We start from the raw sequence: 52,898 nt of genomic DNA, 5'->3' as shown, positions 1-52,898 counted from the left end.
ACGCACAGCCGCCAGCGGCTGGGCCGGGCCGCGGAGCGGGACTTGCAGCGTGTCCCGCACCCCCGCCCGTACCCGCCCTCACACGTAGGGCAACGCGCTCGCCGGCTCGTCGCTCTGTAGCCGTCTTGAACCAATCCCCCATACCCCCATCACAGCGCAACACAGCGTTGCCCAACACAAAAACCAACGCCAGGACGCGCGCAGAACCTGCTGCCACGGCCCTTGGCGGGCCAGCGCCCGCTGCTGGAACGCACAAGGTGGAACACTGCGTGCGACCGCACCCGTCGCTCCCGGCCACGGCCGCCCCTATGGTGGATCCGTCCCCCCAACGCGCGCCGCCATGACCAGCCCTTCCCAGCGTTACCGCATTACCGTCACCCCGATTGAAAAAGACGGCGTGCAGTGCAGTGGCCGCTGCACGATCGAACTGGAACACCGCGCCCAGCAGGACTGGATGCGCCTGCTTGAAGTCGCCCGCCGCCAGACCGGCCTCAGCGGCGACGAACGCGCTGCGGCCATCGTCGCCACCCAGCTCCTGCACGACCTTGCCCAACGCCACGCCCAGGAGCCTGCGCACCCGCTCACCCGCCTGCAACCGCAACTCGGCCAGGTCCTGGACGCCCTGCAGGACATCCAGCACGCCCCCTGAGCCGGTCGCCCCACCGCTACACTCTCCCCTTCCCCGGGGGAGAGACTGCCATGCGCCGTGCCTTGTTCCTGCTGCCGCTCCTGCTCGGCGGCTGTTCCTGCCAACGTGATACCGGCCAGGACCGTCCGCCCGCCCACGCCGCCGCCGATCCCGCGCAGGACCCCGCCAGCGACCCGACGCTCGCCGATATTCCCGTGCCCGTCCTCAGCGCCGTCGCCGCCGGCGCCGACAACGAAGGCAAGGTCGTGCGCCAGTATCTCAACGCCGTCATGCGCGGCGATCGCAGCGCCGCCGACGCGTACTGGAGTGGCAGCCACAGTGCCAGCGGCGCCGATGCCGCCCTGCGCGACCTCCCCGGCCTGCGCACCCTGCGCGTGGACACCGGCCTGCCCATCGCGCGCGACGACGAAACCCCCTCCCGGCTGCGCGAAGTGCCCGTCAACATCCGTGCCGCCACCCACGACGGCGTGCAGCGCTATACCGGCTGGTACCGCCTGCGCCCCAGGCCCGATGGCAGTGGCTGGGAAATCTTTGCCGCCTCCCTGCAACCGGTGCTCGACTGAGCCGCGCCCGGTCAACGCGCGCGGCGTCCAAGCTGGATTCAGCCGAAGGCGCTATCGTTGGCCTCTCACCTTCCCCGGCATGACCCCATGAACGCACGCCCGCTGTTGACCCGCCTCGCCGCCTGCACCGTGCTCATCGCCGCCGCCGTCGGCGCCCAGGCCGCCCCCAGCGTCTCCGGCCGCCAGCTCTCGGTCGGTGCCAGCGACGTCCAGCAGTATCTGGATGGCAGTTTCCCGCGCACCCAGGACGCGCTGGGCGGCCTGATCGCCATGACCATGAGCCATCCCAAGCTCACCCTGCCGCAGGGCAACCGGCTCGATCTCGGCTTCGACGTGGCCATGGCCACCGCCGGCAGTGCGCCGGCCGCGCTGGGCAAGGTCAAGCTGAGCAGCGGTCTGCGCTATGACGCCCAGACCCAAGGCTTCCACCTGGACCAGCCCACGGTGGATGACTTCACCCCGGCCAACAATGGCGGCCGCCTCGATTCGCGCACGCGCGGCCTGCTCAATGCCTGGCTGACCGACTACGCGCGCCGCGAGCCGATCTACAAGATCGACCCCACCGTGGCCAGCGTGCTCGGCGCGCTGCAGGTGCAGTCGGCCCAGGTGCAGAACGGCAAGCTGGTGGTCACCTTCAACCAGGACCTGGGCGCCCTCGTCCCGGCAGGCGTACTCGGCCGGTAATACCGATCGTCACCCGTGGGTGCCGACCGTGGGTCGGCACCCCGCCACTCACCCTACCAACGCCTTCCCCACCGCATCGGCAAAGGCCGGAATATCATCCGGTTTGCGGCTGGTGATCAGGTTGCCGTCCACCACCACCTCGGCATCGCGCCATTGCGCCCCGGCATTGCCCAGGTCGGTCTTCAGCGACGGCCACGAGGTCACCGCACGGCCCTTGGCCAACCCGGATTCCACCAGCAACCACGGCCCGTGGCAGATCGCGGCGACCGGCTTGCCACTGGCGCCAAAGGCCTGGATGAAGGCCACCGCCTGCGCATCGATGCGCAGCGCATCGGGATTGATCACCCCGCCCGGCAGCACCAGGGCGTCGTAGGCATCGGCACGGGCGCTGGCCAGCGGCTGGTCGACCGCCACCTGTTCGCCCCAGTCCTTGTCCTTCCAGCCGCGGATCGTCGCGCTGTCGCCGGGCGCGATCACCGTGGTGGTGGCGCCCCAGGATTCCAGCAGCCGCTTGGGCTCCTGCAGTTCGGACTGTTCAAAACCGTCGGTGGCCAGGATCGCCACGTTCTTTCCGTCGAGTGCGTGTGCCATGGAAGGCTCCAGTGAAAGGAGCCTCCAGTCTGCGCAGGCACGCATTGGGCAGCGGTGACCGGCATGTGCACGGCGCGTCGGCAGTCACACCGCCGCGCTCGTGGCGGGCCGCCCGCCGCGTGCTCAGCGCTTGGGCTGCAGCATCGTCCCGGTGCACTTCTTCGCACCGCAGCGGCATTCCCAGATCTTCTTCAGGCGCGCGGTGTGGCGCTCGGCCAGGGTGATGCCGTAGTTGTAGGTCAGCTCGTCGCCGGGCTGGATGTCCTTGATCGCCTCGATGAACACCTTGTCCTCGCGGCGGTCGTCGCCCTCGGCTTCCTCGATCACCGCCTCGCAGTTGGGCGCGCAGCTGTGGTTCAACCAGCGCGCGTCATTGCCCTTGTAGTTGGCATCGATCACGTAATCATCGTTCAGCGTGAACAGGAAGGTATGACCGCTTTCCACGTCCCCGGTATCATCGGCATCCACGTCGGCGTGGCTGCGCAGCAGCCCCTTGTACTGGATGACCCGCTCGCCCTGCTTGATCGGCGCCAGCGCGAACACGCCGTTGCCGTGGATGGAGGACTTGCGGGCTTGGATCTTCTTGGGCATGTGGCTGGCCGTTGCGGAAGGGGTGGGTTCGATTCTCGCTTAATCTTTGTGATTGCCAAAGCGATGCCCTCCCCCGGCCCTCCGTGGCCGGACCCGGAACGCCCCTGAACGGGGTGGGTTGGATGCCCGGGGATAAAAGCGTACAATTTCAGTCCGCTTTACGGCTCTGCCCTCCCCATGCTCCGCGTTACCAAGCTCACCGATTACGCCACCGTCGTGTTGACCGTGCTCGCCGCCCGTCCGGGCGAGGTGCTCAGTGCGACCGAACTGGCCGAGTTCGCCAGCCTCGAACCGCCCACCGTCAGCAAGCTGCTCAAGCCGCTGGCCCAGGCCGGGCTGGTCGAAGGCCTGCGCGGCGTCCGCGGCGGCTACCGGCTGACCCGCCCGGCCGCCCAGATCACCCTGTTCGAGATCGTGGAAGCCATGGAGGGCCCGCTGGGCCTGACCGAGTGCGCCCACGACCACAGCCAGTGCGGACGCGAGCTGCAGTGCGGCGCGCGCAGCAGCTGGCGGTTGATCAACGACGTGGTGTCCGAAGCACTGCGCGCGGTCAGCCTGGCGCAGATCCTGCCCCCTCTTCCCCTTGTTGACGCCCCCCGCCGCGTGATCGCGGCGGATGTCGTCTCCTGATCCACAGGCAGCCCCCATGGCCACCGATATCCTCGACACCGTCGCCCCCGGCGATACCCCCAACCGCGAGATCCACGAGCAGCTCGGCCGCAAGTATGCGGCGGGCTTCATCACCGAGATCGAATCGGATTCGCTGCCGCCCGGCCTGGACGAGGACACCATCCGTGCCCTGTCGGCCAAGAAGGACGAGCCGGAATGGATGACGCAGTGGCGCCTGGACGCCTACCGTCACTTCCTGACCATGCCGATGCCGGACTGGGCCAAGCTGCAGATCGCCGCGATCGACCTGCAGGCGCTCAGCTACTACTCCGCGCCCAAGGGGCCCAAGTACGCCTCGCTGGACGAGGTGCCCAAGGAGCTGCTGGACACCTACGACAAGCTGGGCGTGCCGCTGCACGAGCGCGCCAAGCTGGCCGGCGTGGCCGTGGATGCGGTGTTCGATTCGGTTTCGGTGGGCACCACCTTCCGCAAGGAACTGGCCGAGAAGGGCGTGATCTTCTGCTCCATGTCCGAAGCCATCAAGGAACACCCGGAGCTGGTCAGGCAGTACCTGGGCACCGTGGTGCCGGTGGGCGACAACTACTTTGCCGCGCTCAACTCGGCGGTGTTCTCCGATGGCAGCTTCGTGTTCATCCCCCGGGGCGTGCGTTGCCCGATGGAACTGAGCACCTACTTCCGCATCAACGCCGGCCACACCGGGCAGTTCGAGCGCACCCTGATCATCTGCGAGGACAAGGCCTACGTGTCCTACCTGGAAGGCTGCACCGCGCCGATGCGCGATGAGAACCAGCTGCACGCCGCGGTGGTCGAGCTGGTCGCGCTGGACGATGCCGAGATCAAGTACTCCACGGTGCAGAACTGGTACCCGGGCGATGAGAACGGCGTGGGCGGCATCTACAACTTCGTCACCAAGCGTGCCGAATGCCGGGGCGCGCGCAGCAAGGTCACCTGGACCCAGGTCGAGACCGGCTCGGCGATCACCTGGAAGTACCCCTCCTGCGTGCTGCTGGGCGACGATTCGGTGGGCGAGTTCCACTCGGTGGCCCTCACCCATCATCGCCAGCAGGCCGACACCGGCACCAAGATGATCCACGTCGGCAAGCGCACCAAGAGCAAGATCGTCAGCAAGGGCATCAGCGCCGGCCGTGGCCAGAACACCTACCGCGGCCTGGTCAAGGTGGACCGCAATGCCGACGGCGCGCGCAACTACACCCAGTGCGATTCGCTGCTGATCGGCAAGACCTCCGGCGCCCACACCTTCCCGTACATCGAGGTCAAGAACCCGAGCGCGACGGTGGAGCACGAGGCCACCACCTCCAAGATCTCCGACGACCAGCTGTTCTATTGCCGCGCCCGCGGCATCGACCAGGAAAACGCGGTCTCGATGATCGTCGACGGCTTCTGCAAGCAGGTCTTCCGCGAGCTGCCGATGGAGTTTGCGGTGGAAGCCAAGAAGCTGCTGGAAGTCTCGCTGGAAGGCTCGGTCGGGTAATCACCCACCCGCCTTCGTTTGACATTACAGCCACGCACGCGTGGCGCTACCCCGGATTCGTATCATGCTGAAGATTGAAAACCTCCACGCCCGCATCGGCGAAAAAGAAATCCTCAAGGGCCTGTCGCTGGACGTGAAGCCCGGCCAGGTGCACGCCATCATGGGCCCCAACGGCGCCGGCAAGTCCACCTTGGGCAACGTGCTGGCCGGCCGTGAAGGCTATGACGTCAGCGAAGGCAGCGTGCAGTTCGAAGGCCGTGACCTGCTTGAGCTGGCGCCGGAAGAACGCGCCGCCGCCGGCCTGTTCCTGGCCTTCCAGTACCCGGTGGAAATCCCCGGCGTGAACAACACCTACTTCCTGCGCGCCGCGCTCAACGCCCAGCGCAAGGCGCGCGGCGAGGAAGAACTGGATTCGATGCAGTTCCTCAAGCTGGTGCGGCAGAAGCTGGCCGTGCTGCACCTCAAGGACGAACTGCTGCATCGCGGCGTCAACGAAGGCTTCTCCGGTGGCGAGAAGAAGCGCAACGAGATCTTCCAGCTGGCGGTGCTCGAGCCGAAGCTGGCCATCCTGGATGAAACCGATTCGGGCCTGGACATCGACGCGCTCAAGAGCGTGGCCGACGGCGTCAACGCGCTGCGCTCGCCGGATCGCTCGTTCCTGGTCATCACCCACTACCAGCGCCTGCTCGACTACATCAAGCCGGACGTGGTGCACGTGCTGGCCGATGGCAGGATCGTGCAGAGCGGCGGCCCGGAACTGGCCCTGGAACTGGAAGCCCACGGCTACCACTTCCTGAAGGACCGCGTGGTGCCGGAGGCAGCGGTCTGATGAGCGTCCTGCTGGATTCCCTCGCCAGCGGCTTCGGCGGCAGCGACGCGCGTCGCGCCGAACTGGACGCCGCCCTGCAGGCCGGCCTGCCCGGCCCGCGCACCGAAGCCTGGAAGTACACCTCGCTGCGCCAGCTGGAGCGGCGCAGTTTCAGCCCCGCGCCGCTGACCGGCGCCGATGTCGATCCCGCGCTGTTGGCCGACATCCCGTCGCCGCGCCTGGTGTTCGTCAACGGCCGCCCCGCCGAGGCACTGAGCGACCTGTCGGCCCTGCCGGCCGGGGTGCAGGTGCAGACCCTGTCCGCGGCGCTGGCCGCCGGCGACGACGCCCTGCGCTTCCTGGGCCGGCGCTTCGAGCGCAGCGAGGAAGTGTTCGCCCGCCTCAATGCCGCCCTCGCCGACGAAGGCGTGGTGGTGCGCGTGGACGAAGACGCACAGGTCGCCCTGCCGCTGCAGCTGGTGTTCGTCAGCGTGGCCGGCAGCGCCGACCTGGCCTGGCACCATCGCCACCTGGTCGAGCTGCGCCGTGGCGCCGCCCTGGGCGTGGTCGAGCACCACCTGCATGTCGGCGACGCCGCGCACCTGGGCAACACCCTGGTGCACGTGCACCTGGCCCAGGATGCGGTGCTCTCGCACGCCCGCGTGCAGGCCGACAGCGCGCGCGGCACCAGCCTGCTGCGCACCGACGCGGTGCTGGCCCGCAACGCGCAGTACCGTCGCATCGACCTGGAACTGGGCGCTGCGCTCAGCCGTCACGAACTCAACGTGCGCCTGGAAGGCGATACCGCCCAGCTGACCGCCAATGGCGTGTTGCTCGGCAATGCCCGCCGCCACGTGGACACGCGCCTGGGCATCGAGCACATCGGCCGCGATACCGCCTCGCAGATGGTCTGGCGCGGCGTGGCCGCCCAGCGCAGCCGCGTGGTGTTCCATGGCGGCATCCACATCCGCGCCGGCGCCGACGGCACCGATGCCAACCTGTCCAACAAGAACCTGCTGCTCTCGGCCGATGCGGAGATCGATACCCAGCCCACGCTGGTGATCGACGCCGACGAAGTGAAGGCCGCCCACGGTGCCACCGTCGGCCAGCTCGATGCCAACGCGCTGTTCTACCTGCGCTCGCGCGGCCTGCCCGCCGACCAGGCCCAGCAGCTGCTCAGCGCCGCGTTCTGCCATGAGCCGCTGAATGCACTGGATGCGCGCCTGACCGGGCAGTTGCGCCACCAGCTCGACCTGGCCCTGGCCCGGGCGGGCGTGGCATGAACCTGTCCACCCCGCGCCCGGCCGCCGACACCACGGTGGCCCCGGACTGGGATCGCGTGCGCCTGGATTTCCCGCTGTTGATGCGCGAAGTGCACGGCAAGCCGCTGGTCTATTTCGACAACGCCAACACCGGCCAGAAGCCGGTGCAGGTGATCGGCGCGGTGGATGAGTTCTACCGCCGCTACAACGCCAACGTCAGCCGCGCCGTGCACGCGTTGGGCACCGAGGCCACCGACGCCTACGAAGGCGCGCGGACCAAGCTGGCACGCTTCCTCAACGTGCGCGCCAACGAGCTGGTGCTGTGCAGTGGCACCACCTTCGCGCTCAACCTGGTGGCCTACTCGTGGGCGTTGCCGCGCCTGAAGGCCGGTGATGTCATCCTGGTCTCGCGCATGGAACACCATGCCAACATCGTGCCGTGGCAGCTGGTGGCCGAGCGCACCGGCGCCACGATCCGCGTGGCCGAGATCACCCCCGACGGCGCGCTGGACCTGGATGCCCTGCGCAAGGCGATGACCGCCGAGGTCAAGCTGCTGGCGGTGGCCCACGTCTCCAATGTGCTGGGCACGGTCAACCCGGTCCGCGAGATCTGCCGGGAAGCGCGCAGGCGCGGCATCGTCACCGTGGTCGACGGCTCCCAGGCCGTACCGCACCGCAAGGTCGACGTGGCCGCGATCGGCTGCGACTTCTATGCCATCACCGGCCACAAGATGTGTGGCCCCACCGGCACCGGCGCACTGTGGGCACGCCGCGAGCACCTCGACGCGATGCCGCCGTTCATCGGCGGCGGCGAGATGATCAAGGAAGTCAGCTTCGAGGGCACCGTGTTCAACGAGGCCCCGCACAAGTTCGAGGCCGGCACGCCCAACATCGCCGGCTTCATCGGGCTGGGCGTGGCCGTGGATTACCTGGACACGCTGGGCCTGGACCACGTGGAAGCCCGCGAGACCGAGCTGCTGGCGCACTTCAACGAAGAGCTGGGCAAGATCGAGGGGCTGCGCATCTTCGGCACCACGCCGGACAAGGCGGCCGTGGTGTCCTTCCTGGTCGAGGGCGCGCATTCGCACGACCTGGCCACCCTGCTGGACCTGGAAGGCGTCGCCGTGCGCTCGGGCCAGCATTGCGCGCACCCGCTGCTGCAGTACTACGGCGTGGCCGCTACGTGCCGTGCTTCGCTGGCGTTCTACAACACGCACGCGGAGATCGAGCGCTTCATCGTGGCCTTGAACAAGGTGCGCAAGCTGCTGGGCTGACCGCCGCCGACGCCTGGCTGCCCCGGAACGCCGCGAGGGATCGCGGCGTTCTGCGTTCCGGTGGGCCGGCCGCTGGCGCATACCCGCCGCGCGCCGGCGCCACCACCTGGCGTCACAGCTCCCCCTCGCCGATATGCGACAATGCGAATACTTCTCATTTGCGCACTTGGCGATGTCGTCCGTTCCCCCCCGCACCGGCCTGCTGCGTGTCGGTTCGCCGTTGCCGCCCCGTCGCCAGCGGTTCGCTGACCGCCATGCGCACGCCCTGGCCGCCGGCATCACACTGCTGGCCCATGTCGGCGCCTTCGCTGCGCTGCTCTGGACGCACGCCACGTGGCCGGTCTCCCTGCCGCCGCCACCGGCCGAACGTACCCAGTTGATCCTGCTGCCCCCGAGCGCGCCGGAAGTGCCGCTGGAAGACATCGTTGCGCCCACCCCCAGCACCGCCGCGGCCGTGCTCAAACAACCGCCCCAACCGCCGCGCCCGCTGCCGCCCACGCCACCGCGTGCCGACGCCAACTGGATCATCCCGCCGCCCACGCCGCCGCAACCGCGCGTGGATGCGCTGGCCCCGCAGCAGCAGGAGGCCTCGGTCGCCGCCGCGCCGCCCAGCCCGCCGCTGCCCACCGGCCCCAGCGTGACCACGCCCGGCCGCGACAGCTGGGAGGGCCGGGTCATGGCGCGCCTGGAGCGCTTCCGCCGCTATCCCAATGCCGCGCGCGCGCGCCGCCAGGAAGGCATCGCTCAGCTCCGGGTCAGCGTCGCCCGCGATGGCAGCCTGCTGCACCTGTCGCTGGAACAGAGCTCCGGTTTCGCCCTGCTCGACCAGGCCGCGCTGGATACCTTCCGCCGCGCTGCGCCGCTCCCCAAGGTGCCCGGCGAGCGGCCGGCACCGGTGGAACTGTCCTTCCCGGTGGAATTCTTCATGCGTTGACGGACGCACCGCCCGCGGCGGCCGGTCTGCAACGGTTACGCGGCCGGCGCCGCCATCGCATCGGCGGCCGACGGGGTGAGCGGGCGATGGCTGCATGAGAAGCCGGCGAAGGTGACCACGTATCCCCCGCCATCCTCGAACAACACCCGGTGTTCGAAGCGCTCCGCCTCCAGCAGCGCGAACTCGTGCACCAGCACGTCCACGCCCGGGCGTTCCAGCGGGAACGACTCCTGCAGGCGATAGCCGGACACCCCGGTGTAGACGATCACGAGCTCGCCCGCGAATGCCTGGTCGAGGAACACCACCTCCAGCCGCACCGTCGCCCCGTCGCTCCCGTCCACGGACGATTTGATCACCGTAAACGACGACATCCGCGCATCGTGCAGCGACCCCGCCCCCTGCAGGTCGTAACGGTCCACGTCCAGCGCGAAGGCGCGCAGGGCCGGCGGCAGCGCGGGGGCTATTTCCCGCAGATAGTCGAAATACGGCCCGAACTGCCAGGCCGATCCATCATTGAAAACCCGCTGCAACTCCATCCGCTGTGCTTCCCTGCCATGCCTGCCTGGCATGATAAGGCGCCTGACGCATGCGCGGCTGGCCGCTCCGCCGCGCGCGGCACGCCGTCAGTAATGGCCACCGCACGCCCACCCATCGGGCTCAGCGAAGGGCGCATACGTGCAGGTGTTCCGGCCTGGACCGCCGTATCCGAAGTCCAGGCTGTAGCTGTGCCCGACCCCCCGCATGAACGACCGCCCCTCCCCTCCGCGTGCGCCCCCGCCTAGAATGCAGGCATGAGCACCCTGACCTACCGCGCGGCCACTGCCGCCGACATTCCCGCCCTGATCACCCTGGTCACCTCGGCCTACCGTGGCGACGCCAGCCGTGCCGGCTGGACCACCGAAGCGGACCTGCTGGACGGCGCCCGCATCGACGCGCAGGGCCTGCAGGCCGACCTGGCCCGGCCGCGTTCGACCATCCTGCTGGCCGAGCGTGACGGCCGGCTGCTGGCCTGTGCCCACGTGGCCGACGACAACGGCAAGGGCTATTTCGGCATGTTCTCGGTCGACCCCGCCCAGCAGGGCGGCGGCATCGGCAAGCAGCTGATGGACGCCGCCGAGGCCCACGCCGCCCGCGAGTGGGGCGTGCCGGTGATGCAGATGACCGTGATCGACGTGCGCGACGAGCTGATCGCCTTCTACGAGCGCCGCGGCTACGCGCGCACCGGCATCAAGAAGCCCTTCCCCTATGGCGATGAACGCTTCGGCATCCCCAAGCGCGACGACCTGCGCTTCGAGATCCTGGAAAAGCCGCTGGCGGCGCAGGCGTGAGCGACACCTGGACCTTCGTCTGCGCCAGCGCCGACCTGCTGCCGGGCGAGATGAAAAGCACGTTCGATGAGGTCACCGGCACCCCGATCGTGGTGTTCAACCTGGACGGCGAGCTGTACGCGCTGGAAGACCAGTGCACCCACGATGAGTTCGAACTGTCCTCGGGCACCTTCGATACCGCCGAAGCCAGCATCGAATGCGTGCTGCACGGGGCCCGCTTCGACATCCGCGACGGCCGTGCCCTGTGCGCCCCGGCCTATTCGCCGGTGGCCCGGTTCCCGGTCAAGCGCGAACACGACGGGGTCTGGACCCGCGACGACCGCGACTGAACAGCGGCGTTTTGAAAATGGGAATTACTAGCATTACCATGTGCGCCGCGGCCGCCCGGCCGCGCCTGCCGGTTCCCTTGTGTCCTCCAGCCGTTCCGCCATCGGTATCGCCGCCCTGTGGGCTACGCTCTGCGTGGTCCTGCTGGCGGCCGGCTGGCTGAAGCCCGGGGCGCTCGCGCCGCACCAGGCCCTGGCAGATGCCACCTTGGCCGCCGAACCGGCCCAGGCCCAAGGTGCCACCAGCGCGCCTACCCTGCCCTCGGCCCCGGCCCCGGAGATCCCGGCCAGCGAGCCGGGCGCGGCTGCCGAAGGCGGTGCCGACCCGCACGCCGACCCCGCCACCGTGACCCTGCGCCTGCGGCGCACCGCTTGGGTGGCGGTAGTGCCGCTGTGGCCGGCCGATGCGCTGGCCTGGCAGCGCATGGAACCGTCGCTGCGGCTCAACCCCGGCCACGCCCCTCCCCACGCCTGATCCGGCCGCCACGCACCGCGTGGTGGTCCCGCCCCGCCTGCGCCCCGCGCAGCCGGCGGCTGCGCCTGTTCCCCTGCGCTGCATGTCGTTCTGGTCGGCCCGCCCGATCGCCGCATGCCCCTGCTGCACTTCCCTCGCCCTTCTGGACCGTTCTCCATGATCAAGAGCCGCAAGCACTCCCCCTCTTCGCGCAGCGCCGCCTGTCTGGCCACCGCCGGGCTGGTCACCGGGCTGAGCCTGGCCGCGTTGCCCGGCAGCGCCCTCGCCCAGTCCGGCAGCGCCTCGCCGCAGACCCTGGACCAGGTGCACGTGCTGGGGGTGCGCGGCTACAAGGCCGACAAGATCGCCTCGCCCAAGTTCACCCAGTCGCTGCAGGACACCCCGCAGACCGTGCAGGTGATCACCGCCGACCTGTTCAACCAGCAGGGTGCCACCACGCTGACCGATGCCCTGCGCAACAGCCCGGGCGTGGGGACGTTCTACGTGGGCGAAAACGGCAACACCAATACCGGCGACAGCATCTTCATGCGCGGCTTCGACACGTCCAGCAGCATCTTCGTCGATGGCGTGCGCGACATCGGCTCGATCTCGCGCGATGTGTTCAACACCGAGCAGGTGGAAGTGGCCAAGGGACCGGCCGGTACCGACAACGGCCGCTCCGCGCCCACGGGCGCGATCAACATGGTGAGCAAGCAGGCCACCCTGCACGACGCGGTGTCCGGCACCGTCTCGGCGGGCACCGACGGCCAGGCACGCACCACCGCCGACTGGAACCAGACCCTGGGGGCGACCAGCGCCCTGCGGCTCAACGCCATGTGGCAGGACAACGACCAGCCCGGCCGCGACCACGTCAACAACAGCCGCTGGGGCATCGCGCCGTCGCTTGCCTTCGGCCTGGGCACCGCCACCCGTTACTACCTGAACCTGCTTTACGTGGAACAGGACAACGTGCCCGACGGCGGCGTCCCCACGCTCGGCCTGCCGGGCTGGACCCCGCAACCCACGCTCGAGCAGCTGGCTGGCCACCCGGTGGATCCGGAGAATTTCTACGGTACCCGTGCCGACCACGACGATGTCACCGCGAAGATGGCCACCTTCCGCATCGAGCACGACATCAACGACAACGTGCGCCTGACCAATACCGCACGCTGGGGACGCACCGACCAGGACTACATGCTGACCGCCTTCATGGGCACCGGCACCCGCGGCGGCAATGGTGCGCCGACCGGCAACATCCGCTACACCACGGCCGCCGACCTGGGCAGCTACACCCTGGCGCGCAGCCTGCCGACCTTCAAGGACCAGCAGAACACCATCCTGACCGACCAGCTCAACCTGCGCGCCGACTTCGCCACCGGTGCGATCGCGCACAACCTGAGCGCCGGCCTGGAGTTCACCCGCGAAGAACTGAAGAGTTTCGGCCAGGCCGCCACCGGCGGCAGCGTGTGGTCGGCGGCCAACCTGTACGCACCGGACTGGAATGCCACCGGCCTGACCTGGGCCCACAATGGCGCCGACAGCCACGGCAAGACCACCACGTCCTCGGCCTACCTGTTCGACACGCTCAACATTGGCGAGAGCTTCCTGCTCACCGCCGGCCTGCGTGCGGACCACTACAAGACCGAGTACCAGAGCGCGGCGGTCTGCGGCGGGCGCGGCCCGGCGTGTGGCAGCAATCCCGTCGGCACGGTGATCGGCAATCCGTCGCTGTCGCAGTCGGACACGCTGCTCAACTGGAAGGTCGGCGCGGTATACAAGGTGGATGACCTGGTCAGCCTGTATGCCAACTACGCCATCTCCCAGCAGCCCCCCGGCGGCAGCAATTTCCAGCTGAGCAGCTCGGCCAGCAGCGCCGACAATCCCCGCCTGGATCCGCAGAAGGCGAAGACGTTCGAGGTGGGCACCAAGTGGAGCTTCCTGGACGACGCACTGGCCTTCAACGTGGCGCTGTTCAAGACCGAGGTCAGCAACGAGATCAACACGCAGGTGCTCGATGACGCCGGCAACCCGACCCAGACCGGCAAGAAGTCGGTGCAGGGCATCGAGGTGTCCACGGTAGGCCGCATCACCGACAACTGGTCGGTGAGCGCCGGCTACAGCCACCTGGATACCGAAGTGGAGGAAGGCGCGAACGTGGCCGCCGACGGTACCCGCAACCTCACCTACACGCCGGGCGATACCTTCACCAGCTGGACCAGCTACACCCTCCCGTTCGGCCTCACCCTGGGGGGCGGCGTCCGCTATGCCGGCCAGATGCACCGCGGGACCGACGGCGCGGTGGGCACCCCGGCCTTCACCAAGTCCTACACGGTCTACGATGCCGTGGCCTCGTACACCATCAACCCGCACCTGGTGCTGCGCTTGAACGCCTACAACCTGTTCGACAAGCAGTACGTGGCCGCGATCAACAAGAGCGGGTACCGTTACACCCCGGGCGCGCCGCGCTCGTTCCTGCTCAGCGCCGACTACCGCTTCTGATGCGTGTACGGCGCGGGGAGGCCCCCCGCGCCGCACAGAGGATCCCACCATGCTGCTGCATGTCCCAGACGTACTTTCCGCCGATGAACTGGCCCATCTGCAGCGCGCGCTTGCGGCGGCGGACTGGGCCGATGGCCGCGAAACGGTGGGAGCGCAGGGCGCGCAGGTCAAGCGCAACCAGCAACTGGCCGATGCCTCACCCCTGAAGGCCGAACTGGGCCGGGTGGTGCTGGCGGCACTGGAGCGGCACCCGCTGTTCTTTGCCGCAGCGCTGCCGCTGCGGATCCTGCCGCCGCGCTTCAACCGCTACCAGGGCGGTGGCGAGTACGGCCTGCATGTCGACGGCGCGGTGATGATCACCGGCCACGGCGAACAGCGTTCCCACCTCCGTTCCGATGTGTCCTGCACCCTGTTCCTGAGCCCACCCGACGCCTATGACGGCGGCGAGCTGGTGGTCAGCGACACCTATGGCGAGCACGAAGTGAAACTGCCTGCCGGCGACCTGGTGGTCTACCCGTCCAGCAGCCTGCACCGGGTCAACGCGGTGACACGGGGCGCCCGGCTTGCCTCGTTCTTCTGGGTACAGAGCATGGTCCGCGACGACAGCGCGCGGCGCATGTTGCTGGAGATGGACAGCGCCATCGAGACGCTGCGCAGCGGTGGTGCGGATGCGGCCGCGGTGCTGCAGCTCACCGGCGTTTATCACAACCTGCTGCGCCGCTGGAGCGAGGTCTGATCGCACCGGCGCCGGTGCCGCGGTCACGCCAGCGCCCTTAATCGCAAATCATTCCCATTTGCACCCGGTAACGCATCTCACTACAATTCGGCGCGTTGCGTTCCGGAGGCCCGGGTCGCCGTCAACCGGACTTGCCCCTTTGCGCCACCCCCACCGCCACCGCAGCTTTGCCCCCGCCATGCGCGGGCAGCGACCGGCGTTGGCGAGCGTGCTGGCGTGGCTGGCCCTGCTGGCGATGCTGTTCACCGGCCTGCCGGTGCTCGAGCGCACCCTGTCCGGCAGCGCCGCGCTGGTGCTGCAGCAACCGGCGGAAGACCGCCCGGCCAGTGGGGGCGAAACCACGCCCCAGGAAGAAACACCCGCCAAGCCACGGCGCACGGCCGCGGCCCGCACCGCCTCGGCGCCGCAGCCGCCGCGCCTGCAACCGCAGGACGCGCTGTACAGCCTGATGGCCAGCCTGGTGGCACGGCCGCCGCAGGCCTCCCCCGCCATCGTGTCGGCGCCGGCCACGCCGTTGCCCGCCGCCCCCGGGCTGCGCGTCCAGCGCGGCCAGGCGCCCCCGCCGGGCTGATCCCGCGCATCGCCTGCGGCGCCATCGCGCCGTCGATGCCAGTCGCCGTCTGCCTGCCCGCCCTGCGGGCCTGTCCCTGATCCCGTTGTGCGTGGCGTGGCCTGCCGGCCGCGCCGGCGCGCGTCCGTCTGCTTTCCTTCGAGGTTACCTGCCATGGCCCAGCGCCAGCGTCGTCGTACGTCCCTGTCCCGTTGCACGCTCACGATCGCCCTGCTCGGTGCGCTCAGCGCGCCCGCCTTCGCCAACGGCGACGCCGCCGCGCCCACCACCCTGGACAAGGTGGTGGTCACCGCCGCCGGCTTCGAGCAGAAGATCACCGATGCCCCGGCCAGCATCAGCGTGGTCAGCCGCGAAGAGCTGAGCAAGCGCCCCTACACCAGTCTGGTGGATGCCCTGCGCGACGTGGAAGGCATCGACGTGGGCATGGAAACCACCGACAAGAACGGCCGCGCCACCATCTCCATGCGCGGCATGCCGTCCGAATACACCCTGGTGCTGATCGACGGCCGCCGGCAGAGCAACGTCGGCCAGCTCTACCCCAACAACTTCGGCGGCGGCCAGTTCGCCTACCTGCCGCCGCTGGATGCCATCGAGCGCATCGAAGTGGTGCGCGGCCCCATGTCCACGCTGTACGGCTCGGACGCCATGGGCGGGGTGATCAACATCATCACCCGGCGCAACCAGGCGGCCTGGCACGGCTCGGTCACCCAGGGCTTCACCGTCCAGCAGGACGACCAGTTCGGCGATGCACGCACCACCGATGTCTACCTGACCGGCCCGCTGCTCAAGGACCGCCTGGGCCTGGCCGTGCGCGGCAGCTACTACGACGCCAAGGCCTCCAACCCCGAGTGGGACGACCTGCCGCTGCCAGACGGCACCCTGTGGTCGCGCAGCATCGGCTTCGGCGGTGGTGGCAAGGCGGTGGCCAACACCAACTGGAACACCGGCCTGCGCCTGAACTGGACGATCAACGACGACCACGACCTCAGCCTGGATTACGACGTCTCGCGCCAGAAGTACGACAACAGCGAGGGCCAGACCGGCACCCTGGACAGCGCCGCCAGCCTGTGGCGCGTGGGCAACGCCACCATTCCCAACCCGAACGGCAGCGGCACCGTCACCCGCCGCGTGGTGCAGCCGCGCGTGGGCTACACCGCCTACCAGCGCTACGAGCGCGACCAGCTCGCGCTGACCCACCAGGGCCGCTACCGCTTCGGCACCTGGCAGACCACGCTGACCCACACCACCAGCAACAACCTCGGCCGCTCGCTGCCGCTCACCCTGGATGAGCGCGCCGACCTGCAGACCCTGTGGAACGATGTCTGCCGCCGCACCGGGGCGGCCGCCAACTGCGCCGCCGGCCGCGGCAACGCGCTGACCGCCCTCAACGCCAGCGAGCAGGCCCGCCTGCAGGCCTTCCTGCCGCGCCCGCTGCGCACCATGGAGCTGGAAGGCTACGTGCTGGACACGATGCTGGACATGACCTTCGGCGCGCACAAGCTGACCGTGGGCGGCCAGTACAACGACACCGACATGGTCGACGGCGTGTTCGGCATGGACGGCGCCGGCTACCGCGACAACGTCAAGCAGCAGCACCGCATGTGGTCGGTGTTCGCCGAGGACAACTGGTCGCTCACAGACACCCTCACCGCCACCGTCGGCGTGCGCTATGACGACCACAACATCTTCGGCAGCCATGTCAGCCCGCGTGGCTACCTGGTGTGGAATGCCAGCGATGCGTGGACGATCAAGGGCGGGGTGAGCACCGGTTACAAGACCCCGCGCCCGGACCAGCTGTTCCCCGGCGTCACCGGCTTCGGCGGCCAGGGCGTGCTGCCGCTGGTGGGCTCGCCCAACCTGCAGCCGGAAACCAGCACCAACTACGAGATCGCCGCGTACTACGAGGGCAGCACCTGGGGCTTCAACATCACCGGCTTCCTCAACAAGTTCGACGACAAGATCGCCAGCGGCGGCACCTTCCCCAACTGCGAAGTGGCCCCCGCCGGCAGCGGCTACTGCGTGGACGTGGGCCCGGGCTGGGCGGCGCTGGGCTACAGCACCTTCAGCCAGAGCGTGAACATCGACAAGGCCGAAACCCGCGGCGTGGAAGCGGCGGCCCACGTGGACCTGCTGGACACCCTGCAGCTGCGCGGCAACTACACCTTCACCCGGTCCGAGCAGACCAGTGGCGTGGACAAGGGCAAGCCGGTGGGTGGCACCACCACCCCGGCCAGGCACATGGCCAATGCCAGCCTCAACTGGCAGCTCAGCGATGCCATCAGCCTGTCGCTGATCGGCGAAGGGCGTTATGACCGCTACCGCGACACCCTGGTCAGCAACGTCGGCGGCGTGAGTGCATCACAGGTGCGCCATTACGAGGACTACACGATCTTCCACCTCGGCGGCAGCTGGGACATCACCCCGTGGCTGACCCTCAACGCGCGGGTCAACAACCTGCTCGACAAGGACTTCGTGTCGCAGTCGTGCGTGCTGATCAGCGACAGCGAGTACAACTGCGTGGACGACTACGCCACCAAGGACCAGCGCCGCAGCTACTGGCTCTCCTTGAACGCCAGGTTCTGACCGCGCGCCGGGGTGGCGGTTGCCCGTGCTGGCAACCGCCGCCTCGTCCGGGCGAAGGCAGAAATTGCGAACCATTCTCATCAATGGTGTAATTCGCCATTCAGATCCCAGTGCAGTGACCGTGGCCCCTTCCCCCTCCAGCGTGCAGCACCAACAAAGCCGCGGCTTCTGGCTGCGCACGCTGCACCAGTGGCACTGGATCAGCTCGGCGGTCTGCCTGATCGGCATGCTGCTGTTTGCGGCCACCGGCATCACGCTCAACCATGCCCGCCGCATCGAAGCCACGCCCCAGGTGCAGAACCGCCAGCTGGCGTTGCCGGCCAACCTGCTGGCCGGCCTGGGCACGCGCACCGATGGCAACGCCCCGCTGCCACGGCCGGCGGTGCGCTGGCTGGACGACCAGCTCTCCATTTCCATCGGCGGCCGGCCGGCCGAGTGGTCCGACGGCGAAATCTACCTGTCCATGCCCAGCCCCGGTGGCGACGCCTGGCTGAGCATCGACCGCGACACCGGCGCGGTGGAGTACGAGGCCACCCGGCGCGGCTGGGTCTCCTACTTCAACGACCTGCACAAGGGCCGCAACGCCGGGCCGGCCTGGGGCTGGTTCCTGGACGTGTTCGCGGTGGCCTGCCTGGTCTTCTGCATCACCGGCCTGTTCCTGCTGCACCTGCATGCCCGCCAGCGCCGCATGACCTGGCCGCTGGTCGGCCTGGGCCTGATGATCCCGCTGTTGATCGCCCTTCTTCTCATCCACTGATCGTTCCCCACGGAGCCGCCCCATGCGCGTTACCCTGACCATCGCCCTGAGCGGCCTGCTGGCCACTTCCCCGGCCTATGCCGCCACGCTGGACATCAACGTGGAGGTGCCCAAGCTCACCGTGGCCGAGTACCACCGCCCGTATGTGGCCGTGTGGCTGGAAGGTGCCGACCAGAAGGTCGCCGCCAACCTGTCGGTGTGGTACCAGCAGACCGGCAGCAACGAAGGCCACGGCACCAAGTGGCTGCCGGACCTGCGCCAGTGGTGGCGCAAGAGCGGCCGCACCCTGGACGTGCCGGTGGACGGGGTGACCGGCCCCACCCGCCCGGCCGGCAAGCAGGCGCTGTCCTTCAACGACCGGCAGCCCGCGCTCAAGGCCCTCGCCCCGGGCAACTACACCCTGGTGGTGGAAGCGGTGCGCGAGGTCGGCGGCCGTGAACTGCTCAAGATCCCCTTCACCTGGCCGGCCACCAGCGTGCAGACCGGCAAGGCCCAGGGCAGCACCGAACTGGGCCTGGTCTCGCTGACCGCCAAACCCTGATCCACCGCCCGCCCTCCAAGGCAGGTAGCATCGGCCACCTGGCCTCTTTCACCGACGTTGTCCCTTACATGGAGTTTTTGATGAAGCGCTCGCTTGTCCTAGCCGCCGCCCTGGCCGCCGCACTTCCGTTCTCCGCCCTGGCCCACAAGGCCTGGCTGCAACCGTCCCAGACCGTGATCGCCGGCGAGAAGCCGTGGATCACCGTCGATGCGGCCGTGTCCAACGACCTGTTCTACTTCAACCACGTCCCGCTGCGCCTGGACAGCCTGATCATCACCGCGCCCGACGGCACCGTGGTGCAGCCGCAGAACGCCTCCACCGGCAAGTTCCGCAGCGTGTTCGACGTCGAGCTGACCCAGCAGGGCACCTACCGCCTGGCCTCGGTCAGCTCGAGCCTGTCGGCCAACTGGGAAGAGAACGGCGCGCCCAAGCGCTGGCGCGGTACCCCGGCGGCCTTCGCCAACGAAGTGCCCAAGAAGGCCAAGAAGCTGCAGGTGTCCCAGTCGGTCAACCGCATCGAAACCTTCGTCACCAACGGCACGCCGAACGCCACCGCGCTCAAGCCCACCAAGCAGGGCATCGAGATGGTCGCGCTGGGGCACCCCAATGACCTGGTCGCCGGCGAACCGGCCCGCTTCCGCGTGCTGGTCGATGGCAAGCCGCGCGCCGGCCTGGCCTTCGAAGTGACCCGCGGTGGCACCCGCTACCGCAACGCGCAGGACGAGATGAAGGTCACCAGCGACAAGAAGGGTGAGTTCAGCATCACTTGGCCGGAAGCGGGCATGTACTGGCTGGAAACCAGCAGCGAAGACAAGAAGACCTCGCTGAAGCAGGCCAAGACCCGCCGCCTGAATTACGTGGCCACCCTGGAAGTGCTGCCGCAGTAACCGCGCTTCGCCTCTGTTGTTGCCGCCGGCACCTGCCCGCTCCATCCGGCGCCTGCGGCGCGCCCCCTTCCTCCGGGAAGGGGGCTTCCCCCTCCTCCGACCGGCAGCCCGGCCGCCTACGCCCGGCATGCCCACCCCCATGAACAACGCAGATCTCGACATCGCCAGCCTCGGTGGCCACACCATGGGCACCACCTGGCAGGTAAAGCTGGTGGCCGCGCGCACGCGTGACCTGCACCCGCTGCATGCCGGCATCCAGGCCCAGCTCGACGCCATCGTGGCGCAGATGAGCACCTGGGAAGCGGCCAGCGACATTTCCCGATTCAACCGCGCCGCGCCCGGCAGCGCGCACGTCCTGCCGCCCTTGTTTGCACAGGTGCTGGATGCCGCGCTGGACATCGCCGCGCGCAGCGAAGGTGCTTTCGATCCCACCATCGGCCCGCTGGTGGCGCTGTGGGGCTTCGGCGCGCAGGCCCATGCCCGGCGCATCCCCGACGCGGCAACGCTGGCCGCTACCCGTGCCCGCTGCGGCTGGCAGCGCCTGCACTGGCAGGAAGGCGTGCTGCAACAACCCGGCGCGGCCGAACTGGACCTCTCGGCGATCGCCAAGGGCTTTGCCGTGGACCAGGCCAGCCGCTGGCTGCGCCAGCAGGGCATAAGCGCCGCACTGGTGGAAGTGGGCGGCGAACTGCACGGCTACGGGCGCAAGCCCGATGGCCAGCCCTGGCGCGTGCTGGTGGAGGCCGGCCCGGAGGAATCCGCGCAGGCCTCCCATGCGCCGCGCGTGCTGGCCCTGGACGACCTGGCCGTGGCCACCTCCGGTGATCGCTGGCACCACTTCGAACAGGACGGCCGGCAGTTCAGCCACACCCTGGACCCGCGCACCGGCGCGCCGGTGGACCACGCCGCCGCGGCGGTCACCGTGGTCGCCGCCGATGCGATGGCCGCCGACGGCTGGGCCACCGCGCTCACCGTGATGGGCGTCGAGCAGGGCCTGGCCTTCGCCACGGCACACGACCTGGCGGCGCGCTTCGTCAGCCGCGGCGCGGCGGGCATCGTCGAGCGCATGAGCCCGGCGTTCCGGCAGCGCATCGATGCGTCGCCGGCGGCGCGCGCATGAGCACGCCCTCGCGCGCCGTGCTCGGCAACGTGCTGGTGATGGTCGCGCTGGCGGTGCTGGCCGGCCTGCTGCTGCGTCTGCACCTGCCGGACACCGGCTGGCAGGTGGCCCCGCTGGCGTCGCACTGGCGCTGGGCGCTGGGCAGCGTGCTCGCCTATGCGGCGCTGTGTGCGCTGATCGCCTGGCGCGGACGCACGCGCGATGATCGTGCCGGCGCCGACGGCCAGGCCCCGATCCTGCTGGTATGGGCCAGCCAGACCGGGTTTGCCCGGCAGCTGGGCGATCGCAGCGCCGAGTCCCTGCGCGCGGCCGGCTTGCCGGTGCGGGTGCGGGCCCTGCACCAGCTCGATGCGGGCGCGCTGCAGCAGGCCACGCGCGTGCTGCTGATCGCCAGCACCACCGGCGAGGGCGATGCGCCCGACCATGCCCTGCCATTCCTGCGCCAGGTGATGGAGCAGCCGGCCGCGCTGCCACACCTGCAGTACGGCGTGCTCGCCCTCGGTGACCGCAGCTACGGCCATTTCTGCGCGTTCGGCCACCAGCTCGATGCCTGGCTGCGCCAGCACGGCGCGCATCCGCTGTTCGATACCGTCGAGGTTGACAACGCCGACCCGGCCGCGCTGCGCCACTGGCAGCAGCTGCTGGGCCAGCTTGGCGGCAGCGCCACCGACCTGCCCGACTGGGCACCGGCCGAGTACCTGCACTGGCAACTGCACAGCCGCGCCCCGGTCAACGTGGGCAGCCCCGGCGCCGCCACCTGGCAGGTGGCGCTGGTGCCGGCCGACGGCGTGCTGCCGCACTGGCAGGCGGGCGACGTGGTCGAGATCGGCCCGCGCCAGTCCCCGGCCGAGGTCGATGCCTGGCTGGCCAACGCCGCCCGCGACGGCAGCGAGGAGGTCGACGGGCAAACCCTGCACGCGCACCTTTCACGCGCCCATCTGCCCAGCGCCGGGGAAACGCCCGCCGGTGACGCCGCCGCGCTGGTCGCCGCGCTGCGCCCCCTGCCGCATCGCGAATACTCCATCGCCAGCCTGCCGGCCGAAGGCCAGGTGCAACTGCTGCTGCGCCGCCAGCTGCGCCCCGATGGGCACCCCGGGCTGGGCAGCGGCTGGCTGTGCGACCACGCCGCACCCGGCGGCCGCATCGACCTGCGCTTCCGCAGCAATCCCAACTTCCACGCCCCGCCGCCCGACGCACCGCTGATCCTGATCGGCAACGGCACCGGCATCGCCGGCCTGCGCGCCCACCTGCGCGCGCGCATCGAGGCCGGCGCACGGCGCAACTGGCTGCTGTTCGGCGAGCGCACGCACGCGCACGATTTCTACTTCGGCGACGAGCTGACCGCCTGGCACCAGGCCGGCTGGATCGAGCATCTGGATACGGTGTTCAGCCGCGACGGCGGCGCGCACCGCTACGTGCAGGATCGCCTGCAGGCCCACATCGACCGCCTGTGGGAATGGTCGCGGCAAGGCGCCACGATCCTGGTCTGCGGCAGCCTGCAGGGCATGGCCCCGGCCGTGGATGCGGTGATCGAACGCGCACTGGGCCGCGACGGCAAGGAAGCGCTCATCGTCGCCGGCCGCTATCGGCGCGACGTGTATTGATCCGGCAGGCCGCGACCGTGGGTCGTGGCGCGCCGCACACCTGCACCCGCACCCTCACCCTCGTGCCGACCAACGATCGGCATCAACCGGTCAGGGCGCTGCCTGCACCCGTATCGCCAGCAGCTCGCCACCGCCGGTCAACGCGAACCGCCGGCGCGGTCCGGCGGCGAGCCAGGCGGTGTCACCGGCAGCCAGCGGCGGCAGACCCGGCTCGCCTTCCAGCTCGGCCTGGCCGGCCAGCAGGTGGATCGCCCAGGCGGTGCCCGGCTCGGTGAAGAAGAACATGCTGCCCACCAACGGACGGTGCAGCAGCTCGGCGGCGATGGCATCGCGCCGCCACATCAGGTTGAAGTCGTGGGTGAGGCCATCCACCAGCTCGCCACTGACCGGCGCCTCGCCGGCAAACCGCAGGCGGTCGTGCGGCGGCAGCAGCGTATGCACGGCGCCGTCGCCAAACCGCAGGCGCAGCCCTTCCCCGCGCAGCAGCACCAGCTCACGCTCGATCCCGGGGAAGGTCGAAAACGCGGCGTCCTGCTCGATCTCGGCGATCGACAAGCGCACCTGCCAGTCGTCGCTGTCCGGCAGGCGCAGGATTTCGCGCGTCCAGCCCAGGCCATTGCGCCAGCGTTCGCGGCGGTACTCGTAACTCGGAATGACGCGCGTGGGCGCGCCCAGGACGGTATCGATCGGCATGCGGCCATTGTGCCCCAGCGCGCGCTCAGCCGGCGCTGCCACCGCAGTCCGGGGCCAGCAGCTGCGACTGCGCCAGCCAGGCCTTGTCGGGGTAATAGGCAAACACCATCGTGCCACCGCGCAGGCTGTCGATGAGCCGCCTGGCCACGGTCAGGCGCACCGCCGGGCACCCCAGGCTGCGCCCGAGCCGCCCCTGCAGCCGGGCCATGGTGGGGTTCACGTAGGGCGCGCCATGGATCACGATCGCGCGGTCGCGCGCATGGTCGTTGAACCCCGGCTCCAGGCCGTCCAGGCGCAGCGAATAGCCGTTGCCGCCCATGTAGGTTTCCTGCGCGGTGAACGCCCCCAGGCTGGACATGAAGCTGCCATCGCGGTTGGAAAACTGCGTGGTCTGGTTGCCGCCGCTGTTGCGCCCATGCGCCACCCATTCCTCGAACAGCAGCTTCTGCGAGGCCAGGTCGAAGATCCACAGGCGCTGCTCGGTGGACGGCCGCGAATAGTCGATCACCCCCAGCCGGGTCGGGTCCACGCCCAGTTCCGGGCGCCGCAACGCGCAGCGCATCGCCGTGGCCGCCAGCTGCAGCACCTTGCGATCGGCCCCGGGCGCGGCCCGGGCCAGCAGGTCGGCCATCTGTGCCGGCGGCATCGACGCCGGCGCGGCCGGCCGGGCGGCCGGCGCGGCACCGGCCGACGCCGTCAGCGAGAGCAGCACCGCGCACGGCGCAAGGAGGAAGAACGGAGACACAGGCATCGACGGCGTACCGGCAGGACCAATCCTTACAAGGTGGACCCGCCCGCATCGGATTCCAACACCGGCTGCAGGTTCTGTTCATCGGCCACCGGCCGCACCGCCGGCAGGCTGGTTACCAGCAGCGTGGTGCCCGGCACCAGCGCGGCGTACAGCTGCTCGGCAAACGCGGGCGGCAGCGCCATCGGCAGGCTGGGCGTGGCCAGCAGGTCCGGGCTGGCGTTGCCGGCGCTCTGCCCCAGCAGCGGGTAGGCGGTCCACTTGTGCAGGCGCTGGTGCGCGTCCAGCGGGCTCGGCACGTCGGTGTAACCCTGCTGCATCACAAACAGCGTGGTGCCCTCGAAGGCCGGCAGCGCCTTGGCCTGCAGCCGCGACTCGCCGATCAGCACGCCATCGCGCAGCACGTACAGGCGCTGGTCGTGCAGGCTCACCAGGATGCCCACCTGGCCACTGGGCGCGGCGGCATCGTTCCAGTACGACTCCGGCGCATCCACCGTTTCCAGCAGCGGCTTGCCGGTGCTGTTCACCGGCGCCAGCACCGCCGGATAGGCCAGGGTCATCGGCGCGCTCTTGGCATCGGCCACCACCACGGTATCGCCGCGCTTGGTCTCGCCGAACAGTTTCTGCGCGAATGCCTGCGGCAACCGCACGCAGCCGTGCGAGGCCGGGTGCCCGGGCAGGCTGCCGCCATGCAGGGCGATGCCGTCCCAGGTCAGCCGCTGCATGTAGGGCATGGGCGCGCTGTTGTAGAGGTTGGAGCGGTGGTCCTTGTCCTTCTGCAGGATGGTGAACACCCCGGTCGGCGTTTCGTGCCCGGTCTTGCCAGAACTTATCGTGCTCAAGCCGATGGCGATGCCGTTGCGGTACACGTAGGCCCGCTGCTCATCCAGGCTCACCACCAGCACGATGGGGCCGGCCGGCGAAATCTCCGGGTGCCACAGGAACTCACCGGGCTTGAGCTCGGTCGGCCCGCGCGGCGCGGCCGTGGCCTTCTCCGTCGCCACGCTGGCAGGCGGCGCGGCGGCGGTCGCGCTGCCCATGCCGGCGGCGAACAGGGTGGCCAGGGCCAGGGTAAGCAACGCGCAGCGAGGTGCCATGGGCAGTCATTCCATCCAGTGAAGTGCACACGCTACCGCAACGTGCTGCATGCGAAAGGTGTGGGCGCCGCGGCCCTGCCCGATCCGCCCGGGTAGTGCCACGCCATGCGTGGCAACCCTCAAACCATGCGGCGGCCGGCGGTCGGCGTACCCGCAATCAGCGAGCGCCCCAAAAAGAAATTGCCCGGTCACGCATCCCTGCGTAGACCGGGCAATCATCACGTCCTTGTCGGCGTCCCGCCTTCCCCCTGTGCATCCTGCCCAGTGTGGGTGCCGGCCATGCTTCCTGCACTCGGCCGTCTATCTTTCCGCCATCACAGCCCTTCCCGGGTCTGGATGCCACCGTCCTGGTGGATCCGCGCCAATCCTTCCGCGCCGCGTCCCTGCGCCTTGCGTCCCTGCGTGTGTCGGTGCCGCCGCGCGTCCTGCGCGGCGACCGGTGCCGGCGTCCTGCCGGTCTCCGACGTGTCCTGTTGGTCAGCGCCTTGGTACGGATGCCGGCAACGCCCTCCTGGGCGGTTCCGCGGCGGGGCTCTTCATGACCCCCGTCGTCATCCGTTGTCGATTCCGTTCGACCGTTGCCGTCCCTATCCCCTTCACCCGTGCCAGGTCCTCGACCCGGAGGAAAGGTCCGTGTTGTCGCCGGTACGCGACGATCGCATCGGCCTTGTGCGGCCCCACGTTCGCCAATCCCTGCTGCAGCGTCGACGCATCAGCGGTATTGATGTCGATGCGATCGACCGCGTGAGCGGCGCCCATCAACAACAGTCCCAGCGCAAGCGCCATCCACGAAAACCAAGGCCCCACCTTGCAACTCCCTGTGGCTCGGCACCGGTGCCTGCCGGCTATCCCGTCGGAGGCTCCAGCGTCCCTCGCCACATACACACAGCCTATCGTCCACAAACCATTCACACAGCCAGCCAAATACCTGACGTGGTGTAGGGAAATCCCTACCCCCGCCACGGGCGTAGAATGTGAGGACTAGCCAATGCCTCCGGAGTGTCAGATGGACAGCGCCAAACTCGGCCAATTCGTCAATGAAAAGTGGGACAGCGAAATCGTCCCGCAATTGGTCGATTACATCCGTATCCCCAACAAATCGCCGATGTTCGACGCTGATTGGGTCGCCAACGGCTATATGGAGCAGGCCGTCACCCTGATGGAGAACTGGGCCCGCGCCCAGAACCTGCCGGGCCTGACCGTCGAGGTGGTGCGCCTGGAAGGCCGCACGCCGCTGCTGCTGCTGGAGATCCCGGCCACCGGCGCCGAAACCGGCGAGGACACCATCCTGCTGTACGGGCACCTGGACAAGCAGCCGGAAATGACCGGCTGGGACGAGGACCTCGGCCCGTGGGTGCCGGTGCTGCGCGATGAGAAGCTGTACGGCCGCGGCGGCGCCGACGACGGCTACGCCATGTTCGGCTCGCTGGCCGCGGTGCTGGCGCTGCAGGAACAGGGGCTGCCGCACGCGCGCTGCGTGGTGCTGATCGAAGCCTGCGAAGAATCGGGCAGCTACGACCTGCCGGCCTACGTGGACCACCTGGCCGACCGCATCGGCAAGCCGTCGCTGGTGGTGTGCCTGGACTCGGGCTGCGCCAACTACGACCAGCTGTGGTGCACCACCTCGCTGCGCGGCCTGACCGGCGGCAACTTCTCGGTCAAGGTGCTCAACGAAGGCGTGCACTCCGGCGATGCCTCCGGCGTGGTGCCCTCCAGCTTCCGCCTGCTGCGCCAGCTGCTGTCGCGCATCGAGGATGAAAACACCGGCCGCATCCTGATCGACGGCATGAACGTTGAGATTCCGGCCGAGCGCCTGGAACAGGCCAAGCGGGCCGCCGACGTGGTGGACACGGCGATCTTCGAGAAATTCCCGATGGTCGACGGCCTCAAGCCGATGAACGAGGACCTCACCGAACTGGTGCTCAACCGCACCTGGCGCCCGGCGCTGTCGGTGACCGGCGTGGACGGCATGCCGCCGCTGGCCTCGGCCGGCAACGTGCTGCGCCCGCATACCGCGGTGAAGCTGTCGCTGCGCCTGCCGCCGACCGCCGACGGCAAGGCCTGTGGCGAACTGCTCAAGGCCGCGCTGCTGCGTGACCCGCCCAATGGTGCCGAGGTCAAGCTGGACCTGGAAAAGGCCTCCAGCGGCTGGAATGCACCGGCGATGTCGCCGTGGCTGACCCAGGCCATCGACGAGGCCAGCCAGACCTTCTTCGGCAAGCCGGCGATGTACATGGGCGAAGGCGGCTCGATCCCGTTCATGGGCATGCTCGGCGAGAAGTTCCCCGGTGCCCAGTTCATGATCACCGGCGTGCTCGGCCCGCACTCCAACGCGCACGGCCCGAACGAGTTCCTGCACATCCCGATGGGCAAGAAGGTCACCGCCTGCGTGTCCAAGGTGATCAGCGAGCATTACGCGGCCAGCCTGCGCGGTGAGACCAGCGGTTCGCCGGTCGCCGCCGACAGCGGCACCCGCCACGGCGGCCACGGCTGCTGCTGATCGCACTGCCCGTGACGGACGCAGCCTGGCCTTGCTAGGCTGCGTCCATCCTTCCCCGGCGCAGATGGCATGAACGGACTGTTCGGCAGCACCAGCTGGCTCTACATCATCCTGGTCGGCTTCTTCGTCGGCCTGCTCGGGCGCTTCTTCATGCCCGGCAACCACCGCATGGGCTGCCTGTTGACCATCGGCCTGGGCATCGTCGGTGCCCTGGTGGCCGGCTGGTTCGGCCAGTACATGGGCTGGTATGCCGCCGGCGAACCGGCCGGTTTCTTCGGCGCGGTGCTCGGCGCGGTGGCCGTCCTCGCCCTGCTGCGCCTGGTCAGCGGCGGCGACAAGCGCTGACCCCCACCCTCTCCTTTCCCCTGGCGCCTCCGGTGCCGCTTCGACGTACCTGTCCATGAACGATCCTGCTTCCGATCCCCTGCGCGCCCAACAGCGCCGCCAGTGGGCCAGCGCCGCGCTGAACGACCCGCAGCTGGCGCTCGACCGCGCCTCGGTCGATGCCGGGTTCCGCAGCTATTGGCGCGCCACCAGCATCGGTGGCAGCCACATCGTGATGGACTCCCCGCCCGGGCTGGAAGACGTGCGCCCGTGGCTGCGCATGCATGACCTGCTGGCGCCCAACGGCGTGCGCGTGCCGCAGGTGCTGGCGCGCGATGTGGAGCAGGGCTTCCTGCTGCTGGAGGACCTCGGTGGCCCCACCCTGGCCCGCCACATCGATGCCGACAACGCCGATGCGTGGTTCGATGCCGCCTTCGCCCAGCTGATCCGCCTGCAGCAGATTCCGGTGCCCGAGAACATGGGCAGCTTCGGCGAGGCGCTGCTGCAGCGCGATGCCGGCCTGTTCGACGAGTGGTTCCTGCAGCGCCACCTGGGCCTGCAGCTGGACGGCGGCGAGATCGAGGCACTGCAGGCCGTGCATCGCCGGCTGATGGACAACGCGCTGAACCAGCCGCAGGTGCTCACCCACCGCGATTTCATGCCACGCAACCTGATGCCGGTCGACGGTGGCCCGGCCGTGCTGGACTTCCAGGACCTGGTGCGCGGGCCGATCGCCTACGACCCGGTGAGCCTGTTCAAGGACGCTTTCCTGAGCTGGCCCCTGGACAAGGTGGACGCATGGCTGGCGCGCTACCACGCCTTGGCGCTGGCCGCGGGCCTGCCGGTGCGGCCGTGGCCGCAGTTCCTGCGCGACGCCGACTGGATGGGCATACAGCGCCATCTGAAAATCCTGGGCCTGTTCGTGCGCCTGCGCGACCGCGATGGCAAGGGCCATTATTTCGAGGATGCGCCGCGCTTCATCGCCTACCTGGAGGAAGTGCTGCCGCGCCATCCCGAACTGGCCGCGCTGGACGACCTGCTGCAGCGGCGCATCAAACCGGCGCTGGCGCAGCTGGCCGGCCCGATCCCGGCACGCGCATGAAGGCGCTGGTGTTTTCCGCCGGCAAGGGCGAACGCATGCGTCCGCTGACCCTGCACATGCCCAAGCCGTTGCTGGTGGCCGGCGGCAAGCCGCTGATCGCCTGGCACCTGGAAAAGCTGGCGGCGGCCGGCGTGCGCGAGGTGGTGGTCAACACCTCCTGGCTGGGCGCGCAGTTCGCCCCCGCCCTGGGCGACGGATCGCGATGGGGCCTGCGCCTGCATCTCATCGACGAGGGTCCGGTACCGCTGGAAACCGGCGGCGGCATCCTCAACGCGCTGCCGGTGCTGGGCGATGCGCCGTTCCTGGTGGTCAACGGCGATGTGTGGACCGACCTGGATTTCGCCACGCTGAGCGACTCCCCGGCCGGCGATGCGCACGTGGTGCTGGTCGACAATCCGGCCCAGCACCCGCGCGGCGACTTTCTGCTGGCCGCCGATGGCCGCGTCAGCGACGACGGCGACGCGGCGCGGCTGACCTATGCCGGCATCGGCGTGTACCGCCCGACGATCCTCGACCGCTGGCGCGAGGTGATCGGCGCCACGCCCGGCGCCGAGGCCCAACCGCCGCAGTTCGGCCTGGCCCCGCTGCTGCGCCACGCCATGGCCGAAGGCCGCGTGAGCGGGCAGCACCATCGCGGCCGCTGGACCGACGTGGGCACGCCGGAGCGACTGGCTGAGCTGGACGCGCAGTTGCGCTGACCCAGCGCGCGGTGGAGGCACGCTGACACCCACGGGTAGAGCCACCCCATGGGTGGCTGCGCTTCGTTCCGGCACCGCGCGCAGCCACCCATGGGGTGGCTCTACCATCGGTGGGCGCTGCGGGCAGATAAACGCCGGTCGGCGTTACAAACGGTGCGGGCCGTCCTCAAAAATCCGGCGTGCCATGGCGTATTGCGTGTGCGCATAACCAACCGCCGTGTCGATGTGCACCCACCGGGCGGCGTTGCGGGCCGATGACCGCGGGTGGGCGTTACAAATGGTGTGGGCCGTCTTCAAATATCCGGCGCGCCAAAGCGCATTGCGGGTGCGCACAACCAACCGCCATGTCGATGCCCACCCACCGGTAGCCACCCCATGGGTGGCTGCGCTTCGTTCCGGCACCGCGCGCAGCCACCCATGGGGTGGCTCTACCATCGGTGGGCGTTGCGGGCAGATGATCGCCGGTGGGCGTTACAACCGGTGCGGGCCGTCTTCCAGCACCTGGCGCAGGAATGGCACGGTGATGCGGCGCTGGGCGGCCATCGATTCGCGGTCCAGCCAGTCCAGCAGGCTCACCAGGCTGCCCAGCTCGCGGCCGGTGCGGGTGAGCAGCCACTCGATCGCCGCCTCGTCGATGGCCAGGCCCCGGCGCAACGCCCGCTCGCGCAGCACCGCCGCGCGGCCTTCGTCGTCCAGCGGCTGCAACTGCAGGCGCACGCACTGCTGCAGGCGCGACCGCAGGTCCGGCAGCACCAGGCCCAGCTGGTCCGGCGCGTGCTGGGCCGTGTACAGCAGGGTGATGCCGGCACTGCGCGCGCGGTTGTGGAAATCGAACAGCGCCACTTCGTCCTCGCGCTGCCCGGCCACCGCATCCAGGCCGTCGAGCGCGACCAGGTCACGCCCCTCCAGCGACTCCAGCGCCGCGCGCGTGCGCCCCACCACCGCCTTGAGCGGCAGGTAGGTCGGCTGCCGGCCGGCCTGCTCGGCCAGCGAGCACATCGCCAGCGCCTGGTGGGTCTTGCCGGTGCCGGCCGCGCCCTCCAGGTACACCCAGTCGTGCGCGGCGCCCACCGCGATGGCGCGCAGCTGCGCCAGTGCCCCGTCCGGGGCACCGATGAAGGTCTCCAGGCGCTCGTCCTGCGGGTAACGCAGGGCGAGCGGCAGCTGCGGGACGACGCTCACTGCAGGTCGGGCGCCTTCGGCGAGGTGTCCACGATGATCGTCGGCTTGTCGATGTACGAATCGAGCACGATCGCCGAACGCTCACCGGCATACAGGTCGCTCTGCCGGTAACGCTGGTGGGCATAGCGCAGCAGCACGTTGCTGACCGCCGCCACCGGCAGCGCCAGCAGCATGCCCAGGAAGCCGAACAGCTGGCCACCGGCCATCACCGCGAAGATCACCGCCACCGGGTGCAGGCCGATCTTGTCGCCCACGATGCGCGGGGTCAGCACGTAGCTTTCCAGCAGCTGGCCCACGGTGAACACCACGCCCACCAGGATCAGCAGCTTCAGGTCGAAGCCCTGCGCCTGCACCAGCGCCGCGCCCACCGCCATCACGATGCCGGTGGTGGCCCCCAGGTAGGGGATGAAACTGATCAGGCCGGCCACCAGGCCGATCAACAGGCCCAGCTTCAGCCCGACCAGCGACAGCCCGGCGGCGTACACCACGCCCAGCGCGATCATCACCAGGAACTGGCCACGGATGAAGGCGCCCAGCACCTCGTCCGATTCACGGGCCAGCTTGGTGATGGTGCCGATGTGGTTGCGCGGGATCATCGAGGCCACGCGCTCGACCAGCTTGTCCCAGTCACGCAGGAAGTAGAAGGCCAGGATCGGCAGCAGCAGCAGGTTGACCACCCAGGTCACCATGGTGAAGCCCGAGCGCGAGACATAGCCGAAGAAGGTCTTGGCGAAACCACCGGCCTGCTGCCAATGGCTGCGCACCCACTCGATCAACCGGTCCGGGTCCATCCACTGCATGATCTCCAGCCCGGTCTTCTGCTCGAACCAGGGGATGCCGGTCTGCATCAGCCACTGCTGGGCCTGCGGGATGGCCGCCACCAGCGTGGCGATCTGGCGCTCGATCATCGGCACCAGGATCAGCAGCGCGGCGGTGAGCATCAGCACCATCGCCACGAACACCAGCACCACGCCGGTGTTGCGCGAGCGGCCGGTAGCCTCGATCCGGTCCACCAGCGGGTCGCCCAGCCAGGCCAGCGCCAGGGCCAGCACGAACGGGGTCAGGATCGGCCCCAGCAGCCAGATCACCCAGCCCACCGCCAGCGCGGCGAGCACGTATTTGAGTCGGCGCAGGAACTGCGCGATTTCCGCTTCAGGCGTGAGGATCATCGCAGGCGGTACTCGTTGCTGGCCGGCGGCGGCGGCGTCCCGGGGGCGGCATCGGCGTCGACGGGCACCGGCAGCGGCGCGAGCGGGGCGATCACCCCGTTGTCGCCCAGCATGCGGTTCAGCCCGGCCAGGCCGGTGGTCATTTCCAGCGCCAGCTCCAGCCGGTTGCCGGAGGCGCGCAGCGGGGTGATGTTGCGCACCACCGGGCTCTCGCGCAGGCCCGCGGCCAGGCGCAGGTAGTCCTCGGCGCTGTCCAGCCCCACCACCACGATGGTGTAGGTGCCGGCCGCGCCGGTGGCCACGCCGGCCTTGGCATAGCGGCGCACCAGGGCATCGGCGGCACCGTCGGCACCGCTGGCCATGGCGCGGCGGGCGTCAGTGTCCTTGGTGGTCCACTTGTTCAGTTCCTTGCCGCCATCCACGAACACCCAGTCGGCCACCCAGCCGCCGTTGGCGCGGTACAGCTTGCCCACCAGCTGCATCGGCGGGGCATAGCGGGCCGAGGCGCGGGCCACCGCGGCGGTGTCCTGGCGCCAGATCGCGCCGACCACGGCCTGTTCGGCCGCGCTGCCGCCGGGCAGGCCCAGCTTGTAGCCGCGCTCGATGGCGCGGTTCAGCAGCGGGCGTGCCGCATTGGCCTGCTGCACGCTGACCAGGCGCGGGCCGGTGCCATCGTCGATGGCCAGCCAGACCACCGGCTTGGGCCGCGGCTGCGGCCACAGCGGCAGCCCGAGCGCGGCGATCAGCCCGTCCACCTCATCCTGGCGGAACCGCGCCACCAGCATCGTGCGGAAGCTGGGAGCACCGCTGGCCGAGGTGCTCTGGTCCTGGCGGTAGTCATAGCTGGCCACGTAATCCTTGGCCCCGCGCAGTGCCTGGGCCACGCCCGGGCGCCCCATCACGCTGCGATCGCCGGACAATTTGCCCAGCACGTTGCCCAGCGCGCGGGCCAGCGCGCCGTTGCGGTCGGCGTCGGCCTGGCTGTTGACCGGCACTTCGGCTTCATAAGCACCGCTGGCCGTGGCCACGTCGCCTTCGGTTCGCAGTCCGCTCTGGGCCATCGTGGCCACCGGCAGGCATAGCGTGAGGAGCATCATCAAAAAGAGGCTGCGGCGCATCAGGACTTCCATTGAGCGTATCCGGGGGGAATTGTTGCCCGAATAGGGCCTGCGCGCCAACGTGGCCTGTTAAAATCGCACTTTCACCCCAGCGCAGCCCCGACGCCCGTGACCAACTCCCCGTCCAACCCCACTCCCCTGACCTACCGCGACGCCGGCGTCGACATCGACGCGGGCAACGAATTTGTCGAGCGCATCAAGCCGCTGGTCAAGCGCAGCTTCCGCCCGGAGGTGATGGGTGGGCTGGGGGGCTTCGGCGCGCTGTTCGACCTGTCCAACAAGTACCGCGAGCCGGTGCTGGTCTCGGGGACCGACGGGGTGGGCACCAAGCTGAAGCTGGCCCAGCAGCTGGGCCGCCACGACACCATCGGCATCGACCTGGTGGCCATGTGCGTGAACGACGTGCTGGTGCAGGGCGCCGAGCCGCTGTTCTTCCTGGACTACTTCGCCAGCGGCAAGCTGGACATCGACACCGCCGCGGCGGTCGTGGGCGGCATCGCCAACGGCTGCACCGAGGCCGGCTGCGCGCTGATCGGCGGCGAAACCGCTGAAATGCCGGACATGTACGCCCCCGGCGAGTACGACCTGGCCGGCTTCACCGTGGCCGGCGTGGAGAAGAGCGAGCTCAAGGACGGCGCCAGCGTGACCGCCGGCGACGTCCTGATCGGCATCGCCTCCTCCGGCCCGCACTCCAACGGCTACTCGCTGGTGCGCCGCATCTATGACCGCGCCGGTCGCCCGGCCGAGCTGGAGCTGGAGGACGGGGTCAAGCTGGTGGATGCGCTGATGGCGCCCACCCGCCTGTACGTCAAGCCGATCCTGGCGCTGCTCAAGACCCACGGCGCGGCCATCCACGGCATGGCCCACATCACCGGTGGCGGCCTCACCGAGAACATCATCCGCGTGGTGCCCGAGGGCCTGGGCCTGGACATCCGCGCCAACGCCTGGACCCTGCCGCCGGTCTTCCAGTGGCTGCAGCGCGAAGGCGCGGTCGCCGACACCGAGATGTGGCGCACCTTCAACTGCGGCATCGGCTTCGTGCTGGTGGTCGCCGCCGACCAGGTGCAGGCCGTGGCCGACGCGGTCACCGCCCAGGGCCTGGCGCACTGGACCATTGGCGAGGTCACCGTCGCCAACGGTGCCGAGCGCGTCAAGATCGGCTGATCCGGCCGATGGAACCCCGCACGGCCGGCGCCGCGCCGCCCCCGGTGCCGGCCCATGCGCCGACACCGCCCGGCGCGCGCCCCGCCCCGGATGACCTGGCGCAGCTGCGGCTGCTGTCGGTCTTCCACTATGTGATGGCCGCGCTGTTCGCGCTGGGCGCCCTGTTCCCGTTGATCTATCTGGTGCTGGGCATTGCCGTGCTCTGCGGGGCCATGCCGGTGGACAGCAGCACCGCGTCCTCGCCGGCCGAAATACAGCTGCTGGGCACCGTGTTCACCGTGCTGGGCGGCCTGGGCGTGCTGGCCATGATCGCCATGGCCGGCCTGATCGGCCATGCCGCGGGCTGCCTGGCGCGGCAGCAGCGCCACACCCTGTGCCTGATCGCCGCCGGCCTGTGCTGCATGTCCGTGCCACTGGGCACCGTGCTGGGGGTGTTCACCCTGATCGTCCTGTCGCGCACCTCGGTGCGTGAGCGCTTCCTGGCCGGCGCCGCCGCGCCGCCTTCCCCGCCCTGATGCCCCGGCCGACCCGCATGACCCACCACGGCCGCCGCGCCCGCCCCGTCTCCCTGCCGCAGAAGGCCGCGTTCGCCGGCGTGCTGGCGGTGTTCGCCGCCACCTGGATCCACCCGCTGTGGCCGGCCGAGCAGGCGCTGCACGGGTCGCTGGCGGTGATCGGGCTGGTCGCCCTGTGGCTCGTCAACCGGCGCTGGGCACTGGGCGACGGGGCCTTCGTGGCCATCTGCGGGTTCATTGCCATCCACTGCATCGCCGCCCGCTGGCTGTATTCCAACGTGCCCTACGACGCGTGGCTGCAGGCGGCCACCGGCTGGTCGCCGAACGCGGCCTTCGGCTGGCAGCGCAATCATTTCGACCGGCTGATCCACCTGCTCTACGGCCTCTGCTTCACCCCGGCGCTGGTCCAGCTGGCCCGGCATGCGTGGCCGGCGCTGCGCATCGGCCAGGCCTTCAGCCTGGCGGTGATGGCGGTGATGTGTTCCAGCCTGGTCTACGAATGGCTGGAATGGGCCATCGCCCTGCTGCTCTCGCCCGAGGCGGCCGAAGCCTACAACGGCCAGCAGGGCGACCCGTGGGATGCCCATGCGGACATGCTGCTGGCCACCCTCGGCAGCCTGCTGGTGTGGCCGCTGGCCCGGCGCGAGGCCGGCCGATGAGCGCCCGCAGCCGCATCGCGGTGCTGGCCTCCGGGCGCGGCAGCAACCTGCAGGCCATCCTGGCGGCGATCGACGCCGGCCGGCTCGAGGCCGAGGTGGTGGCGGTGCTGTCCGACAAACCGGACGCGCCGGCCCTGCGCAGCGTGGCCGACGACCGTCGCTGGGCCCGCTCGCCCAAGGACTTCGCCGACCGCGCCGGCTTCGATGCCGCGCTTGGCGATGCGCTGGCCGGGTTCACGCCGGACTGGGTGGTCTGCGCCGGCTACATGCGCATCCTCGGCCCGGCCTTCGTGGCCCGCTTCGCCGGCCGCCTGGTCAACATCCACCCCTCGCTGCTGCCGCGCTACAAGGGCCTGCACACCCATGCGCGGGCGTTGGCGGCCGGCGACGCCGAGCATGGCGCCAGCGTGCACTTCGTGGTGCCCGAACTGGACGCCGGCACCGTACTGGCCCAGGCACGGGTGCCAGTGCTGCCCGGCGACAGCCCGGAAACCCTCGCCCAGCGCGTGCTGTCGGTGGAGCACCCGCTGCTGATCGCCAGCCTGCAATGGCTGGTGGCCGGGCGCGTGGCTGAACGCGACGGCGCGCTGCACCTCGACGGTCACCCCCTGTTTAGCCCGTTGCGCCTAGATTGCGCCGGCAAGCTGAACGAGTGAGCCGCGCGCACACGCGCTGCTGATCCGCCCGCTGGCATCCTCTCCCCTCCTCCCGCCGCGTGTCCGCATGAAGATCCTTTCGTCCAAGCCCGTGCTGCTGATTGCGTCCCTGCTGTGCACCGTGGCGATCGCGCACGCCCAGGAGGCGACCGCGCCACCGGCGACGCCGCCGCTGCCGGCCGTGCCTGCCATCAGCTGGGAAGCGCCGCCGCTGGAGCCGTTCAGCGCCACCTACCAGGCCCTGTACAAGGGCAAGGAAGCGGGTGATGCCATCATGCGCGTGACCCACACCGGCGGCGCGCAGTGGCGGGTGGACATGCAGGTGGTGGGCCGGCGCGGCTTTGCCAGCGTGCTCGGGCTCAACCTGGAGCAGAGCACGGTGTTCGAAAAGCGCGGCGACACCTACGTGCCGATCAGCCAGGCGACGGTGCGCAAGGGCCTGTTCCTGGGCAAGAAGGTGAGCGGCACCTACAACTGGCAGGCCGGGACCGCGCAGTGGCTGGGCGACCTGAAGAAGGAGCGCACCCAGCCGATCCCGCTGCAGCCGGGCGACCAGAGCGCGCTGCTGATCAACCTGGCGATCATGCGCGACGCGCGCCCGGGCGGGCAGATGCACTATCGCTACGTGGACGTGGGCCGGGTGCGCCAGCACGACTACCAGGCCGCGCCGGACACCGAGAACGTGCAGGTGGGCGATCTCTCCTACAACGCGCTGCGGGTCCATCGGACCAACGGCGGCAATGACGAAACCATCCTCTGGATCGCCAACGGCGTGCCAACGCCGGTGCGGATCCTGCAACGCGAAGACGGCGAAGATCGCATCGACCTGCGCCTGATCGAATACCAAGGAGTCTGAGCATGAACCTGATGAACCGCCCGCTGACCTGGATCGCCGCTGGCGCACTGGCCGTGGTGAGCCTGCCGGCGATGGCCCTGCAACCGTTCAAGGCCGATTACCAGGCCAGCTACATGGGCATGCAGGCCAATGGCACGATGACGCTGAGCAGCGAAGGCGCCAACAAGTGGCGCTACAGCCTGAACGTGAAGAACCAGCTGGCCGACCTGAGCCAGAGCACGGTGTTCGACGAAAGCAACGGGCGCCTGCGCCCGCTGAGCAGCAATGACCGCTCGGTGCTGCTGGTGAAGAAGCGCAACGTGGATGCCACCTACAACTGGAGCAGCAACCAGGCGACGTGGACGGGCGATGTGAAGCCGGACCGCCGCGGCCCGGTGGCGCTGAAGGCCGGTGACATGGACGCGCTGCTGATCAACCTGGCGATCGCGCGCGACCTGGCCGCGGGCAAGCCGCTGAGCTACCGCATGGTGGACGAAGGCCGGATCAAGCCGATGACCTACAAGGTGGTCGGGCAGGAAAAGATCACGGTGGCGGGCAAGTCCTATGACGCGACCAAGGTCTCGCGGACCGACGGCAACAAGGAACTGATCGCCTGGATCGTCAAGGAGTTCCCGGTCCCGGCCCGCCTGCTGCAGCGCGAAAGCGGCAAGGACGCGCTGGATCTGACCATCAAAGGGATGAACTAAGCGCCTCTTGCCGAGCCTCGGTCGGCCGAATGTCTTCGTTCGGCTGGCACGCGCGCGTTGGGGGCCGCTTGGCGGCCGGCAGACCCTTTCGCCAATGTCCCCCGGCGCCGGCCTGCGGCCGTCCCCTCCTCCTTTATTTGGCCAAGGGTCTGCCGGCCGCCAAGCGGCGTCGCGTGCGGAAAGTAGCAGCCGGGATACCGCGAGTGCATGCGTGGCGGGCACCTGCATCATCACCGCGCCGGTGAGCTATCCCTCAACATCGACGCCTGACAGCAAACCAACCTGACCTCTCCATCCAGCGCATCCGTGGATGCCCGCTCTTCCCCCACCGCAAGCCGTGCCTCTTGGCGGCCGGTAGGTCCTTGGCAAAATAAAGGAGGAGGTCGGCGCCGCAGGCGTCGGCCGGGGGACATTTGCGCAAGGGCCTGCCGGCCGCCAAGGGGCCCCGGACGCGCGCGCGGCACCCAAAAGAAGACGCAGCTTCAAAGAAGACGCAGCGTCATACCAAAAAAACGCCCGCTTGCGCGGGCGTTTTCATCATTCCTTCCTGGCTTCGTCGCCAAACACCGTCTTGCAGTCCACGCGGATCTGCTCGCCGCTGCCGCGCCAGTAGAAGCTGCGGCAATGCCGGTTGCCTTCCTGCGTGCTCTTGACCGCCACCGCATAGAACGCCTGCATCACCTCGGTCCGGCTCACCGTGCCATCGGCGTTCCAGTCCATGTCCTGCTGTTCGATCCCCTGGGTGATGGCGATGTCGGCATACCAGGCGTAGCCCAGCCACGCCAGCACCACCAGCACGATCACCAGCAGCGCCTTGCGACGACGGGTGAAAGCGCCGCGCAGGATCATGCCGTCACGCGCCGGATGCTTGCACCGAGCGAGGACAGCTTTTCTTCGATGTTTTCGTAGCCGCGATCCAGGTGGTAGATCCGGTCGATCGTCGTGTCACCCTCGGCCATCAGCCCCGCCAGGATCAGCGACGCCGACGCGCGCAGGTCCGTCGCCATCACCGGCGCGCCGCTCAGGTGCTCGGCGCCGCGCACGATGGCCGTGTGCCCTTCCACCTGGATGTCCGCGCCCAGGCGCAGCAGCTCGTTGACGTGCATGAAGCGGTTTTCGAAGATCGTCTCGTTGATCACGCCCACCCCGTCGGCCACGCAGTTGAGCGCCATGAACTGCGCCTGCATGTCGGTCGGGAACGCCGGGTACGGCGCCGTGGTCAGGTTGACCGCGCGCGGCCGCTTGCCTTCCATGTCCAGGGTGATGCTGTCTTCGGTCGTCTCGATCTTCGCCCCCGCCTCGACCAGCTTGGACAGCACCGCGTCCATCGTGTTGGGCCGGGCGCGGTTCACGGTGACCTTGCCGCCGGTCATCGCCGCGGCCACCAGGAAGGTGCCGGTCTCGATGCGGTCGGGCAGCACTTCATGACGGCCGCCGGACAGCGTTTCCACGCCTTCGATGACCAGGCGCGCCGTGCCCAGGCCTTCGATCTTCGCGCCAAGCGCGATCAGGCAGTGCGCCAGGTCGGTGACTTCCGGCTCCATCGCCGCGTTGTCCAGGATCGTGGTGCCCTCGGCCAGCACCGCGGCCATCAGCACGTTCTCGGTGCCGGTGACGCTGACCATGTCGAAGGTGAAGTGGCCGCCCTTCAGGCGCTTGGCCGTGGCCTTGATGAAGCCATTCTCCACCACGATCTCCGCCCCCAGCGCCTGCAGGCCCTTGATGTGCTGGTCCACCGGCCGCGAGCCGATCGCGCAGCCGCCCGGCAGGGACACCTCGGCCGCGCCGAAGCGGGCCAGCAGCGGGCCCAGCACCAGGATCGAGGCGCGCATGGTGCGCACCAGCTCATAGGGCGCCACATGCTGGTTGACCGGGCGCGGGTCGACCACGATCGCGCTGCCGCGCGACAGGGTGCCCTGGTCGATGGTGACCTTGGCGCCCAGCTCGCCGAGCAGCTTCACGGTGGTCACCACGTCGTGCAGGTGCGGCACGTTGGTGATTTCCACCGGCGCATCGGCCAGCAGGGTGGCGCACAGGATGGGCAGGACGGCGTTCTTGGCGCCGGAAATGTTCACTTCACCGTGCAGCGGCTTGCCGCCGGTCACTACGATCTTGGCCATGGAACCTACATTGGAATGAGGGAGAGCCGACCGGGGGCCGGCTGGGGTCGTCGGCAGCAGCGCCGACCGTGGGAAGGCGGATCAGCCCGCTTCGGCCGGGGTCACCGTCTTCAGCGCCAGCGCGTGGATGGCCCCGCCCATCAGATCGCCCAGGGTGGCATAGACCATGCGGTGGCGCGCCAGCGGCAGTTTGCCGGCAAAGGCGTCGCAGACCACGGTGGCCTCGAAGTGCACGCCATCGTCGCCCTGCACGTCCGCGCGGGCGCCCGGCAGGCCGGTTTCGATCAGATTGCGGATGGTCTCGGCGTCCAACGGGCTTTCCTAATAAAATGAGCGCCCATTCTACTCTTCCGCGTGGCGCCCGCATGGCTGTATCGCCCCTGCTCCCCCACCCGGCCGACGCTGCGGCCCTGGTCGCCAGCGGCCGCCGCGTGTTCCAGATCGAGGCCGACGCCCTGGCCGCGGTGGCCGACCGCCTCGGTGATGCCTTCAGCCAGGCCTGCCAGCTGGTCCTGCACGGCAAGGGCCGGGTGGTGGCCACCGGGATGGGCAAGTCCGGCCACGTGGCGCGCAAGATCGCCGCCACGCTGGCCTCCACCGGCACCCCGGCCTTCTACGTGCACCCCGGTGAAGCCGGCCACGGCGACCTGGGCATGATCACCGAGGACGACGTGGTGCTGGCCCTGTCCTACTCGGGCGAGTCGGACGAACTGCTGATGCTGCTGCCGGTGCTCAAGCGCCAGGGCAACCGGCTGATCGCCATGACCGGCCGGCCCGGGTCCAGCCTGGCCCAGGCCGCCGACGTGCACCTGGACGTGAGCGTGCCGGCCGAGGCCTGCCCGCTGGCGCTGGCGCCGACCTCCAGCACCACCGCCTCGCTGGCCATGGGCGATGCGCTGGCGGTGGCGCTGCTGGACGCGCGTGGCTTCACCGCCGACGACTTCGCCCGCTCGCACCCCGCCGGCAGCCTGGGCCGGCGCCTGCTGCTGCACATCACCGATGTGATGCACAGCGGCGAGGAGCTGCCGCAGGTGGGGGCCGAGGCCAGCCTGAGCGAGGCGCTGGTGGAGATGAGCCGCAAGCGGCTGGGCATGACCGCGGTGGTGGATGCCGACCAGCGCCTGATCGGCCTGTTCACCGACGGTGACCTGCGCCGCGCCCTGGATACCGCGCTGGACGTGCGCAGCGCGAAGATCGCCGAGGTGATGACCCGCAACCCGCGCACCATCGGCGCCGACCAGCTTGCCGCCGAGGCCGCCCGGCTGATGGAAACCCACAAGATCACCGGCCTGATGGTGGTCGACGAGGCCGGCCGGCTGGTCGGCGCGCTGAATATTCATGACCTGTTGCGGGCGCGGGTGGTTTAAACCACAGTGCCCTTCCCTCATTCAGCCAAGCGCCCCGACCTGACGATGCCCTATTCCCCGCTGCCCGGTTTCCCGTCCCACCTGCATGCCATCGCCGGCCGCATCCGGCTGGCCTGCTTCGACGTGGACGGCACGCTCACCGACGGTCGGCTCTACTACGACCGTGAGGGCAACGAGAGCAAGGCGTATTACGTGCAGGACGGACTTGGCCTGAAACTGCTGCAACAACACGGCATCCACCCGGTGCTGATCACCGCGCGCAACAGCCAGTCCGCGCTCAAGCGCGGCGCGGACCTGGGCATCGACACCCAGATCGCGGTCGGCGACAAGCTGGCCAGCGTGCGCGCGCTGTGCGACACCCACGGCATCGGCCTGGACCAGGTCGCCTTCATGGGCGATGACCTGCCCGACCTGGCCCCGCTGTGCGCGGTCGGCCTGGCGGTGGCGCCGGCCAATGCCCACCCCTGGATCGCCGAACGCGTGCACTGGCAGACCCGTGCCGATGGCGGCCGTGGCGCCGCACGCGAGCTGTGCGACGTGCTGCTGGCCGCGCAGGGCAAGGTGGACGCGGTGCTGGCGAGGTTCGGCGCATGAGCTGGCGCACCGCCCTGGGCGGGCTGCTGCTGGTCGCCGCGCTGCTGAGCGGCTGGTCGCTGCTGCGCCACCGCGACAAGCCCGCTGCCGAGGTCACCGACGACGGCACCAAGGACTATGTGCTGCACGATTTCCAGATCGTGGCGCTGGATGACCAGGGCAAGGAATCCACCACCCTGCAGGCGCCGCTGCTGGAGCGCTCGCGCAGCGATGAAACCATGTCCATCGCCACCCCGCTGTTCCTGCTGCCCGACAACGAGGGCAACCACTGGGAGCTGCGCAGCGAAAAGGGCTGGGTGAGCGCCAAGGGCGACCAGCTCAAGCTCACCGGCAACGTCAGCGGCGACAGCCCCAAGGTGGGCAACGTGCCCCCGACCACCTTCCGCACCGACCATCTGGACGTCTTTCCCAGGCAGAACAGCGCCAAGACCGACGCACTGGTCACCATGACCCGCCCGGGCATGACCCAGTCCGGCGTCGGGTTCGAGCTGGATTCCAAGAGCAAGACGTATCATTTCCTGAGCCAGTCCAAGGGCCGCTACACGCCCAGACGCTGAGCCGACGCCCTGGCGACGCCACCCAGCGGCGCCGGGCACCGTAGCCCCCGACCCCCTGGCCCGGCAGCCGCCGGACCTCGACCCCCACCTTCGCAGGACAGACCCCTTTCATGAAGATCCTATTTGCAGCCGCCTGCGCGATCAGTCTTCTGGCCCCTGGCCTGGCCAGCGCGAAGTCCACCGACCGCGACCAGGACATGACCATCGATGCCGGCGCCCAGACCGGCACCCTGATCGGCGATGGCAAGACCACCCTGTCCCAGGGCGTGACCATCACCCAGGGCACGCTGGACCTGCGCTCCTCCGATGCCGAGATCTACATGAAGGACGGCGAGGCGGTGCGCGCGGTGTTCACCGGCAAGCAGGCCAAGCTCAAGCAGCAGCTCGACGACGGCAGCTGGATGGATGCCAGCGCCGACCGCATCGACTACGACATCAAGGCCGAGGTGCTGGTGCTCACCGGCAACTACCACGTCAAGAGCGCGCGCGGCACCAACGCCGGCCAGAAGATGACCTACAACACCCGCACCGGCGAAATGAACAGCGGCGGCGACGGCACCCGCGTGCGCACCGTGATCCCGCCCAAGAACAAGGCCGCGGCCGGTCCGGCCACCAAGACCACCGTCCCCGCTGCCGGGAGCAAGAAGTAATGCTCGTCGCCAAGGGCCTGCGCAAGCGCTACAAGCAGCGCGAAGTGGTGAAGGATTTCGGCCTGACCCTGGAGGCCGGCGAAGTGGTGGGACTGCTCGGCCCCAACGGCGCCGGCAAGACCACCTGTTTCTACATGATCGTGGGCCTGGTCGAAGCCGACGCGGGCAGCATCGTGCTCGACGGCAAGGACATCACCGCCGACCCGATGTACACCCGCGCCAAGCAGGGCGTGGGCTACCTGCCGCAGGAACCGTCGGTGTTCCGCAAGCTGACCGTGGCCGACAACATCCGCCTGGTGCTGGAACTGCGCGAGGACCTGGACAAGGCCGGCCGCGAAAAGGAGCTGAATTCGCTGCTGGATGAGCTGCAGATCGGCCACGTGGCCGACCAGCTTGGCGCCAGCCTGTCCGGCGGTGAGCGCCGCCGCTGCGAAATCGCCCGCGCGCTGGCCGCCCGCCCGCGCCTGATCCTGCTCGATGAGCCCTTTGCCGGCGTGGACCCGATTTCGGTCGGGGAGATCCAGCGCATCGTCACCCACCTCAAGCAGCGCGGCATCGGGGTGTTGATCACCGACCACAATGTGCGCGAAACCTTGGGAATCTGCGACCGCGCGTATATCCTCAACGAAGGCAGCGTGCTGGCGCAGGGAGCACCGGACGCGATCCTGGACAATGCCGACGTCCGTCGCGTCTACCTTGGAGACACCTTCAAGCTCTGACCGGCGGCCGTCGCAGCGCCTTCCCTTCGTTCGGCACAGGCATGAAAGCACGGCTGCAGACATCGCTGGGGCAACAACTGGTCATGACGCCGCAGCTGCGTCAGGCCATCAAGCTGTTGCAGATGTCCAGCGCCGAACTGGAGCTGGAAATCGCCGAGGCGGTGGAAACCAACCCCCTGCTGGACTGGGCCGAGAACGCCGAGCCGGCCACCGACGGCGCCCCCGGGCAGAACGAGGACAACACCGCCGACAGCCCGCCCGAGGCCGCCGGCGAGCGCGCGCCGGCCGGCACCGATGACTGGGCCCCCGGCGAAAGCGACTGGAGCAGCGGCAGCAGCGGCTCCTTCGATGACGACGACGACAACAGCAGCGCCGCCGAGCGCGTGGCCGATACCGAATCGCTGGTCGACCACCTGCTGTGGCAGCTGCACCTGTCGCACCTGTCCACGCGCGACCGCAGCATCGGCGCGGCGCTGATCGACGCCTTCGAGGACGACGGCTACCTGCGCGAACCGCTGTCGGCCATCGCCGAGACCCTGCTGCCGGCCATTCATGCCGATGAAGCGGACATCCTCACCGTGCTGCACCAGATCCAGCGCTTCGACCCGATCGGGGTCGGCGCGCGCAGCCTGGGCGAATGCCTGCAGCTGCAGCTGGACGTGCTGGCCGCCGACACCCCCGGCCTGGCCCTGGCCCGGCGCATCGCCGACGGCCCGCTGGAGCGCCTGCCGCGCAGCGGCGTGGCCGGGCTGGCCCAGGAGCTGCGCGCGCCGCTGGCCGAGGTGGACACCGCCGTGCAGCTGCTGCGCTCGCTGGACCCGCGCCCCGGCACCCAGATCGGCGAGCTCGCCCATGACAGCTACGTGGTGCCCGACTGCGTGGTCTGGCGCCAGAACGGGGTCTGGCGCGCGGCCCTGGCCGCCCATGCCGGGCCCAAGGTGGTGATCCACCGCGGCTACGAGCAGATGATCCGGCGCTGCGGCGAAGCCGACGCCGGCTACCTGCGCGCCCACCTGCAGGAAGCGCGCTGGCTGCTCAAGGGCCTGGAAGCCCGCGGGGAGACCCTGCTGCGGGTGATGCGCAGCCTGCTGCAGCAGCAGGCCGCGTTCCTGGAGTTCGGCGAGCAGGCGCTGCGCCCGCTCACCCTGCGCGAGGTGGCCGGCGAACTGGGCCTGCACGAATCGACCATTTCCCGCGCCATCGCCCGCAAGTACGTGCGCACCCCGCGCGGCACCGTGGCGCTGCGCGCCTTCTTCGCCTCGGGCATCGACACCGACAGCGGCGGGGAAGCTTCCAGCACCGCCATCCAGGCCATGATCCGGCGCCTGATCGACGCCGAGAATCCGCGCAAGCCGCTTTCTGACGCCAAGCTGGCTGACCTGCTCAAGACCTCGGGAATACCGGTGGCGCGCCGCACCGTGGCGAAGTATCGTGAGGCCATGAACATTTCCGCCTCGCACGAACGGGTAAGAATCGTCTGACGCTCCACCGCGCCTGGCGGAAGGTTCATTGGCAAATCCGAACAAAGGAGAAACCCGATGCGCATCGAGACGTTTGGTAAGGATGTAGAAGTCACCCCGGCCCTGCAGGAGTACGTGGAAACCAAGTTGCAGCGCCTGGGCAAGCACTTCGACCAGCACTGCGAGGTGCGCGTGACCCTTGCCCTGCGCAAGAACGAGCATCACGTCGATGCCAGCGCCAACGTCCCCGGCCAGACCCTGCACGCCGAGGCCGGCGGCCAGACCATGTATGCGGCCATCGACATCCTGGCCGACAAGCTGGACCGCCTTGTCATCAAGCACAAGGAGAAAAAACAGCAGCACGCACCGCTGCCTGTGGGCGACAATGACGACTGACGTCCTCGCTCTTCCCCCGACATGCCCTTGACTGATCTTCTGGCGGCCGTGCGCACGCAAGTGTTGCCGGCCGCTGATCGCGACAGCGTACTGCTCGCCGCCGCCCGGCTGCTGGCCTGCCGCGAAGCCAACGCCGAGCAGATCTACCAGAACCTGTGCCAGCGCGAGCAGCTGGGCAGCACCGCCATCGGCCATGGCATCGCCATCCCGCACGGCCGCGCGCCCCTGCTGGAACGCCCCCGCGGCGCCCTGCTGCGACTGGAGACCCCGGTCGATTTCGGCGGCGACGAGCCGGTGGACCTGGTGTTCGCCATCGCCGTACCGGCCCATTACACCCATCAACACCTGATGCTGCTGTCCGAGCTGGCCGAGCTGTTTTCCGAGCCCGCCATCCGCCAGGCGCTGCGCGAAGCGCGCGATGGCCAGGCGTTGCGTCAGGTGATCGAATTCCCCCCGCCGGCGAGCGCCGCATGAATACCAGCATCACCGCGCGTGAGCTGTTCGAACAGCAGCGCGACCGCCTGGCCCTGCGCTGGATCGCCGGGCAGCAGGGCGAGCGCCGCGAACTGGAGGCGGGCAACACCGTCTCCCGGCGCCCGTCGCTGGCCGGCTACCTCAATGCGATCTACCCCAACAAGGTGCAGATCCTGGGCACCGAGGAGCTGTCCTGGCTGGACTCGCTGGACTCGCGCCAGCGCTGGGAGACGATCGAGCGGATCATGCATTCGCACCCGCTGGCGCTGGTGATCACCCGCAACCAGGCCTGCCCGGAAGATCTGCGCGCGGCCGCCGACGAATCCCAGACCCCCCTGTGGATCTCGCCCAAGCGCGGCCACGAGCTGCTCAACCACCTGTCCTACCACCTGGCCCGCACCCTGGCGCCGCGGGTGATCCTGCATGGCGTATTCATGGAGATCTACTCCATCGGCGTGCTGATCACCGGCGAGGCCGGCTCGGGCAAGAGCGAGCTGGCCCTGGAGCTGCTCAGCCGCGGGCACCGGCTGGTGGCCGACGATGCCCCCGAGTTCACCCAGATCGCCCCGGACGTGCTCGACGGCACCTGCCCCGAGCTGCTCCAGGACCTGCTGGAAGTGCGCGGCCTGGGCGTGCTCAACGTGCGCGAGATGTTCGGTGATACAGCGGTAAAGAAGAACAAGTACCTTCGGCTGATCGTGCACCTGACCAAGCCCATGACCGAACCCAGTGCCTATGGCTACGAGCGCCTCACCGGCGATTCGGGCACCCGCCACGTGCTGGACCTGGACGTGCCGCTGATCACCCTGCCGGTGATGCCCGGCCGCAACCTGTCGGTCCTGACCGAGGCGGCCACCCGGCTGCACATTCTACGTACCAAGGGTATCGACCCCGCGGCGATGTTCATCGCCCGCCACAGCAACCTGTTGGAACGACGAACGCCATGAACACCCCCGCCCCCGCCTCCGCCCCGGCCTCTGCCACGCTGATCATCGTCAGCGGCCTGTCCGGGTCGGGCAAGACGGTCGCGCTGAAGACCCTGGAAGACCTGGACTACTACTGCTCGGACAACCTGCCGATCAACCTGCTGCCCGATTTCGTGCGCAGCCTGCTGGCCGGCCACGATGCGGCCGCGCCGCGGCGGCTGGCCGTGGGCATCGACGTGCGTGGCCAGAGCGACCTGAGCCAGCTCTCGCACTGGCGCGAAGAAGCCCAGGCCGCCGGCCTGGAGGCGCAGCTGCTGTTCTTCGATGCCACCGATGAAACCCTGCTCAAGCGCTACGCCGACACCCGCCGCCGCCATCCGCTGAGCCAGCTGGGCCTGTCCCTGCCCGAGGCGATCGCCCGCGAGCGCGAACTGACCGCCCCACTGCGCCGCGCCGCCGACGCGGTCATCGACACCACCAGCCTCAACGTGCACCAGCTGCGCCGCAAGGTGGTGACCGAGTTCGCGCTGACCCATGGCAACAAGCTCTCGCTGCTGTTCGAGTCCTTCGCCTACAAGCGTGGCGTGCCCGCCGAGGCCGACTTCGTTTTCGACGTGCGGGTGCTGCCCAACCCGCACTGGGAGCCGGCGCTGCGTCCGCTGACCGGGCGCGATGCCGGCGTGCGCGAGCACCTGGATGCCCAGCCGGACGTGCAGCGCTATGCCGCCCAGCTCACCGAGTTCCTGGACACCTGGCTGCCCCGCCTGGGCAATGACACCCGCAGCTACGTGACCGTGGCCTTCGGCTGCACCGGCGGCAAGCACCGCTCGGTGTACATGGCCGAGCGCATGGCCCGGCACGCCCGCGACCAGGGCTGGGCCGAAGTAGCCACCTTCCACCGCGAGCAGGACTGAGCGCGCGGGCGAGCCCCATCTGGAACACAGAATTGTCGTGGGATTGGCGGCCGTGTGCGAAAAAGCCTTTTTTGACGTCACCCGACCCACGGTCGGGTGCTACCCGGGGTAAGCCGCGTGCGGCTTACCCCTACCCCCAATTCATGTTGACCTGTTAACGTTCGAAGATGACCTGTGGCATTCTCCTCGTAACCCATCCCGGTGTTGGCACCTCCCTGTTGGAGGTGGCGACCCGGCTGCTGCGGCACCTGCCGCTGAAGACCGAAGCTTTCGAAGTACCGTTCGACGCAGACCTGGACGTCCTGCTCCCACTCGCCTCGGCCGCCTTGCGCCGGGTGGACAGTGGCCAGGGCGTGCTGATCCTGACCGACCTGTACGGCGCCAGCCCCAGCAATCTGGCCGGGCAACTGGCTCGTCTGGGCACCCCGGCTCGCCGGGTTTCGGCGCTTAGCCTGCCGATGTTGTTGCGGGTGATGAATTATCCGGAACAGGGACTGGATCAACTACCTGCCACTGCCGCGGCAGGCACTCGCAATGGAGCGATTGTCGACGATGCTTGAACGTGAACTCACCGTATCCAACCGCCTGGGGCTGCACGCCCGCGCCACTGCAAAGCTGGTGCAGGAGCTGGCCCCGTTCCGCTGCAACGTGACCATGGCCGCCAAGGGCCGGGAGATCAACGCCAAGAGCATCATGGGCGTGATGCTGCTGGCCGCCGCCCAGGGCACCCCGGTCACCGTGCGCATCGACGGCGAAGACGAAGCGGCCGCCATGGACGCGGTGGTGGGGCTGTTCGAACGGCGCTTCGACGAGGACAGCTGAGCATGCCGGGGCAGCCGTCGCGACCGGGCACGGGCACGCCGACGCGGACCGCCTCCGGCGCGTTGCTGCTGGCCGGCCACGGCGCCTCGCGCGGCAATGCGCTGGGCCGTGCCCGGGTGCGCCTGCCGCATGCCCTGGAAGTGGCCGAACAACGCATCCCCTCGGCCAAGGTCGAGGCCGAGCTGGCCCGCCTGCACCAGGCCGTGGACGCGGCCCGTGCGGAAATGCACGACCTGCGCCAGCGCCTGCAGGGCGCGCTGAACCAGGAGGCCGGCGAGTTCCTGGACCTGCACGCGTTGCTGCTGGACGACCCCGAGCTGCTGTTCGGGCTGGATGAGCTGATCCGCAGCGGCCCCTACAGCGCCGGCTATGCGCTGCGCGTGCAGCGCGACCGCCTGGCCAAGGTCTTCGATGGCATGGACGATGCCTACCTGAAGAGCCGCATGGACGACCTGGACCATGTGATCGGGCGCATCCACGCCTTCCTGCAGAAGCGCCCGCCGGACGTGAAGGGCATGGCCGGGGAGATCCTGGTCTGCGACAACATCGCCCCCTCCGAGCTGGCCCAGCTGCAGGCCCATGGCGTGGTCGGCATCGTCACCGCCGGGGGCAGCGCGCTCTCGCACAGCGCGATCCTGGCGCGCAGCCTGCACCTGCCGCTGATCGTCAACGTGGCCAACGTGCTGCAGAAGGTCGCCGACGGCGACGTGCTGATCATGGACGGCAGCGACGGTACGGTCACCATCAACCCGCAGGCGGCCGACCTGCGCGACTACCGCGTGCGCCTGCGCGAGCATGCGCGCGAACAGCGCGAGCTGGGCCGGTTGCGGACCAAGCCCACGCGCACCCGCGACAACGTGGACATCGCGCTGCTGGCCAATGCCGAATCCAGCGAGGACGTCACCCAGGCCCATGCGCTGGGCGCGCACGGATTGGGACTGTACCGCACCGAATTCCTGTTCCTGCAGCGCAATGAACTGCCCGACGAGCAGGAGCAGTTCGAGACCTACCGCGACGCGGCGCTGGGCATGAGCGGGCGCCCGGTCACCATCCGCACCCTGGACCTGGGCGCGGACAAGGCCGACCGCACCGGGCTGACCCTGAGCAACGAGGAAAATCCCGCGCTCGGCCTGCGCGGGGTGCGCCTGTCGCTGGCCCGGCCAGCCGTGGCCGATACCCAGCTGCGTGCGATCCTGCGCGCCTCGGCCTACGGCAAGCTGCGCATCCTGCTGCCGATGGTGAGCACCCGCGAGGAAATCCTCGCCGTGCGCCGGCGCATGGCCAGGCAGGCCGCGCTGCTGCGCGCCCAAGGCCATGAGGTCGCCGAGCACATCCCGTTCGGGGCGATGATCGAAGTGCCGGCCGCGGCGATCGCGCTGGAGAGCTTCATCGACCTGGTCGACTTCCTGTCCATCGGCACCAACGACCTGGTGCAGTACCTGCTGGCGGCCGACCGCAACAACGAAGCAGTGGGCGAGTTGTATTCCCCGCTGCACCCGGCGGTGATGCGGCTGCTTGCGCACATCCTGCGCACCGGCCGCGAGCATGGCATCCCGGTGGCGGTCTGCGGCGAGATCGCCGGCGACCCGCGCATGACGCCGATGCTGCTGGCCCTGGGCCTCACCGAGTTCAGCCTGCACCCGGGCACGCTGCTGGAAGTGCGCCGCGCGATCCGCGACAGCGACCTGTCGGTGCTGCAGGCGATGGCGCCGAAGCTGCTGGCCGCCCGCGACCGCCGCGGCATCGAGCGCTGGCTGGAAAAGGCCCGGTAGTGCCGGCCGCTGGCCGGCAACCACGCATACCGTTCCGAAGGTTCATGCGGAGCCGGCCAGCGGCCGGCACGACCGGCGTTGAATGCGTGCGTCCCACGCGCATCGCCGTCTGCGCCCTACCCGATTGACACACAACCACGCGATAATGACGCGCTGACCACCGCCGATGCCGCATCCTTCCCGGGATAGCGGCCTTTTCTTTTCCGCAGGAGCTGCCCATGGCCGAAGCCGTACGCCACGACAAGACGGCACGCCAGCTGCGGCTGTTGTCCGATGCACTGGACAGCGGGCGACTGGGGCCGGTGCGCCGGCTGGTCAACACGCTTGCGCCGGCGGAGATCGGCAACCTGCTGGAATCGCTGCCGCCGGGCAAGCGCGAAATCGTGTGGGGGCTGGTCGATCCGGAAGACGATGGCGAGGTGCTGGTCCACGTCGGCGAAGAAGTGCGCGAAAGCCTGCTGGCCGACATGGACCCGGACGAGATCATCGCCGCGGTCGAAGACCTGGACATCGATGACCTGGCCGACCTGGTCGAAGACCTGCCCGATACGGTCATCGACGAAGTGCTCAAGTCGATGGACCGCGAGAACCGCGAGCGGCTGGAGCAGGTGCTGTCCTACCCCGAGGACAGCGCCGGCCGCCTGATGAACCCGGACGTGGTGACCGTGCGCGCCGACGTCAACGTGGACGTCGTGCTGCGCTACCTTCGCCTGCGCGGCGAACTGCCCGACCACACCGACCACCTGTTCGTGGTCAGCCGCCGTCACCAGTACCTGGGCCGCCTGTCGCTGGCCTCGCTGGTGACCCACGAGGACAACACCCCGATCAACCGGCTGATCGACGACGAGCAGCCGGCCATCGATGTCGGGGAGAGCGCCGAGGAAGTGGCGCGCCAGTTCTCCGATCATGACTGGGTGTCGGCACCGGTGGTGGATGACAACAACATCCTGCTCGGCCGCATCACCATCGATGACGTGGTGGACATCATCCGTTCGCAGGCCGAGCACCAGGCGCTGGGCGCCGCCGGCCTGGACGAGGAGGAAGACCTATTCTCGCCGATCAAGCGCGCCGTGCGCGGCCGCGTGGTCTGGCTGGGCATCAACCTGTGCACCGCGTTCCTGGCCGCCACCGTGATCGGCCAGTTCGAGCTGACCCTGCAGAAGGTGGTCGCGCTGGCCGTGCTGATGCCGATCGTGGCCGGTGTCGGCGGCAATGCCGCGGTGCAGGTGCTGACCCTGATGGTGCGCGGCATCGCGCTGGGCCAGGTGGGCCAGAGCAACGCGCGCATCCTGCTGTGGAAGGAATCGCGGGTGGCGCTGATCAACGGCACCCTGATCGGCACCGTGGTGGGCATCATCGCCTTCCTGTGGTTCCACAGCTTCCTGCTGTCGCTGGTGATCACCCTGGCGCTGATCATCAACTTCTGCGCCGCCGCCCTGGCCGGGGTGCTGCTGCCGCTGCTGCTCAAGCGCATGAACGTGGACCCGGCCGTGGCCGGCACCGTGGTGGTGACCGCGGTGACCGACGTGATGGGCTTCTTCAGCTTCCTCGGCCTGGCCACCCTGATCCTGCTGCACTGACGAGCACCCCGCATGGCCCTGACCCTGGACAACTACTTCCTGCCCGGCTGGCGCGACCAGACCCACACCTGCCCCGCCTGCGAGTGGCAGGGCAGCGCGCGGCAGATGCCGATGGAACTGCACGAGGACGAGGCCGAGTTCGACTGCCCGCAGTGCGAGAACCCGATCCTGCTGGTGGTGCACCCCAGCCTGGCCCAGGTGCAGGCCGCGGCCGCCGACGGCCATCCCGAGGCGATCGAGCAGATGGCGATCCTGGCCGCCGCGCCGCGCCCACACTGACGCACTGCAAGATGCCTGGCGGCGGCCGGCGGCCTAGACTGAAAACGATTCCAGTCGAGGATGGGCAATGGCACGACGACACGCGGGCTGGCTGTTGTGGGCGATGGCGATGCTGGCCTTGAGCGGGTGCGCGCCGCCCCGTGGCGACGTGGGCCGGTTCGAGGCCCGCGCGGTCACGCTCGACGGGCAGACCCACCGCTACCAGGTGTTCATCCCG

59 protein-coding genes are annotated in these 52,898 nt (G+C 69.3%); 46 read left to right on the top strand and 13 right to left on the bottom strand.

The features are described from left to right. Positions 1 to 340 precede the first annotated feature (340 nt). The 3 genes from RSA25_RS05735 (at position 341) to RSA25_RS05725 (ending at position 1,896) form a co-directional block, all read left to right on the top strand. A complete protein-coding gene (locus RSA25_RS05735; RefSeq protein WP_332807943.1) occupies positions 341 to 649 on the top strand; it encodes a DUF3861 family protein in 309 nt (102 codons plus the stop codon). A gap of 50 nt (positions 650 to 699) precedes the next feature. Then, positions 700 to 1,212, top strand: a complete 513-nt coding sequence (locus RSA25_RS05730) for a hypothetical protein (protein WP_332807942.1) — start codon at positions 700 to 702, stop codon at positions 1,210 to 1,212. An 87-nt stretch (positions 1,213 to 1,299) separates the two neighbouring features. Beyond that, positions 1,300 to 1,896 carry a DUF1439 domain-containing protein gene (locus RSA25_RS05725; protein ID WP_332807941.1) on the top strand — a complete coding sequence of 199 codons (597 nt, stop codon included), beginning with the start codon at positions 1,300 to 1,302 and terminating at the stop codon, positions 1,894 to 1,896. Positions 1,897 to 1,944: 48 nt separating this feature from the next. Here the strand turns inward: RSA25_RS05725 and RSA25_RS05720 are convergent, their stop codons facing one another. Together RSA25_RS05720 and RSA25_RS05715 are read right to left on the bottom strand one after the other, a co-directional pair. After that, positions 1,945 to 2,487: a type 1 glutamine amidotransferase domain-containing protein gene (locus RSA25_RS05720; RefSeq protein ID WP_332807940.1), complete on the bottom strand. Its 543-nt coding sequence runs from the start codon at positions 2,485 to 2,487 to the stop codon at positions 1,945 to 1,947. Positions 2,488 to 2,610: 123 nt separating this feature from the next. Beyond that, entirely contained in the window at positions 2,611 to 3,078 is a 468-nt protein-coding gene (locus RSA25_RS05715) for an SET domain-containing protein-lysine N-methyltransferase (RefSeq protein ID WP_332807939.1), read from the bottom strand. Positions 3,079 to 3,255: 177 nt separating this feature from the next. Here RSA25_RS05715 and RSA25_RS05710 point away from each other — a divergent pair, with 177 nt between their 5' ends. From RSA25_RS05710 to RSA25_RS05685, 6 genes are all read left to right on the top strand, one after another. Next, positions 3,256 to 3,708 carry an SUF system Fe-S cluster assembly regulator gene (locus RSA25_RS05710; protein ID WP_332807938.1) on the top strand — a complete coding sequence of 151 codons (453 nt, stop codon included), beginning with the start codon at positions 3,256 to 3,258 and terminating at the stop codon, positions 3,706 to 3,708. 16 nt (positions 3,709 to 3,724) lie between these two features. Beyond that, complete coding sequence (sufB, locus tag RSA25_RS05705) at positions 3,725 to 5,200, top strand: Fe-S cluster assembly protein SufB (RefSeq protein ID WP_332807937.1); 1,476 nt, start codon at positions 3,725 to 3,727, stop codon at positions 5,198 to 5,200. A gap of 64 nt (positions 5,201 to 5,264) precedes the next feature. Then, entirely contained in the window at positions 5,265 to 6,029 is a 765-nt protein-coding gene (gene sufC, locus RSA25_RS05700) for a Fe-S cluster assembly ATPase SufC (protein WP_332807936.1), read from the top strand. After that, positions 6,029 to 7,291 carry a Fe-S cluster assembly protein SufD gene (gene sufD / locus RSA25_RS05695; RefSeq protein ID WP_332807935.1) on the top strand — a complete coding sequence of 421 codons (1,263 nt, stop codon included), beginning with the start codon at positions 6,029 to 6,031 and terminating at the stop codon, positions 7,289 to 7,291. Before sufC ends, sufD begins: the two co-directional genes overlap by 1 nt. Continuing rightward, positions 7,288 to 8,544, top strand: a complete 1,257-nt coding sequence (locus tag RSA25_RS05690; protein WP_332807934.1) for a cysteine desulfurase — start codon at positions 7,288 to 7,290, stop codon at positions 8,542 to 8,544. Before sufD ends, RSA25_RS05690 begins: the two co-directional genes overlap by 4 nt. Positions 8,545 to 8,716: 172 nt before the next feature. Then, the gene (locus RSA25_RS05685; protein ID WP_332807933.1) at positions 8,717 to 9,478 is read left to right on the top strand and encodes an energy transducer TonB; all 762 of its coding nucleotides are present in this window, start codon (positions 8,717 to 8,719) and stop codon (positions 9,476 to 9,478) included. Positions 9,479 to 9,513: 35 nt separating this feature from the next. On the opposite strand, the gene RSA25_RS05680 is transcribed toward RSA25_RS05685, so the two are convergent. Continuing rightward, on the bottom strand, positions 9,514 to 10,014 hold the full coding sequence (locus RSA25_RS05680; protein WP_332807932.1) for a hypothetical protein: 501 nt from the start codon (positions 10,012 to 10,014) through the stop codon (positions 9,514 to 9,516). A gap of 255 nt (positions 10,015 to 10,269) precedes the next feature. Here RSA25_RS05680 and RSA25_RS05675 point away from each other — a divergent pair, with 255 nt between their 5' ends. The 12 genes from RSA25_RS05675 to RSA25_RS05620 all read left to right on the top strand — a co-directional run bounded on the left by RSA25_RS05675 (position 10,270) and on the right by RSA25_RS05620 (position 22,884). Then, a complete protein-coding gene (locus tag RSA25_RS05675) occupies positions 10,270 to 10,806 on the top strand; it encodes a GNAT family N-acetyltransferase (protein ID WP_332807931.1) in 537 nt (178 codons plus the stop codon). Beyond that, positions 10,803 to 11,135 carry a non-heme iron oxygenase ferredoxin subunit gene (locus RSA25_RS05670; RefSeq protein ID WP_332807930.1) on the top strand — a complete coding sequence of 111 codons (333 nt, stop codon included), beginning with the start codon at positions 10,803 to 10,805 and terminating at the stop codon, positions 11,133 to 11,135. The genes RSA25_RS05675 and RSA25_RS05670 overlap by 4 nt, the downstream gene beginning before the upstream one ends. 79 nt (positions 11,136 to 11,214) lie before the next feature. Continuing rightward, positions 11,215 to 11,607 carry a hypothetical protein gene (locus RSA25_RS05665; RefSeq protein ID WP_332807929.1) on the top strand — a complete coding sequence of 131 codons (393 nt, stop codon included), beginning with the start codon at positions 11,215 to 11,217 and terminating at the stop codon, positions 11,605 to 11,607. 156 nt (positions 11,608 to 11,763) lie between these two features. Next, positions 11,764 to 14,085 (top strand): catecholate siderophore receptor Fiu, encoded by a 2,322-nt coding sequence (locus RSA25_RS05660; protein ID WP_332807928.1) that lies wholly within the window; start codon positions 11,764 to 11,766, stop codon positions 14,083 to 14,085. A 49-nt stretch (positions 14,086 to 14,134) separates the two neighbouring features. After that, positions 14,135 to 14,821, top strand: a complete 687-nt coding sequence (locus RSA25_RS05655; RefSeq protein ID WP_332807927.1) for a Fe2+-dependent dioxygenase — start codon at positions 14,135 to 14,137, stop codon at positions 14,819 to 14,821. A 139-nt stretch (positions 14,822 to 14,960) separates the two neighbouring features. Beyond that, positions 14,961 to 15,392: a hypothetical protein gene (locus tag RSA25_RS05650; protein WP_332807926.1), complete on the top strand. Its 432-nt coding sequence runs from the start codon at positions 14,961 to 14,963 to the stop codon at positions 15,390 to 15,392. A gap of 153 nt (positions 15,393 to 15,545) precedes the next feature. Further along, positions 15,546 to 17,975 carry a TonB-dependent receptor gene (locus tag RSA25_RS05645; protein WP_332807925.1) on the top strand — a complete coding sequence of 810 codons (2,430 nt, stop codon included), beginning with the start codon at positions 15,546 to 15,548 and terminating at the stop codon, positions 17,973 to 17,975. Positions 17,976 to 18,096: 121 nt separating this feature from the next. After that, positions 18,097 to 18,732: a PepSY-associated TM helix domain-containing protein gene (locus RSA25_RS05640; RefSeq protein ID WP_332807924.1), complete on the top strand. Its 636-nt coding sequence runs from the start codon at positions 18,097 to 18,099 to the stop codon at positions 18,730 to 18,732. Positions 18,733 to 18,754: 22 nt separating this feature from the next. Further along, positions 18,755 to 19,273: a DUF2271 domain-containing protein gene (locus RSA25_RS05635; RefSeq protein WP_332807923.1), complete on the top strand. Its 519-nt coding sequence runs from the start codon at positions 18,755 to 18,757 to the stop codon at positions 19,271 to 19,273. 80 nt (positions 19,274 to 19,353) lie between these two features. After that, complete coding sequence (locus RSA25_RS05630) at positions 19,354 to 20,160, top strand: DUF4198 domain-containing protein (RefSeq protein ID WP_332807922.1); 807 nt, start codon at positions 19,354 to 19,356, stop codon at positions 20,158 to 20,160. 139 nt (positions 20,161 to 20,299) lie between these two features. After that, on the top strand, positions 20,300 to 21,280 hold the full coding sequence (locus RSA25_RS05625) for an FAD:protein FMN transferase (protein ID WP_332807921.1): 981 nt from the start codon (positions 20,300 to 20,302) through the stop codon (positions 21,278 to 21,280). Further along, entirely contained in the window at positions 21,277 to 22,884 is a 1,608-nt protein-coding gene (locus RSA25_RS05620) for a flavodoxin domain-containing protein (protein WP_332807920.1), read from the top strand. The genes RSA25_RS05625 and RSA25_RS05620 overlap by 4 nt, the downstream gene beginning before the upstream one ends. Before the next feature lie 90 nt (positions 22,885 to 22,974). Here the strand turns inward: RSA25_RS05620 and RSA25_RS05615 are convergent, their stop codons facing one another. From RSA25_RS05615 to RSA25_RS05600, 4 genes are all read right to left on the bottom strand, one after another. Continuing rightward, entirely contained in the window at positions 22,975 to 23,577 is a 603-nt protein-coding gene (locus RSA25_RS05615; RefSeq protein WP_332807919.1) for a HutD family protein, read from the bottom strand. Positions 23,578 to 23,602: 25 nt separating this feature from the next. Beyond that, positions 23,603 to 24,223 (bottom strand): murein L,D-transpeptidase catalytic domain family protein, encoded by a 621-nt coding sequence (locus tag RSA25_RS05610; protein ID WP_332807945.1) that lies wholly within the window; start codon positions 24,221 to 24,223, stop codon positions 23,603 to 23,605. A gap of 131 nt (positions 24,224 to 24,354) precedes the next feature. After that, positions 24,355 to 25,422 (bottom strand): L,D-transpeptidase, encoded by a 1,068-nt coding sequence (locus tag RSA25_RS05605; RefSeq protein ID WP_332807918.1) that lies wholly within the window; start codon positions 25,420 to 25,422, stop codon positions 24,355 to 24,357. Positions 25,423 to 25,899: 477 nt separating this feature from the next. Then, the gene (locus RSA25_RS05600) at positions 25,900 to 26,208 is read right to left on the bottom strand and encodes a helix-hairpin-helix domain-containing protein (RefSeq protein ID WP_332807917.1); all 309 of its coding nucleotides are present in this window, start codon (positions 26,206 to 26,208) and stop codon (positions 25,900 to 25,902) included. A 220-nt stretch (positions 26,209 to 26,428) separates the two neighbouring features. Between RSA25_RS05600 and RSA25_RS05595 the strand changes: the two genes are divergently transcribed. The 4 genes from RSA25_RS05595 to murU all read left to right on the top strand — a co-directional run bounded on the left by RSA25_RS05595 (position 26,429) and on the right by murU (position 30,046). After that, positions 26,429 to 27,922 (top strand): M20 family metallopeptidase, encoded by a 1,494-nt coding sequence (locus RSA25_RS05595; protein WP_332807916.1) that lies wholly within the window; start codon positions 26,429 to 26,431, stop codon positions 27,920 to 27,922. Positions 27,923 to 27,991: 69 nt separating this feature from the next. Continuing rightward, positions 27,992 to 28,267: a GlsB/YeaQ/YmgE family stress response membrane protein gene (locus RSA25_RS05590; protein ID WP_332807915.1), complete on the top strand. Its 276-nt coding sequence runs from the start codon at positions 27,992 to 27,994 to the stop codon at positions 28,265 to 28,267. Positions 28,268 to 28,322: 55 nt separating this feature from the next. Continuing rightward, on the top strand, positions 28,323 to 29,348 hold the full coding sequence (locus tag RSA25_RS05585) for a phosphotransferase (RefSeq protein ID WP_332807914.1): 1,026 nt from the start codon (positions 28,323 to 28,325) through the stop codon (positions 29,346 to 29,348). Beyond that, positions 29,345 to 30,046: an N-acetylmuramate alpha-1-phosphate uridylyltransferase MurU gene (murU, locus tag RSA25_RS05580; protein WP_332807913.1), complete on the top strand. Its 702-nt coding sequence runs from the start codon at positions 29,345 to 29,347 to the stop codon at positions 30,044 to 30,046. Before RSA25_RS05585 ends, murU begins: the two co-directional genes overlap by 4 nt. A gap of 471 nt (positions 30,047 to 30,517) precedes the next feature. Here murU and hda read toward each other — a convergent pair whose 3' ends face one another. The 3 genes from hda to RSA25_RS05565 are packed head-to-tail and all read right to left on the bottom strand — an operon-like array spanning position 30,518 to position 33,515. Next, positions 30,518 to 31,228 carry a DnaA regulatory inactivator Hda gene (hda, locus tag RSA25_RS05575; protein ID WP_332807912.1) on the bottom strand — a complete coding sequence of 237 codons (711 nt, stop codon included), beginning with the start codon at positions 31,226 to 31,228 and terminating at the stop codon, positions 30,518 to 30,520. Further along, positions 31,225 to 32,397, bottom strand: a complete 1,173-nt coding sequence (locus RSA25_RS05570; protein WP_332807911.1) for an AI-2E family transporter — start codon at positions 32,395 to 32,397, stop codon at positions 31,225 to 31,227. The genes hda and RSA25_RS05570 overlap by 4 nt, the downstream gene beginning before the upstream one ends. Continuing rightward, the gene (locus RSA25_RS05565; protein WP_332807910.1) at positions 32,394 to 33,515 is read right to left on the bottom strand and encodes a DUF2066 domain-containing protein; all 1,122 of its coding nucleotides are present in this window, start codon (positions 33,513 to 33,515) and stop codon (positions 32,394 to 32,396) included. Before RSA25_RS05565 ends, RSA25_RS05570 begins: the two co-directional genes overlap by 4 nt. A gap of 138 nt (positions 33,516 to 33,653) precedes the next feature. Here RSA25_RS05565 and purM point away from each other — a divergent pair, with 138 nt between their 5' ends. The 6 genes from purM (at position 33,654) to RSA25_RS05535 (ending at position 38,051) form a co-directional block, all read left to right on the top strand. Then, positions 33,654 to 34,679: a phosphoribosylformylglycinamidine cyclo-ligase gene (gene purM, locus RSA25_RS05560; RefSeq protein WP_332807944.1), complete on the top strand. Its 1,026-nt coding sequence runs from the start codon at positions 33,654 to 33,656 to the stop codon at positions 34,677 to 34,679. 8 nt (positions 34,680 to 34,687) lie between these two features. Then, complete coding sequence (locus tag RSA25_RS05555) at positions 34,688 to 35,194, top strand: hypothetical protein (protein WP_332807909.1); 507 nt, start codon at positions 34,688 to 34,690, stop codon at positions 35,192 to 35,194. Between the two features lie 17 nt (positions 35,195 to 35,211). Further along, complete coding sequence (locus RSA25_RS05550) at positions 35,212 to 35,853, top strand: DUF2238 domain-containing protein (protein WP_332807908.1); 642 nt, start codon at positions 35,212 to 35,214, stop codon at positions 35,851 to 35,853. Further along, on the top strand, positions 35,850 to 36,509 hold the full coding sequence (gene purN / locus RSA25_RS05545; RefSeq protein ID WP_332807907.1) for a phosphoribosylglycinamide formyltransferase: 660 nt from the start codon (positions 35,850 to 35,852) through the stop codon (positions 36,507 to 36,509). The genes RSA25_RS05550 and purN overlap by 4 nt, the downstream gene beginning before the upstream one ends. Positions 36,510 to 36,576: 67 nt before the next feature. After that, entirely contained in the window at positions 36,577 to 37,365 is a 789-nt protein-coding gene (locus tag RSA25_RS05540; protein WP_332807906.1) for a DUF3108 domain-containing protein, read from the top strand. Positions 37,366 to 37,367: 2 nt separating this feature from the next. Further along, entirely contained in the window at positions 37,368 to 38,051 is a 684-nt protein-coding gene (locus RSA25_RS05535) for a DUF3108 domain-containing protein (RefSeq protein WP_332807905.1), read from the top strand. Positions 38,052 to 38,588: 537 nt separating this feature from the next. Here RSA25_RS05535 and RSA25_RS05530 read toward each other — a convergent pair. The 3 genes from RSA25_RS05530 to RSA25_RS05520 all read right to left on the bottom strand — a co-directional run bounded on the left by RSA25_RS05530 (position 38,589) and on the right by RSA25_RS05520 (position 40,483). Further along, positions 38,589 to 38,900 (bottom strand): EF-hand domain-containing protein, encoded by a 312-nt coding sequence (locus RSA25_RS05530; protein WP_332807904.1) that lies wholly within the window; start codon positions 38,898 to 38,900, stop codon positions 38,589 to 38,591. Continuing rightward, positions 38,897 to 40,171 (bottom strand): UDP-N-acetylglucosamine 1-carboxyvinyltransferase, encoded by a 1,275-nt coding sequence (murA, locus tag RSA25_RS05525; protein WP_332807903.1) that lies wholly within the window; start codon positions 40,169 to 40,171, stop codon positions 38,897 to 38,899. Before murA ends, RSA25_RS05530 begins: the two co-directional genes overlap by 4 nt. 81 nt (positions 40,172 to 40,252) lie before the next feature. Next, positions 40,253 to 40,483 carry a BolA family protein gene (locus tag RSA25_RS05520; RefSeq protein WP_313246431.1) on the bottom strand — a complete coding sequence of 77 codons (231 nt, stop codon included), beginning with the start codon at positions 40,481 to 40,483 and terminating at the stop codon, positions 40,253 to 40,255. Positions 40,484 to 40,536: 53 nt separating this feature from the next. On the opposite strand from RSA25_RS05520, the gene RSA25_RS05515 reads away from it, so the two are divergent. The 15 genes from RSA25_RS05515 to RSA25_RS05445 all read left to right on the top strand — a co-directional run bounded on the left by RSA25_RS05515 (position 40,537) and on the right by RSA25_RS05445 (position 52,681). Further along, positions 40,537 to 41,538 carry a KpsF/GutQ family sugar-phosphate isomerase gene (locus RSA25_RS05515; protein ID WP_332807902.1) on the top strand — a complete coding sequence of 334 codons (1,002 nt, stop codon included), beginning with the start codon at positions 40,537 to 40,539 and terminating at the stop codon, positions 41,536 to 41,538. A 45-nt stretch (positions 41,539 to 41,583) separates the two neighbouring features. Next, on the top strand, positions 41,584 to 42,132 hold the full coding sequence (locus RSA25_RS05510; RefSeq protein ID WP_332807901.1) for an HAD hydrolase family protein: 549 nt from the start codon (positions 41,584 to 41,586) through the stop codon (positions 42,130 to 42,132). Further along, positions 42,129 to 42,689: an LPS export ABC transporter periplasmic protein LptC gene (gene lptC, locus RSA25_RS05505; RefSeq protein WP_332807900.1), complete on the top strand. Its 561-nt coding sequence runs from the start codon at positions 42,129 to 42,131 to the stop codon at positions 42,687 to 42,689. Before RSA25_RS05510 ends, lptC begins: the two co-directional genes overlap by 4 nt. A gap of 110 nt (positions 42,690 to 42,799) precedes the next feature. Next, positions 42,800 to 43,339 (top strand): lipopolysaccharide transport periplasmic protein LptA, encoded by a 540-nt coding sequence (gene lptA / locus RSA25_RS05500; RefSeq protein WP_332807899.1) that lies wholly within the window; start codon positions 42,800 to 42,802, stop codon positions 43,337 to 43,339. After that, the gene (gene lptB, locus RSA25_RS05495) at positions 43,339 to 44,058 is read left to right on the top strand and encodes an LPS export ABC transporter ATP-binding protein (RefSeq protein ID WP_332807898.1); all 720 of its coding nucleotides are present in this window, start codon (positions 43,339 to 43,341) and stop codon (positions 44,056 to 44,058) included. Before lptA ends, lptB begins: the two co-directional genes overlap by 1 nt. A 41-nt stretch (positions 44,059 to 44,099) precedes the next feature. Next, positions 44,100 to 45,539, top strand: coding sequence for an RNA polymerase factor sigma-54 (locus tag RSA25_RS05490; protein ID WP_332807897.1), 1,440 nt, complete (start codon positions 44,100 to 44,102; stop codon positions 45,537 to 45,539). 57 nt (positions 45,540 to 45,596) lie between these two features. Continuing rightward, positions 45,597 to 45,914 carry a ribosome-associated translation inhibitor RaiA gene (gene raiA / locus RSA25_RS05485; RefSeq protein WP_332807896.1) on the top strand — a complete coding sequence of 106 codons (318 nt, stop codon included), beginning with the start codon at positions 45,597 to 45,599 and terminating at the stop codon, positions 45,912 to 45,914. A 21-nt stretch (positions 45,915 to 45,935) separates the two neighbouring features. Continuing rightward, positions 45,936 to 46,388 (top strand): PTS sugar transporter subunit IIA, encoded by a 453-nt coding sequence (locus RSA25_RS05480; RefSeq protein WP_332807895.1) that lies wholly within the window; start codon positions 45,936 to 45,938, stop codon positions 46,386 to 46,388. Then, complete coding sequence (hprK, locus tag RSA25_RS05475) at positions 46,385 to 47,335, top strand: HPr(Ser) kinase/phosphatase (RefSeq protein WP_332807894.1); 951 nt, start codon at positions 46,385 to 46,387, stop codon at positions 47,333 to 47,335. The genes RSA25_RS05480 and hprK overlap by 4 nt, the downstream gene beginning before the upstream one ends. Then, positions 47,332 to 48,228: an RNase adapter RapZ gene (gene rapZ, locus RSA25_RS05470; RefSeq protein WP_332807893.1), complete on the top strand. Its 897-nt coding sequence runs from the start codon at positions 47,332 to 47,334 to the stop codon at positions 48,226 to 48,228. The genes hprK and rapZ overlap by 4 nt, the downstream gene beginning before the upstream one ends. A 167-nt stretch (positions 48,229 to 48,395) precedes the next feature. Next, positions 48,396 to 48,788 carry a PTS fructose IIA subunit family protein gene (locus RSA25_RS05465; protein ID WP_332807892.1) on the top strand — a complete coding sequence of 131 codons (393 nt, stop codon included), beginning with the start codon at positions 48,396 to 48,398 and terminating at the stop codon, positions 48,786 to 48,788. After that, complete coding sequence (locus RSA25_RS05460) at positions 48,781 to 49,050, top strand: HPr family phosphocarrier protein (RefSeq protein WP_332807891.1); 270 nt, start codon at positions 48,781 to 48,783, stop codon at positions 49,048 to 49,050. Before RSA25_RS05465 ends, RSA25_RS05460 begins: the two co-directional genes overlap by 8 nt. 2 nt (positions 49,051 to 49,052) lie before the next feature. Beyond that, positions 49,053 to 50,822 carry a phosphoenolpyruvate--protein phosphotransferase gene (ptsP, locus tag RSA25_RS05455; RefSeq protein ID WP_332807890.1) on the top strand — a complete coding sequence of 590 codons (1,770 nt, stop codon included), beginning with the start codon at positions 49,053 to 49,055 and terminating at the stop codon, positions 50,820 to 50,822. Positions 50,823 to 51,040: 218 nt separating this feature from the next. Then, positions 51,041 to 52,402 carry a magnesium transporter gene (mgtE, locus tag RSA25_RS05450; RefSeq protein ID WP_332807889.1) on the top strand — a complete coding sequence of 454 codons (1,362 nt, stop codon included), beginning with the start codon at positions 51,041 to 51,043 and terminating at the stop codon, positions 52,400 to 52,402. Positions 52,403 to 52,414: 12 nt separating this feature from the next. Then, positions 52,415 to 52,681 (top strand): hypothetical protein, encoded by a 267-nt coding sequence (locus RSA25_RS05445; RefSeq protein ID WP_332807888.1) that lies wholly within the window; start codon positions 52,415 to 52,417, stop codon positions 52,679 to 52,681. The last annotated feature ends 217 nt before the right edge of the window (positions 52,682 to 52,898 follow it).

The sequence above is a fragment of the Stenotrophomonas sp. genome (assembly GCF_036662295.1).
In the GTDB taxonomy this organism is placed as follows: domain Bacteria; phylum Pseudomonadota; class Gammaproteobacteria; order Xanthomonadales; family Xanthomonadaceae; genus Stenotrophomonas.
The sequence above is the reverse complement of the archived record's forward strand: the minus strand, read 5'-3'. Positions and strand labels throughout refer to the sequence as shown.

Excerpts from the sequence above, each read along its gene's own strand:
- RSA25_RS05685 (WP_332807933.1), top strand. The coding sequence starts at position 8,717 with ATGTCGTCCGTTCCCCCCCGCACCGGCCTGCTGCGTGTCGGTTCGCCG.
- murU (WP_332807913.1), top strand. The coding sequence starts at position 29,345 with ATGAAGGCGCTGGTGTTTTCCGCCGGCAAGGGCGAACGCATGCGTCCG.
- hprK (WP_332807894.1), top strand. The coding sequence starts at position 46,385 with ATGAATACCAGCATCACCGCGCGTGAGCTGTTCGAACAGCAGCGCGAC.
- RSA25_RS05725 (WP_332807941.1), top strand. The coding sequence starts at position 1,300 with ATGAACGCACGCCCGCTGTTGACCCGCCTCGCCGCCTGCACCGTGCTC.
- ptsP (WP_332807890.1), top strand. The coding sequence starts at position 49,053 with ATGCCGGGGCAGCCGTCGCGACCGGGCACGGGCACGCCGACGCGGACC.
- mgtE (WP_332807889.1), top strand. The coding sequence starts at position 51,041 with ATGGCCGAAGCCGTACGCCACGACAAGACGGCACGCCAGCTGCGGCTG.
- RSA25_RS05445 (WP_332807888.1), top strand. The coding sequence starts at position 52,415 with ATGGCCCTGACCCTGGACAACTACTTCCTGCCCGGCTGGCGCGACCAG.
- purN (WP_332807907.1), top strand. The coding sequence starts at position 35,850 with ATGAGCGCCCGCAGCCGCATCGCGGTGCTGGCCTCCGGGCGCGGCAGC.
- RSA25_RS05565 (WP_332807910.1), bottom strand. The coding sequence starts at position 33,515 with ATGCGCCGCAGCCTCTTTTTGATGATGCTCCTCACGCTATGCCTGCCG.
- RSA25_RS05510 (WP_332807901.1), top strand. The coding sequence starts at position 41,584 with ATGCCCTATTCCCCGCTGCCCGGTTTCCCGTCCCACCTGCATGCCATC.
- lptC (WP_332807900.1), top strand. The coding sequence starts at position 42,129 with ATGAGCTGGCGCACCGCCCTGGGCGGGCTGCTGCTGGTCGCCGCGCTG.
- RSA25_RS05595 (WP_332807916.1), top strand. The coding sequence starts at position 26,429 with ATGGACAGCGCCAAACTCGGCCAATTCGTCAATGAAAAGTGGGACAGC.
- RSA25_RS05615 (WP_332807919.1), bottom strand. The coding sequence starts at position 23,577 with ATGCCGATCGATACCGTCCTGGGCGCGCCCACGCGCGTCATTCCGAGT.
- RSA25_RS05530 (WP_332807904.1), bottom strand. The coding sequence starts at position 38,900 with ATGATCCTGCGCGGCGCTTTCACCCGTCGTCGCAAGGCGCTGCTGGTG.
- RSA25_RS05600 (WP_332807917.1), bottom strand. The coding sequence starts at position 26,208 with ATGGCGCTTGCGCTGGGACTGTTGTTGATGGGCGCCGCTCACGCGGTC.
- RSA25_RS05645 (WP_332807925.1), top strand. The coding sequence starts at position 15,546 with ATGGCCCAGCGCCAGCGTCGTCGTACGTCCCTGTCCCGTTGCACGCTC.
- RSA25_RS05535 (WP_332807905.1), top strand. The coding sequence starts at position 37,368 with ATGAACCTGATGAACCGCCCGCTGACCTGGATCGCCGCTGGCGCACTG.
- RSA25_RS05550 (WP_332807908.1), top strand. The coding sequence starts at position 35,212 with ATGACCCACCACGGCCGCCGCGCCCGCCCCGTCTCCCTGCCGCAGAAG.
- raiA (WP_332807896.1), top strand. The coding sequence starts at position 45,597 with ATGCGCATCGAGACGTTTGGTAAGGATGTAGAAGTCACCCCGGCCCTG.
- RSA25_RS05680 (WP_332807932.1), bottom strand. The coding sequence starts at position 10,014 with ATGGAGTTGCAGCGGGTTTTCAATGATGGATCGGCCTGGCAGTTCGGG.
- RSA25_RS05635 (WP_332807923.1), top strand. The coding sequence starts at position 18,755 with ATGCGCGTTACCCTGACCATCGCCCTGAGCGGCCTGCTGGCCACTTCC.
- lptB (WP_332807898.1), top strand. The coding sequence starts at position 43,339 with ATGCTCGTCGCCAAGGGCCTGCGCAAGCGCTACAAGCAGCGCGAAGTG.
- RSA25_RS05610 (WP_332807945.1), bottom strand. The coding sequence starts at position 24,223 with ATGCCGCCGGCACAGATGGCCGACCTGCTGGCCCGGGCCGCGCCCGGG.
- RSA25_RS05630 (WP_332807922.1), top strand. The coding sequence starts at position 19,354 with ATGAAGCGCTCGCTTGTCCTAGCCGCCGCCCTGGCCGCCGCACTTCCG.
- RSA25_RS05605 (WP_332807918.1), bottom strand. The coding sequence starts at position 25,422 with ATGGCACCTCGCTGCGCGTTGCTTACCCTGGCCCTGGCCACCCTGTTC.
- RSA25_RS05490 (WP_332807897.1), top strand. The coding sequence starts at position 44,100 with ATGAAAGCACGGCTGCAGACATCGCTGGGGCAACAACTGGTCATGACG.
- lptA (WP_332807899.1), top strand. The coding sequence starts at position 42,800 with ATGAAGATCCTATTTGCAGCCGCCTGCGCGATCAGTCTTCTGGCCCCT.
- RSA25_RS05675 (WP_332807931.1), top strand. The coding sequence starts at position 10,270 with ATGAGCACCCTGACCTACCGCGCGGCCACTGCCGCCGACATTCCCGCC.
- RSA25_RS05540 (WP_332807906.1), top strand. The coding sequence starts at position 36,577 with ATGAAGATCCTTTCGTCCAAGCCCGTGCTGCTGATTGCGTCCCTGCTG.
- RSA25_RS05590 (WP_332807915.1), top strand. The coding sequence starts at position 27,992 with ATGAACGGACTGTTCGGCAGCACCAGCTGGCTCTACATCATCCTGGTC.
- RSA25_RS05480 (WP_332807895.1), top strand. The coding sequence starts at position 45,936 with ATGCCCTTGACTGATCTTCTGGCGGCCGTGCGCACGCAAGTGTTGCCG.
- RSA25_RS05465 (WP_332807892.1), top strand. The coding sequence starts at position 48,396 with ATGACCTGTGGCATTCTCCTCGTAACCCATCCCGGTGTTGGCACCTCC.
- RSA25_RS05625 (WP_332807921.1), top strand. The coding sequence starts at position 20,300 with ATGAACAACGCAGATCTCGACATCGCCAGCCTCGGTGGCCACACCATG.
- RSA25_RS05660 (WP_332807928.1), top strand. The coding sequence starts at position 11,764 with ATGATCAAGAGCCGCAAGCACTCCCCCTCTTCGCGCAGCGCCGCCTGT.
- RSA25_RS05460 (WP_332807891.1), top strand. The coding sequence starts at position 48,781 with ATGCTTGAACGTGAACTCACCGTATCCAACCGCCTGGGGCTGCACGCC.
- RSA25_RS05720 (WP_332807940.1), bottom strand. The coding sequence starts at position 2,487 with ATGGCACACGCACTCGACGGAAAGAACGTGGCGATCCTGGCCACCGAC.
- RSA25_RS05515 (WP_332807902.1), top strand. The coding sequence starts at position 40,537 with ATGGCTGTATCGCCCCTGCTCCCCCACCCGGCCGACGCTGCGGCCCTG.
- RSA25_RS05715 (WP_332807939.1), bottom strand. The coding sequence starts at position 3,078 with ATGCCCAAGAAGATCCAAGCCCGCAAGTCCTCCATCCACGGCAACGGC.
- RSA25_RS05655 (WP_332807927.1), top strand. The coding sequence starts at position 14,135 with ATGCTGCTGCATGTCCCAGACGTACTTTCCGCCGATGAACTGGCCCAT.
- RSA25_RS05585 (WP_332807914.1), top strand. The coding sequence starts at position 28,323 with ATGAACGATCCTGCTTCCGATCCCCTGCGCGCCCAACAGCGCCGCCAG.
- RSA25_RS05620 (WP_332807920.1), top strand. The coding sequence starts at position 21,277 with ATGAGCACGCCCTCGCGCGCCGTGCTCGGCAACGTGCTGGTGATGGTC.
- sufD (WP_332807935.1), top strand. The coding sequence starts at position 6,029 with ATGAGCGTCCTGCTGGATTCCCTCGCCAGCGGCTTCGGCGGCAGCGAC.
- sufC (WP_332807936.1), top strand. The coding sequence starts at position 5,265 with ATGCTGAAGATTGAAAACCTCCACGCCCGCATCGGCGAAAAAGAAATC.
- rapZ (WP_332807893.1), top strand. The coding sequence starts at position 47,332 with ATGAACACCCCCGCCCCCGCCTCCGCCCCGGCCTCTGCCACGCTGATC.
- murA (WP_332807903.1), bottom strand. The coding sequence starts at position 40,171 with ATGGCCAAGATCGTAGTGACCGGCGGCAAGCCGCTGCACGGTGAAGTG.
- RSA25_RS05735 (WP_332807943.1), top strand. The coding sequence starts at position 341 with ATGACCAGCCCTTCCCAGCGTTACCGCATTACCGTCACCCCGATTGAA.
- RSA25_RS05730 (WP_332807942.1), top strand. The coding sequence starts at position 700 with ATGCGCCGTGCCTTGTTCCTGCTGCCGCTCCTGCTCGGCGGCTGTTCC.
- sufB (WP_332807937.1), top strand. The coding sequence starts at position 3,725 with ATGGCCACCGATATCCTCGACACCGTCGCCCCCGGCGATACCCCCAAC.
- RSA25_RS05570 (WP_332807911.1), bottom strand. The coding sequence starts at position 32,397 with ATGATCCTCACGCCTGAAGCGGAAATCGCGCAGTTCCTGCGCCGACTC.
- RSA25_RS05710 (WP_332807938.1), top strand. The coding sequence starts at position 3,256 with ATGCTCCGCGTTACCAAGCTCACCGATTACGCCACCGTCGTGTTGACC.
- RSA25_RS05690 (WP_332807934.1), top strand. The coding sequence starts at position 7,288 with ATGAACCTGTCCACCCCGCGCCCGGCCGCCGACACCACGGTGGCCCCG.
- RSA25_RS05555 (WP_332807909.1), top strand. The coding sequence starts at position 34,688 with ATGGAACCCCGCACGGCCGGCGCCGCGCCGCCCCCGGTGCCGGCCCAT.